The organism is Arthrobacter sp. P1_D4, assembly GCF_056406115.1.
Genome location: NZ_JBFUAU010000019.1, coordinates 1 through 57671, shown reverse-complemented (window position 1 = coordinate 57671; position 57671 = coordinate 1). Strand labels below are relative to the sequence as shown.

Genomic DNA, 57671 nt, shown 5'->3' with positions numbered 1-57671 from the left:
CTCGGCGACGCCGTGTTCGAGGACGGCCGAACGGCGATCGAGGTTCAGATCCTCGACTTCATCGAACGTCGCAAGGCTTCCGAGGTCGCGACGGACCAGCTATTGAACGCCATATACCTCGTGACAGGTCCGGTTCGGCCGGAAGGCGACGAGCGCAACACGATCATCGATCTTCTGCTCAGCGAACTCAAGAGCGACACCGCGACCGACCGGATGCCGCGCGATGATCCCTGAACTCACGTCCGCGCTACGGAAGGCCGGCTTGGCCGTCGACTGGCGCGAGCTCGCCGATATTGTGTGGCTCATGCGTGCGCGGGCAACGTACGCTGCCGAAACCGTACCGGCGGCGCCGAACGCGGCCCAGGTTTCGTCCTCTCCGGAAGGGGCCGACCCTCCGGGCGCCGCACCGCACATCCCCTCCCCGGGCGAGATGTCGCCGCCCCAGGCGACGATGTCGTCACGCGAGCTGCCGAGTGCCCCGAAAGCGAACACCGAGGCGTCGACCGTGGCGCGGATCGTCACGAGCTGGCAGGTCGACGCGGACGCGGCTGCCGACTTCTCCGTCGTCGCACCCCGTCGATTCGCGCTCCCGCGGCGACGCGAGATCGAACGCGCGATCCGCCCGCTCATGCGGCGGCAGCGGTCGTCCCGCCGCCGCGAGCTTGACGTCGCGGCCACCGTGGACCACTACTGCGACACGCGCGTACTCGTCCCCTTGTTGCGCCGGCAGGAGGAGCCGTGGCTCGATGTGGCGCTCGTGACGGACTCCGGCCCGTCTATGACGATCTGGCAGGACACGTGCAGCGCGTTCGGCGATCTGCTGGAGCGCTCGGGGGCGTTCCGGCGTGTCCGCCGGTGGTCGATCGACGCGAGCGAGACGTGCTTCGCGCTAATGACGCCGACAGGCCTGCTACACCCCACCAAGGAGCTCACGGATGTCGCAGGCCGGACACTCGTGCTAGTCCTCACCGATGGCATATCGCCGCGCTGGGTCGGATCGGAAGTCTGGGAGGCGCTGAGCCTCTGGGGAAAGTCGTCACCCACAGCGATCTTGCAGCTGGCATCGGGATCAGCCGCGAGCCTTACGACACTCGGGGAGGGCGAGCTCGTCGCGACGACACGGGGGGCGGCGACGCCGAGCGCGCGACTGCAGTTCGATTATCCGTGGTGGGTGGACGAGCCGGACAGCGACGCTGCACCGACAGTGGACGTCGTACCTCTAGTTCCACTAACGCCTGGACGCATGGCCGTGTGGGCCCGGTTCGTCGCGGGAGCCGTCGGCGCGGAAGTCGACGCGGTAGTAGCGGGCTCGCGAGACGCTGTGCCAATCGGCGGGCTCCTCCCCGCCGAAGACAACGCGGCCCGGGACCTGCTCAATACATCCCTTTCCCCGCGCTCGCGCCGGCTCGGGGTGCTACTTTCTGCTGTCGACCTGTCTCTGGACCTCGTGCGAATCATCACAGAGCGCCTGATCCCGGACGCGGATCTCTCCGACCTCGCTCACCTCATCGCGATCGGCGCACTAGTCTTCGACGAAGACCGGCTAGCATTCGCCCCCGTCGCCCAGCGCTACTTCCACGAGCTAGTAACAGCGCCTGACGCACTGGATGTTTGGATCGCGGTAGCACCTTACCTTGAGGCCACGGGTGGCCGATCGCCGTTCTCGCTGTTGTATGGAGAGAATACGGATGCCGTGGCCGACATCCCGGGCGCGGCCATCGCGGCTGAGCTCATTGAGAGGCTTGGGCTCGCTCGGACAGCGCCGCCGTTGGCCTTCCGGGAGGACTTTACTGCGTCTGATCCTTCGACGCTGGAAAGCGTCGACTCGCTCGTCGTGTCCGTCACCTCGACGTACTCCGACGGGGAAGAGTTACTTAGTTGGCAGTATGTTGACCGAGGGGAAACGATCCGCGAATACGGTGAAACGACCCGCAGCATCCGACGTCTGCCGGGGCAACTCGGCCGTGCCCGCAGCCGGGCCGAGTTCAACGAACGGGCCACAGAGGCCGTCCGGGCGCTGCGCCGGGTCGTACCATCACGGCTGTGGCCGGGGCTGAGAGACATCACGCGTTCACGGGAACGGCCGATAGTCGTAACCACCGACCTCACCGTCGTCCCTTGGCACCTGTTGCCGCGAAGCCAGAGATCTGCCCGATGGGATTCGTGCATCGGATGGCGGTCGCCGGTCACTGTAGTTCCGCAGCGGTGGATCAATCCATATGAAGGTGACCTGTTCGCCGACGACTTCGTCGTCTTGCTTCCCCCGCCAGGAAGCAAGACACTCTCCCGCGCGCGACAGGAAGGTCGAGACCTGGCCTTGGCCTACTCGGTTCGACCGGTATTCGCAACAGATGAGGTCGTCCCAAGCCCGATGGGTGGCCCGCAGGTAATCCACGCTACGGTAGCGACGATGGGCAGCTTTGACCTCAGGCAGGGCCCGCTCGTATTCGTAAACGTCGGCTCCACGGCCGCCTTCGCAACCAGCCTGCTCGAAGGCGGCGCGCGCGCCGTCGTAGCACCGCTGTGGGCTGTCAACGCAAAGGCAGCACATCGCGTCGCGGAGCGGTTCTATGCGCACCTCACGAGAGGATCGACCACATCCCACGCAATGACCCAGGTGCGGGCCGAGCTTGCAAGCGAAGATTCGTCGCTCGCCAAGACCGTCCTCGCCTTTCAACATTTCGGGGACCCGTCGCTCAGGATCAGTTTTGCGCCCCCCTCATCGTCGGCCGCTGCGGATTACCAGATGGCCGCGGAGCCGACGCCCAGCCGACTCGTCGCCCCGAGCCGGCGATCGGTGTTCGCGGCGGCCCTCGTGCTCGACCTCGGCACCAATCCAGCGGGGTCGCAGCAGGTGGACGATATCGTCCGATGGCTGGCCGACCGGGATGGCGCGAGCGTCGACGAGGATGCCGTCCGCGTGATCCGCGCGCCGACCGAAAGGGACACAGTCACAGCCGCCCTTGAACTGCTCGGCACTCAGAGTGCCAATCAGCACAAACCATTATTCTTGCTTATCAACGGGATCGTAGACAGTGCTCGGGGCGACGGACCCGTCTTGGTCGTCGACGAGGCACCCGATCAATCGGCCGTCGGCTTGCGGGACATCGTCCTGAGGCTGGCGCGTCTTCACCCAGGTGGTGTTCTGGCTGTGGCGCAAGCGAAGACAGTCTCGCGCCCGACCTTTCAGGGCACCGTCTTGGAAGCGTCTCCACACCAACCTGCCCCCTGGATGCTCGTCCTTTGGCCCGCCGGTCATCCTCTGCTTTCAACGATCACCTGGGCAATCGATGACCTTCGCCGGGGGGCACCGGTCACCGGGGACACATTGCGAGCGGCCCTTACTACGAGCCCCGAGAACCGTGGCCGACTGAATGCCCTGGAATCGGTCGCTCGGACGTTAGAGGAGTCAACCCTCGACGATGCCGGACGCGAAGCATTAGCCGACGTACAGGCCCGGATAGAGGAGATAGCCCAGGAACACGATCCGGAGGGTGTCTTGGGAGGCGTTACAGTCCAAGGGTCCGACCTCCAGCGACTGGTCATCATTGCCGGAAACGAACCCGACGGTGTCCAGTTCGAGCCGGGTCCCGCGGTCTCTTCTGCAGCGTCGTTGGAACTGGACTCTGGCGACCTCTCACTTCCCGTCATCGATCGCGTCAGTCTGCGCCAACGATTGTATGAGCTGGTCCAGTTCAATACGTACAGTGTGCTGGTTGTCAACGGGCCTGAAGGGAGCGGAAAGACCTTCGTTGCCCAGATCCTGGAGCGTCTCTCCAGTCGGAGTGCTCAATTTGAAGTGTTTATCGTCGACCTTGGCCGTACGCCCGGACTCACCCCGATGGATGTCGTCGGAATCCTGTCGCACAGCCTGCATGGCGGGACGCGGCTTGTGCCGACCTTCGACGACGAGAGTGACTTACAGGCTCTCGCACTCTGGGTCGTTCAGCAGTCCAGGGTCAGCCACCGACCGATGGTGTGGGTCCTCGACGGGATTGGTGCCCCGGGTGTTTCCCCCCGCACCAAGGAGTTTGCGAGACGCCTGGCCCTCGTAGTTTCGCGGGAGCCTCCGGCTTCGCTGGCGCTGGTCTTGCTCGACTTTGATGACCAGTCCGATGAACTTCGTGATTCGGAAGTGGCATGGGAACACCTCGCCCGAATCGAGTCCGACGACGTTCGTGCCTTCGTGCAAAGAAGGGCTTTACAAGTGGGATCCCCGATGAGCGATGAGGAGCTGGACGAGGTTACAAGCCAACTGATGTCGGGGCTTCCGGCAGGACCTGGCCGGCTCGCCGTCCTGTCCCAGCGAGCGTCGGAGTGGGCAAGGTCGGCGGATCCACGATAGTTCTGGTTGGAGCGGGCGCCGGGAATCCCCGCCGACATCGATGGGCGCCATCGCTTCAGGCCAATCGCGGCCGCCCATGCCCGCTGATGACGCGCCGGTGGCGGCGAGGGCGACGAAGTCGGACGAGCGCCCTCAGGTAGTCATGTCGACAACCACGCATGCGGTCAAGGACAGGCATGACTGGTCAACCACAGCAAGACCGGCAACTGCTGAAGGCTCTGCGGGGACGTGCCTTCCGGGCGCCCGCCCGGGCATTGGGCCGGTAACCGCTGCGGTCATCCTCCGCGTGTACTCGCACCACGGCCGGATAAGATCCGAAGCCGCCTTCGCAGCCCTTGCCGGCGTTTCCCCGCTGCCCGCATCCTCCGGAAACACGGTCAGGCACCGGCTGAACCGCCACGGTGACCGGCAGCTGAACATGGCCCTGGACATCATCGAGAAGATCCGCATGGTCCACGATGAGACCATCAGGCTCTACGCAGCACGCCGGACCGGTGAAGGCCGCACCTACCGGGAAATCAAACGCGTCCTGAAACGCTACACAGCCCGCGCCATCTTCCGCGAGCTGCAGACCCTTTTTGCTTGACAGAACATCATAGAAGGGTCATAAATACCTCCGCCAACGGCGGATGCATTGCCTCATTGAAAACCTCTGGCAGGTTAGGGTTGTCAGGCCGGCGGTTGGTGGGACACCCTTGCCGCAAAATTCGTAAAACTACGTCAGGTCTGCACCCCTTGGATTACTTGCCTAGCGCTCTCCGGGGCTGCTTCTGGGTCGATTTGAGAAAACGATCCTACGATTGAGTGCCTCTGCCCGAGCTTGGCAGGGGGCACATGGAGGAATGCCGAGAGCGGCCGTTACCTGTTTAATTACGTCACCTAGTCCGACTTCGCCAGAAACTGCGAAGGGAGTCGGTATTCGCACCACAGTGGGGTATTGAACTGGCAGCTTCATAGTCGTAATTCTCCTACTTCGAATTCTGAAAGCTAGCGGACGTACCAAGCCCGCATCGGCCCTATTGTGGCGGGTACGACATCGTCGACGGATACCGTGAACCTGTAGGCGCGGCGGACAGACTCACCGGCACGCTCGGGGAAGAAAAATAAGAGCTTTACATCCCAATAGCTACTTCCAGCCGGAGCCAGCGGGCTTGGCTCCACGCTGATAGTGTCGAGCTCCATATTCTGGGATATTGCTGCCTCGAACACGCGCTCTGCTTCGAAGGCATTCGTTGCAGCATAATTCAATGCCCTTTCCCACGGTTCTCGTCCGAGATTCCTGATTTCGTAGTAGACCCGGTCGAGAAAGTTCTTCATACCTCCGCGGATATCGTCATCATCATTTTCAGCGGCGTCAGCTGGCCGCAGACTGTCAAGTAATGCGGCTGTTGTCCAGCTGTACATTCCTCGTACGTCCGGATTAACGACTGGAATCTCAACACCCGAGCGGTGTAGTACTGATCCGGTAACAACGCCGGCCAGCGACACGCGCTCGGCACCTTCATCTACTTGATCTCGCAGAAAGGTGCGCAATAAGTTGTACGTCTCACTCGCGAAGGGGCCCTCTGGTTTGAGGACGTAGAGCGGCATTCCGTCGATGTTAAGAGTCCATTGCAGCGCATCGGCGTCGGAGGGCGACGTGACAAGGTGATCCAGGAGAACCGATGGATTCTCCGGTCCCCCGGCGACTCGCTGCTGAAAAGATAAGCGGCGGGCGGCACTTGGAAAGTCGTACCCGACAGTACCTAGCGCATATACAAGCTGTCTTTCTGACAGGCTGGACTGCTCACCACCGTGGGCAGAGGGAACAACGGCCATAGGTCCTAAGGCTGACGGGGCCGTCTGAACCTCGTCGGACCAAGCAGGCTCGCGTTCCCAGTCAGGCAAGGTTGTTGAGTCCTCTGCTTCCTGCGACATGTGTATTCCTTCCCTTAGATTTTGGCTGAACGAATTCCGTCGGCCTGCAATCTGGCGTAAGTGCGGGCTACTGACTACTGTGCAGATAGTGCGGAACCGCACAAAGGGACTGGCTTTGTGAAGTCCCCGTGTGAGCTTGTGGAAGATTGCAGGTGAAGCAAAGAGACCGTCACGTGGGTCCGCACTGACCGTTACGTACCGCAAATTACCGAGCTCGCCAGGACCTGCCTGATCAATATCAAAAGATATGTCGCCAGTTTTGGAAAGCTTTCGTGCTCCGTCGGCAATGCGCTCAACGGTTGCAGCCAATGAAGCGCCTCGAGCGGGATCCTCATCATCAGCTTCTGTCAACCACTGCTGCAGGCGGTGATTAAATTCTTCCAAGAGCTGAGTCCTGCTCGCGGGGGGCAATCCCGCGGCGCTGCTGGCAAGTCGGCGACTCACGATGGGTGTAACAGCGTTTAGGTAACGCTGTTCTGACAGCCCGATGCGTTGCTGTAGCACGTGGCGCAGCAATAACCAAGAGCCCGCGGAGACAACCTCACCGACTCGATTCCTGGGGCAGTAGGTGTCCACGAAGGCGGCCAGGACGTCGCCCAGCGTTTCCGGAGTCCATGCCATTCCGCATCCCGGTTCCAGCGGCCTTGGTGCATTGGAATCAGCGGGCTTGCCTTGGCGCGATGCCGCATAGTAAGTGTTATATTCGCGCTCGCTCAGCGGACGAATATCAGATAGCCCTAGGCCTGACAATCTCCAAAGCGGGACGAAATCAGTCTCATTGGTGTCCGCCCACGGCAGTTCAAACTCCTCCTCGTAGGCTTCTGTGAATGATCGCCATAACTTGCCGTCTTTGTCCTCGAGGATGTCACCGAACGCGGCAGGATTGTGCGGAACATTCATAGCAACGTTGATTACAATCATCTTATGGACGCTGCAGTTTGTGTACCAGTCGAGGTCTTCAAGATAGTTAGCGCCCCTCAGCAGATCACGGTAGTACATCAGGATTGCGCGCAACTCGAAGACACGACAATTGATCGTGTCTACCGTGTCCGGGACACGGGCTCGCCCGGCAATAACGGCGTCGACCATCCTCGCGTTGCGATTTAAAACGGCTGGCGGAACTCCTGCTAGCTCGAAAATGTGCACGTTAGCCGGATGCTCATCAAGATTGAGCTGCATTGACGACTGACGGTCTCCTCGCCATCGAGAGTGGCCTGAGAGGGCGTGACTCGTTCTGCCTCGACCTAAATAGGCGCCAATATGTCTCTGCCCTAGGTAAAGCTTGGAACGGTGCGGAAGCTCAGCAACCCGCAGACGATGTTCCTCGGGGTGTATATAACTGAGTATTGCGTATATGTCGTTGTCGTCGCCAATGCCCTGCGCTCGGCGCAATTCCTGGTCGAGTGACTTGCATCCAGACACAACCTCATCCGAGGCCGGTAGCAGTCTCATGCCCAGTCGGTCGCCACATGGGTAATGTAGATCAGCGACGTCTATGGATCGGCCTCCACTGAGTTCGACAGTTGTCGTCCCAAAACGGTCAGCGCTGACGCTGGGGAACTGATTTTGCACCTTTGGTGACCGGTCATTTAGCCTCCATGGACCCACGTAAGTAAACTCCTGACCAGCGGGATCTGGTTGAGACGTCAGCTGCTCGGCTGGCGTCTCAATGAACTCGCCCGCGTCCGCAATCCAGAAACCGGTCAAACTACCAAAGGCCATAAGGCGCTGTCGGACATGTTGCGCATCGAACCGTTCATTGCGGTCATGCCGGTCCGCGGCGATCAGCGCCGCTGCCCGCGTGACGAGGGCACATGCGAAGCTGCTTCCTGAGACCGCGGCTACACCTCCCCCCGCAAGCGCCGCATTGTAATAGGCAGGGGCAGCAATACAGGAATTCCCCATACTGCTTTGCCTCACTCGAACTGTGGCGTCCTGCGCCTCCACTGCGACGACTCCCGGCAATTTCGCCGGAACCTGCGACCCATAACATCCCCCGTCACCCGCGGCCGCAATAATGAGTACGTTCGAACGCCGGCAGTGCTCCACGGCAGCGGCGAGCTCGGGATCGACAGCGGCTCGGCTGTCCGCCTGGCCGGCGCTGATGTTGATGATATTGGCTCCGCGCCGTGCCGCGAGTCGAATCGCACGGGCAAGGGACCCCGAAGTTGGCTTCTCCGCGGCTGCTTGATCCCAAAAGATAGGTATAGAGATGCCTCGGAACCGGCGCAAGAACTTGACGTCGGACTGGCCGTATCGCCCAAAAATTAAGCTCGCGACCGCGGTTCCATGGCGTACCGGCTCTCCAACAAGCGCATCAACATCCGGATCAATGTCCTGTTCGATGATGGCCCCATGGAGCGTAGGGTGGTCACGCTGGATTGGCCCGTCGAGTACGGCGACAGTTATTGCAAGCATTGCACCTCACGAACGCACGCGCTGTCCACCCCCAACCCGTATGTCCTCGACCCGGCCTGCTTCCGTTCGGATAGCAACTTAGTGGGCTTCGTTGAAGCCACCCCCGCTGGCTTCAACTCGGGGTAACGGGAGCGAAGTTTGGTGGGGCAATGCCAAGAGTGCCCCTGGTCGGCTCTATATACGTAGGAAGGAGAGCCTCCGTGTTGTCGTGATCTGAAAGAACTTTCGAGGTCACGATGAGTGTTAGAAGTTTCTACTTCTCCACCGTTCCTGATAACGCCCCAGGGATCTATCTTTCACACCCGTACGGCTGGCCGGGAACGCCCGGGCTCCCCGGGTACTTGTTGGCACACCACTGGTTATATCCACAGGTGCCATGGTAGCCAGAATTGAAACAGGCGACACACGACGTCGCACAAACACCAGTACCGGGCGGAGTAGGACCTCCGCCGCCCCCACCCTTGCCGAGCGGGATGATTGCGGTGACGTTCATGGTAAGGGGAGCCATCTGGTCAGCCGCGTAAATGGAAGGGCTATGAACAGAATTACCGCAGAACGGAAGATTCACGATACGCCTCCTAGAGTCATCTTCTATATGGGTCCTGAGAAATTGCAGCCTAGTGGTCTGAGCGTTATTACAGCGTTACAGCATTCCGGGCGAGGCGTCGGTCTATTCGGTTTATGTCCTGGGCTCATCTGGACGATGGATCGCCTGATCTGCCAGCGGGCGAACGGCAGGTTCGAAGTGAGGATCAGCGAGGCGTGCTCGTAGCATGACGATGCCCCACTCCCGCTGGGCCTACCAACTAGGGTAGGGCTTGGACCTTTATGTGGCGGAAGGCTATACGGCCGACATCGGACTGTAGACCGACAAAGCTTGGTACGGCAGCGCTACTGGGAAGACCTCTGTCCTGCATCGTGTTCGTGACCTCCGTGCTTTGAATTCCACTGAGCTTGACACTGTATGTCTGGCCTATGACGTCAACCTCCAAGTCATTCCATTGCCCGGCGGCAGGCATGCCACCCGATTGTAATTCGGATTGTCTATGCCGCAGATGGCTCCGGTGCGGTGACTGTCGGCTCCATCGGGACGGGCCAGGTCATCGATTTGAATCTCGAATCCGAAATGGGCCGGTACCCATGCTCGATTGTTGTAGCCCTTGCTATCCGGGTCCGGGAAGGTGCCGCACAGGCCGAGGGCAGGAAAGCGCAGTTGCCCAGCCCAGGACTGCGTCCTACACCATCAACGGGGAGCTAATAATGGAGACAGCAACAAGCCGCTTCACCTTCTAGCCAGACTTTTCGAGCCAGCCGGTGGGAATCGAACCCGCGATGCCGATCTGAGAAGCCGGAGCAGCCGCTAGACCATGGGAGCGTGTGCTGCTGGTGAATCTCGGTGATGCATACCCCCATGGTGTGTGAACTCAGGACATAGGCGACGGATGTCTCGGGACATCCACGACAGCTGATACACGACACATGTCTCGGGACATCGGCGACGCTCTTCGGCGTGTCTCACGACACCGGCGACACCCACGGCGTCGAGCATGGTCCATGTCGAAGAACAAGGTCATCGTCCTGGCCGTACTCGAGGGCGGAATGTCCAAATCAGAGGCCGCCCGCCGCTACGGCATCGGCCGCCAATGGGTCCACGAACTCTTCACCAGATACGCAGCCGAGGGCGATGCGGGCCTCCAGCCCCGCTCCCGCAGACCCCGCACCAACCCCCAAGCAACGAACGAAACCGTGCAGGCCCGCATCCTTGCCCTGCGCACCGAGTTAACAGCAAACGGGCTCGACGCCGGGGCCGAGACCATCGCCGCCCACCTCGAACGCGAAGGCCTCACCCCGCCGCCAGGCCACGATCCACCGCATCCTGCGCTCCGCGGGCTCCGTCGCCCCGGAACCCCACAAACGCCCCCGCTCCTCACTGCGCCGATTCGAAGCGCACCAGCCCAACGAAACCTGGCAGTCCGACTTCACCCACTGGGCCCTCGCCGACGGAACCGACACCGAGATCCTGAACTTCCTCGATGAGCACTCCCGGGCCCTGCTGCACTGCACAGCGCACCGGCGGGTCACCGGCACCGCCGTCGTGGACGCATTCCTTCAAACAGCAGACGAACACGGGCTCCCGGCCTCGACGCTGACCGACAACGGCACGGTCTACACCACCCGCCTGGCAGGAGGAAAGGGCGGCCGGAACGCCTTCGAGAACCTGATTGCCGCTCTGGGCATCACACAGAAAAACGGCTCCCGAACCACCCACAAACCCAAGGCAAAATCGAACGCTTCCACCAGACCCTGAAAAAATGGCTCACCGGCCAATCCCGCGCGCACACCCTCGAGGAGCTCAACGAACAGCTGACCAAGTTCCAGCACATTTGCAGCCACGAACGCCCCCACCGGGCCCTGAACCGCCGCACACCGGCCGAGGCCTACACCCAAACCCCCAAAACCGCCCCCACCATTGCAGCCCAAGGCGAACACTGGCGGGTCCGCACCGACCGCGTGGACCACGACGGCAAGGTCACACTGCACCACGCCGGAAGGCTCCACCATCTCGGCATCGGACGCGCCCATAAACGCAAACGCATCATCCTCCTCGCCCGCGACAACGACGTCACCGCCATTGAACACGGCACCGGAGAAATCCTCTCGGAATTCAACATCAACCCCAGCCGCGACTACCAGCCGAAAAAACAAAACACCCCCGGTCCGAAGACCGGGGGTGTCGTCGATGTCTCGGGACACCTGTAGTCGATGTCCCGAGACGTCACAATGCATACCCCCATGGGATTCGAACCCAAGCCGCCGGCGTGAAAGGCCGGTGTCCTGGGCCGCTAGACGATGTGGGCCAAGGTGATGCGTGCCCTCGAAAGGAATCGAGCCTTCGAGTGTGGGCCAGATAGGAAACTACATTCCAAGGCAATAGCAACACAGGCATCCGTCACTTTCGAAACATACAACCCTGCCGTCGGACCTGAGCTGCTGCGGCTCACCTAATGGAATTTCGCGAAACTCTTGAGACACGCTTGGTGTCCCCCGAAGTTTCTGTACCAGCTCCCTGTTCGAGGTGAATAGGCGTACTGGAGGCCCAAAAGGGCTGTTCGTCTTTGCTTCTGCACCGAAGCTGATGGTCCTTAGTCCAGCGACACTGAGTCCCAATATTCTGTGTAGTTCAATCTGGTCCTTTACGAGCTGCTCAATGAAATCCCTCCGAAGCTCGTCCGAAAGGTCCTGTTTTTCAGAGGAACCTTGACTGATCTCCTCAAACACGAAGTCGTCCGCTTCGACTTCTATTGCCCGGAAAGAATCCCCCAAACGAACCAGTACCTCGGTCTTGAACACAGCGCCTCCTATATTGAGTGAATCTGACTGTCAGTGGACCCGGCGCGGTCGGCCACCAAGGTCCATTCCGGCTTCTCTACGTTTACTGGTGGAAATCGGTGACGCGTTCACGTATGGTCTCGTGCTCCATTGCCGCGAGAGCGGCAATGATCGTGAACAGCATCGACCTTGGACCGGCTTTGGCGATCCACTCAGAACTTGCTCGCCTTAGCTGACGGGCGCCGTGGCCGAGGAGCGGATCTGCGCGTTCTGAACCTCAGCGGTGGCGACGTCGACACCGCAACACCCAGGCCTCAAAATGGGCTACCGCGTGCCTATCCCTGTAAAGGCCAACATACGCCTGGCGGGTCGGTGTATACGACACCCACTCCCCTGGCAGCGGAAGTCTCAGGCCTGAGCTGCTCTACAATCGTGCTCTCCAAAATAGCCCGAATCTCATCTCGCTCCTCTCCGGTAAGAGGAATGCGAGGAACGAAATCATCTTTCTTGCGTTCCATTGGACTCTGCCTTTCGCCTGTGAGTTTGTTGGTATGCTATGCCGGGCTGGGCGTGATGCTAGTCCCCCACCGGAATGCAAACGCCAGGAGGGTCCTCGTAATACACTCCGACCGATTTCGGTCGAGCTGTCGCCTCCGGTCCTAGATTCCTCGCTTCCCGGTCTCTAGCGATTGCCCGTTCCAATATGGACCTTATCCGCTCTCTGTCCCCATCTGACACGTTGGCCACTCGAGGGTGCTTCAGTTCCATGTCGAATCCCTTTCACTTGTTGTGCAAATTCCGCAGTACCTACACAAGTGCCGCACTGCGGGATGTGCACGGTCGCTGCCATGGTTTCCATGGCCGGTGCGCCGGTGTGAGTCCCTCCTCAGGAATCAGTTCGGTGGACGCTATTTCGGCCCGTTGTTGGTGGATTGGTGCAGGATTGTCGCGACCGTGGTCATGTGGTGTGTACCACGGCGGCGCATACGTCACATGCGCGCCGACCCTCTTGTGCGAACCACACACAGTTCGCCCTGATACCGCAGCGTGGTAGGACGTTACTATCGCCTGACGTCACGCCCGCTTCCACGAGGATTTGTCCAATGAGTCCGCACTGATTGTCCGACCAGTTCTTGCAAGAGCCCTCGGCGCACGGCTCGGCAAAGCGGAATCGCGATTCAGGAGCCCGCCCCTGTCGCGCTATTTCCACGAAGTCATCGTCGACTGCTGGGGCACCGCCGAGGTAACGTACTGTGCCGTCTGCGTCCACGATTCCAATCAACAGCGCGCCGTCCCGGCACCTACCACTGGGACACGTCCGCTGGGAGCGCTTCGACTCGGTAGTCATCTATGCACGTGCCTCAGGAGGTTCTTCCACCCAGATTCCCCGCGTTGGCCCAGGTTGCAGATGGCCAGGGAACCCGCTATCCCTCGGCCGAGACATCCGCACGGTGACTTCCGGAGCCAGGTCGACGCTGGCGAGCTCAAGTAGGACTGCTTTTTGAACAGCCTGATCGATTCTGTCGAGCGCCGCATCGGGCATTGTCAGGACACTGAGGTCCACGACAAACTGATTCCCGGGATTTGATTTACCCATCGCAATCCTCTTTCATCGACTGATAGCGGTTGGCCAAGCCTCCGCTCCTCCGCTTGAAATATTGACTTCCCGTGAGCGCCAATTGCTCGTGAGGGCCACCGTCATCGACGCGCCTCCTTCATCAACGGGCTCAATCCGGAACTTACTGGAGCGAGCGTTACTGTGGCGTTATCGAAACCCGTCATTTCATAGACCCCACAGTGCGAATGACCATGGATCGGTTGTCCGAATACCCGTGCGTTTGTGTTGCCTGCAAGGCGCCGGCGCCGAATCGGTGTCGGCCCTGAATCGGTGCGCCGCTGGGTTGTCCACGCCCAGGTAGATGCCGGTGAGAACGGGACTGCCCCCGGTTTTGTTGACTCCTTGACCTAGCGAGCTGGTGCTCGTGGAAGGATGTTGATCATGCCCACGGCTTAGGGGGCGGAGTTCCGCCAGGATGTTATTGATGTGGCCCGCAAGGGCGAGGCGCCGTTGGCGCAGGTTGCGAAGGATTTCGGGCTTTCGGTCACGACGTTGAAGCGCTGGATCGCTATCGCCGAGCGTATGGAAACCGGGGAACGGCTGGCACCGTCAGAGTCGGCCGAGATGCGGGAGCTGAAGAAGCGTAACCGCCTGTTGGAGCAGGAGAATGAAATTCTGCGCCGGGCGGCTGCCTATTTGGCGAGGGACATCAACCCAAAATGATCTACCCGCTGGTCACGGATCTTGCCGCCGATGGTGTTCCCGTGGCGGTGACCTGCAGGGTGTTGAAGTTCAGCAAACAAGGCTATTACCGGTGGAAGGCAATCCCGGTGACGGAACGGGACTGGGAGGATGCGCACCTGGTCAACGCCGCCCGGGAAATCCATCTCGACGATCCGGCGTTCGGGTACCGGTTCATCGCCGACGAACTCCCGGAGAAGGGCATGAAGTCCTCTTTGGCGGTGTCCGCGCTGGAGAACGCTGTGCGGGCACGCCGCCCGGCAAGGACCGTGGTGCACTCGGATCGCGGATCCCAGGACGGATTCAACCGGTCGTCGCAACACCTCGATTCTGGAGGTAGCGATGGGCAGGCCGGCAGGCTGGATGAAAGTGGCGACGGGCAGGCCTGTCATGAAATCGCCCGGGAAGCCGTCATTGCGGCGGGACACCGAGCGGGCGTTCTGGCGTGAGATCGCGACGGGATCAACAAGTGAGCGGGCGGCGACAGTGGCTGGCGTGTCGCAAGCGGCCGGAACGCGCTGGTTCCGGGATCGTGGCGGCATGCCGACGTTCATGCTTGCCCCGCTCAAAGGCCGGTACCTACACCAGTGTTATTCCTGGGACAAGCGCCGGAGTAGCCGTTAGAGGGTCCGGCCACCGTACTGTGCCGCCCACCCCGACCGTCCTGATTCTGTCTTTCCCGACATCCTGGTCCAGGCCACCAACGCCGTGCCCGGACCAGCACCACCGCCCTGCTCGCCTTGATGACAACGCGCCTCGCCCTGACAGCCATCGCCGCCGTACCAGCGGTTCATCCCCGCCCAGGGCTAACAGGGTCCTGAAAGGAACCAACCATGACAACCGAGCATGACCCGCTGCACCCAGCAATTCCGGCCGGGGCCCACCATGACCTTCTCGCCCGCGTCCTGCCCCAAGCACGGGCGCAGAAAACCTGGGAACCTGACGACGGGCCGATGCCGGCACTGTTCGTCAGCCATGGTGCCCCACAAACCCTTGATGACCCGCAATGGCTTGACAGCCTTTTCATGTGGTCCCAGAGCATGCCCAAGCCGCGAGCGATCGTCGTAGTCTCTGCGCACTGGGAGAACGCACCACTGGCCATCTCCGGCGCAGCAGCGGGCACTCCCCTGTACTACGACTTCGGCGGCTTCCACCCGCGCTACTACACCCTCCAATACACCACACCGGACGCCACCCACCTGGCCCGGCGCATCGCCGCTACCCTGAGTGACACTACCTCCGTGCATCACTACGTAGACCGGGGGACTCGACCATGGCGCCTTCATCCCTCTGATGGCCATGTACCCAGCCGCCGACGTCCCTGTTGTTCAGCTCAGCATGCCCAGCCTGGACCCCGAAGCCTTGCTGAAGCTCGGTCAGCGGCTACGTCAGCTCCGTAATGAAGGCACGCTCACAATTGGCTCGGGATTCATGACCCACAGTTTCGCTGTCATGCGCAATCCTGCTCTCGCCGGACATACGAAAGCCTTTGACGAATGGGCAGCCGACACGCTCTCCCGCGGCGACATCGACGCCTTGACCGACTACCGCAACAAAGGCCCCGGCGTCGAGGTCGCACACCCCACCGCCGACCACTTCGTCCCCCTGCTTCTCACTCTTGGCGCAGGTTCAAAGCTCGCGGAGCCGGCCACCACAACGATCAACCGACTGTGGTTCGGCAACTCCATCCGATCCCTCCAAGTCGCATAAAGGCGGCCCAAGGGCCACGAGGCGCGTGCATCAACCCGTCCACGGACCTCCGCAGTTCTTTAGGACTCAGGACCCTGTTTAAATCATGCGGCAACAGTCTGAGGCTCCGGACCCGAGGCCATCTCCGACTTCTCGGTACGGTACTTCCCGTTTTCCACGAGCCACCCCAGTCTCGCGCGACTCACGTTTTAGGAAGGGCTTGAGAGAGGTGACCCGATCGACGCCGAGAGGGGAGCCCTACGCTCGGCGAACAAAATATCCGGGATGCATGGAGCACTCCCTTCCCTAGGCGAGACCTCGCCCAGGACCTGCTTCTGACAATCGTGATGCCATACGTCGCCTGGGCAGCGAGCCCAAAACGTCGTCGTGGTTGCGGGGACACAGGACGACAGCCGCAGATGCGCGGCGATCACGCGCACCAGTGAACTGCTCGCGAGACGCTGAAGGCGTCAAGCGAAGCGGCTAGGCACTGGCTTCTGCAGGATCAGCGACGGCTATGAATGGAAATACATAGCGCGGATGACGATACACACGACTCCCCTCACCCGCCTGAGGCAGCGTGGCCAAGGCGTCGCGAGATCGTAAACAGAGACACACCGTCCTGGATCAGCCAGGACGCATGCGTGTGCCGCAGGTCATGGATGCGGGGCGACTTCTTCAGTCCATGTGTCTGAGCCGCCTGAACCGCAGGAACCCAGTAGTGGTGCCAATAGAGCTTGTGGATAATCCGCTCCCCCTTAGGGGTCGTAAACAGGAGTTCATCGCCAGGGCGACTTGCCACGAGGGGTACCAGAAGTTCGACCAGCGCCGGGTTGAGACCGATGGTCCGCTTACCGGCACCGGTCTTTGTGGCCCCGATGTAGTACTGCGACTGGCCGTCCCGTTTCCAAGCCTTGTTGATCCGCACCGTGGGCGGTTTGGAGAGCAAATCGACGTCGGCTACTTTGAGTGCCGTCGCTTCCCCAAATCTGGTTCCTGTCATGACCAGGAAGTTCGTGAAGGTCTTGTACCGCTCCCCCATGACTTCAAGGATCATGTTGTACTCGGAGTGCGTGAGGAACATGGCCTCGTCCTCGGGCTTGTCAATACTCGGCAACTGAACGCCACGGCACGGATTCCGAGGGATGTAGTGCAGCATCTCGGCAGTGTTCATCGCTGCGGAGATGAGGCCATGAACGTTGTGAATTGTCTTCGGGGACTTGCCCTTCGCCATCATCGACTTAGCCCAATGATTGAGGTGCCGATAGTCGAGCTTGTCCACGGGAAGGTGGCCAATAACGTCCCGGATATGAAGGTCCAGCATCACCTGGTAGGTCTTGACGGTTCCGCTGGACGGGCGAATCAGCAGGTCGATGTGTTCTTGGACAACCTCGGCGACGGTTGGAACCCGGGCCTGGTTGGAAAGTATGGCTTGCTGGGCAACCGCGAAGGACTGGCCGTTCGCGTCCAGCAACCGCTTCAGCGTTTCCGCCTCCGCTTGAGTTGCGACAGTCAGGCCCTGATTCGCACGGGTTCCCGGGTCACGCCAGCGCACCACGAACGATTTGGAACCGTCTTTTTTGCGCGTGCTGATGCTGGCCACAGCAAAATGCTACGCCGCTGTACACACTTTTTGTAGTTTTGTACACATTCAGCGGCCCGAAGGCTGCTGACCTGCGGAAACACTGTGCCCGAGGTGGGACTCGAACTGTCTTCCCAGCCCTGAAAGCAAAGGGAACCCACGAAAACATCAGCAGTTCAGCCCAATCCGATCGACCTACCACCCGATCCGAAGCCAAAGGTGTTGACACTGTCAACACCTTCTTCTTCCCCTATCCGAACAGCTAATCCGGATCTCCTCCGCAGAGGACATCCCCGCGTCACGGCAGAGAGTTTAGGTCTGAAGCAACTTGAGGGGCTCCCCTTCAACTCGTTGACCGAATATAGTCACTGCGAACTATTGAAGGAGCAGCGCACATCACCCTTGAGGGGCTCTTCCACGGCAGCACGGGAATCCGCAGACAAGAAAGGAGTACTCCCCCACGTACTGCTGTCAGCCTGCCACAGCAACAATGAAGGCTCAGCCATCCCACACAGGTAATCTCTCCCAGTGAGGGGATTCAAGCACTGGCTGCAGCACACGGGTATCACGGTCATCTTCTGGGTGGCTGTTGCCATTCTGTTCGTTCTGGTGGTGTGCAGTTACACCATCACCACCACGGTCCCGGCTCCGGGTGAGCAACAGACAACTCCCCTGCCTTGGCTGGCTGACCTGTGCATGGCGTACATCGGTGCGTACTTCTTCCATTACCTCGTGGTGGTGCTACCGGGAAGAAGCAAACTGGAAAGCCGGCTGCAAACACTCCAGACACCCCTGACGACCATTGCCTTCAATGGTTTGGATATGATCCGGGAACTGGAACGCATCGCCAAGTGCCCGCATCGCCGTGTTACCGAGGAGCATCTCAGAACAGTCCTCAACCGACTCCAGTTCAACAAATACATCCGAACCCATCTAAGTAAGCGTATGGATAGAACCAAAGCCGCCTACCTTGCCATCGTTCCGTACGCTGCGGATCTTCCACTGGACTTACAGGAACGCATCCAAGACGAGAGCCAACATTTGGCTCACATCGCATTCAGTCTGGAGCCCGAGAAGCGGGTGAAGTATGTACATCTTTCCAAACTGCGTGAATACACCCTTACCGATTTCCCTCTGGAAGCATGGCTTCCCTACATCCTCCGTTACTACGAAACAACGGAAGCCGTCCGTGTGTCCCTGGAAAAGCACATGCCTTCCACCCGTGCCGACCTTGCGATTGAGAGAACGAGAGAGCTTGGGAAGAAGCCAACAATGCGGCCGGGAAGATCATCCAATGACTTCGGGCTATATGGAGGGCCTGAATACCCTTACTGGACGTACCCACCGTCTTGGGGGAACACAGCCAAGGAAGATGAGGATAAGCCTGCAGAGCCTGAGAAGAACGAACCCAAGGATGTTGAGGGTAAGCCTGCTGCCCCTGAAAAGAACGAACCCGAGGGCGATGAGAATAAGCCCGCTGAACCCGAGGGTGACGAAGCGAGCAAGGAGCCTGTGAACAAGTAACGGGCTGTTCCTTCTGTTCATGCAGGTTTATGTCCCAGTGGCAGAGGCAAGTCAAATACCACAATTGCGAAAGGTATCGTATGGCAATGAGGATGAACCTGCGGCAGCTGTTGTGGTCTGCTATGACGAGGAACGATATTCCGGCTCCAGAGACGGGGGTTATCACGTGACTCTGCGGAGACCCGGAATCGCCCTTTCGAGGCTGTTGTCCATGAGTGGGCAAAACGCTCTCCTTCGTAAATCTTCTGGACAACACGACTCACTTCGGGTTACCGCGCCAGCGTCAGGCATACTTTCAGTGCTGGCACCAAGCAAAGCCACGGCGCTATCGCTATGGACAGAGAGCGCCGGGGAACAGAGGAGAGCGGTTTGACGCAGCAACGAAGCGGACGGGGACCCGCAGGCAAGTCCAGGGGCACCATCCAGCCGTTCACGAGACGAACCGTTGAGCTCGCGTTGAAAACGCAGGCTGACGGCGCCATTGACCATGTGAACTGGCTGCGACCGGAACAGCCCGGCCTCCCCAAGGCAGACATAGTCAGGAAGCTTGAGGCCGAATTCTGGAAAAAAGCGCGTCGGATCGGTCGAGAATCGGGTGCGGCAGGGACACCACGCAGCACAACCGGGACAACCTCGACCGGCACGGAGACTCTGGAGGCCGCCGTGTTCTTTGTCCTCGCCGTGGCTGAAGCCTATGATTCGCCGCACTCGGAGCTTAGGCACCGTGAGGACCTGGTCCGGTCCGTCCTCCTCGCAAGAAATACGGACAAGGCCATCAGTGCGCTGGCCTCACGAACAGCGCCCCATTGGGCAGGGATGGCCGTCGCCAAAATTCCCGAGACCGCGTACAAGCCGATCAACAAGGTCCTAGGCGACGACTTCATCGTCTTGTCGGGCCAATCAGGTAGCTTCGTGATCGACGAGGCGGCCGAACGCGGGGTAGGTGCCGCTCTTGGCTGGGTAACCAACACCGCCTTCGCCTGGTGGGTCATTCGGGCCAGCCGCAAGTCTTTCAAGAGCCCAGAATCTGCCGATAACCTCGAGGCCGTGGTTGTCGAGGACATTATCGAACCTGACGATGTCACGGATGAAGGAAAGTCCGGGCCGACCCGCGGCTAAGAATCGCCCTCGCCACTGGTGACGGCTCGCGCCTGCTCCGTACACATGAGGGGCATGACATCCCTCGGCATTGATCTCGCAGACCTGGCATCACGCCCGTACTTGACGCCCCGGAACAAACACCGGCTGAGCCGGTCGATGAAGGACGCACACTCATCGTGGGTTCGACCCTCGCGAAGGCGCTCTCCAGCGTGTGGTCCGGTGCCCCGATCCCCATCGTTGACTCTCCTCCCGGCGCCGGTAAGACCACGCTGGTCGCCCAGGCGGTGGCGTATTTCCGCGAACGCTCCAAGCTGAAAATCATCATCGCGTGCGCCACCCGCCGCGCCGCCTACGACATTGCGGAGCGGATCGCTGCCGAGCTTGGCCCGGACCGGGACGGTAACCCGCAGGTCGCCCTCTCCGTCTCGAACATGGAGCCGCCGATCACTGCAAGCACGGGCGAGCTCCCGGTCTGGGGACTCTTGCGGCGGGCGGAGGATGGTTCTCCGGGAACGGCAAGCCCGGCATGTCAGGGACGTCGTAGGGCGAGCTGTACCGGCGTTCGTAGCCGTTTGGATCCTTCTTCCAGGCTGCGAGGTCCGCTTCGTACTCAGACCGCTGGTATTTGAGGTTCTCGGCGTCCCACCTTTCGAGGTGCCGCCGTTCGTAGTCCTGCTCCTTCGAGTTCTGGCGTCGTGCATGCTCGGCTGCCTGGTTTTCGCCCTTGATCCTGGCTGCCCGCTCGGCACCGGTTTTGTCGTTCCACCGACCCATTACTGTCCCCCTCGTGGCCGGCCGGGTATCCTGCCTGTATATGCTCAGGGGGAAGCGCAGTGTGAAGTTCTCCCACGTGAACTACATGTGTACGGACCAACATGAAAGCCGCGCCTTGTCGGGTTGTGTTCGGCGAACACCGCCGGGCCCTACGGGCTAGAGACCATACCCGAGGATAAGGGCCAACCTGTCCTGCTGCTGCCGGACAGGCCCCAGCTCCCAATCGTCCTCCTCCCACTCACCCACCAGTCGGGCACTGTACGCGTCATAGCCCTCGTAGGCGGCTGCCACCAGGACGTACCGCTCATCGACTGTCAGGGGGTCCATCTCCGGATCAGGCTTCCTGCGCGTCAGGAGGTTAGCGGCCCGGCTGACTATCGAATGTATGTCGAGGATTTCTGTTCCGTCTCCCGCAGGGACGCCGAGCGCGCGCCTGTCACCCTCCGGCAACTGTGCGATGGCGTGCAATACCTCGCTTAGTGCTGATTCGGCTGTTTCAGAGACGCCCTCGATGTCGTAGTTGCCATCCTGCCCGCCGATACCGCCGGGTTCGGCGGTTCCCGCCGGAGTCATACGGAATGACACGGTTGCAGCGCCGGGGACAGCAGAGCGGAGGTCGCTCAGTGCCGCGGGCAACGCATTTGCCAATTGCTGTTGCCGGAGGATCCGCAGCTGGGCAGCCAGGAAGACCTCCTGGTCATGCCAGCGGCGGCGATGGGCGTCAAGGACGGCATAGGGGTCCTGTGCCGAGCTTAGTGGTTGGTTGCTCATCATCGTCTCCTGTTGCGAGCCCGGTCGTCCGTTTTGAGCAGGCCGAATGCGTAGGGGTCTTCAATTCCGGAGAGGGCTAGATACTCGAGGTCGTAGGTGTCATCTCCAGGGAACGCGAGGCGCCTGAGCAACCTGTCCTTCTCTTCTCGAGCCCGCAAGACTGATGACCTCATGGTGTGTCCAAAGTCTTCCAACTCGTCGTCGGTGTAGTCGAATGACTGGAGGACTCGGAAGCGTTTGCGGCGCAGGGAGCTGTGAGCGATGGCACGCCGCTCGGTGATGGAGGGCGCCGAAGCATCTCCAATGAAGGAGTTGCACTGCCGACAAGCGGGTACCGTGAGTACGTGCCTACGCACCGCTTTTCCCGTGTAATTGACGGGCAGGAGGTGGTCGCGGGTGTCTGCGTATTCACCGCAGTACACGCACACACCGGCCGGATAAAGGAGCCGCTGGGGGCGGCGGAAGATCATGTGCTTCACGTCCAGGCATGATCTGCTGCCGCAGGTGGTCTCGACCCAGTACCAGGGCATGACTGTAAGGCCTGCCGCAACTGCCGTCAGTGCGGCCTGTTCCTGGTATTCCTCCGGGTCCCCGGCCCAGGAAGGGCCGGGGCAGAAGACGTCCGAATCGTCCGGTTCGTTGGGCTGCTCAACCTTGCCTTCAGCGTCGGCCGCTGCGGCCACATCATGCCAGACGAGCTCATACTCCTGAGTGGAGGTCACTGCAACTGGTTGGGGGCGTGGCTGCAACGGAGACGGAGCCATCTTTTCTGTTGGGACCGCAGCAGCTGCCTCAGCTTCTTCACGCAGCCGCAGCGCTTCCCGTACCAGGATCTCTACATAGCCGGGTTCGGCAGCGGACCGGGCCAACTTAGCCGCTTCGTAAGCGACATGCTGCAACTCGGCGTCGAGCCCCTTATCCAGTCCCCCACCGCCGTCCGTCTGTGCCACTTCCGCATTCCGCTGCTCAAATATACCTCCAGCCATGCCGGTTTCGGACGCAGGTGGCGATGCGCACGCCGAAGCATCTGGGGGTGGGAGGGGGCGGCCGCCGCCCTTACCGGGTGAGGTTCTGCAGCCAGTCCCGCAGCTTCCACGTGCTGATGCAGTCGTATTGGTTGTAGTCCTTGATCGCGGCGAAGATGAGCTTGACGTTCTCCAGCTGGGCGGTGTTCACCGCCTTCTGGTAGACGCTGTACTGGACCATGGAGACCACCGCGTTGGTGACACCGACGCGGCCGTCCGGCATGTACAGGGGTTCCAGCTTCTTGATGCTGAAGGACCGGTCGGAGATCCGCAGGGAGCCCTTCACGGTCTCGTACAGGTCGAACATCACCCCGGCTTCGATGAGCTCTTCCACCTCGTCCACCATGACCTGATCGCGGCAGGCCATCTTCCGCAGGGCGGTCACCTCGTACTGGGCGTAGTGGAAGACGTGCAGGTCCGGGTACAGCGCGCGTCGTTCGTTCACGTGGTCGACGAAGTCGATCAGCGCCTGCCGTTCCTCCTCCAGGCTGTGCGCGGGGAAGGCTACGAAGTCGTGCCCGTCCGAGGAGTGCTCGACGAGGCCGAAGAGGTACTCGATCCCCCACTCCCCCGTCGCCGGGTCCTGCCAGAGGGGGTCGCCCTCGAAGTCGAAGAATATGTCTCCGGGGCTGGGCTTCGGGATGCCGACCAGGGCCGGGTTGGCCAGGATCTTGTAGGCCACACCGTTGATCGTGTCGTCGATGTCCCCCAGACCGCACTAAAGCTTGGTCTGGTCCTGCAGCTCGGCCCACAGCGGGTCCATCTTGATGCCGACGTCGGGCAGGTCCGCGGCGGCGAACATGGCCATCGTGGTGTCCCCTGCTGCCATGAGCTTAGCCCGCCGCGACTTGTTCATTCGGCGGACCAGCATGAGGTCGTTCGCTGCTCCCATCTCGGCCTTGCAGTCGGCGCACTTCAGGCAGGCGCTCCGACGCGGATCGTCCCAGGCGGAGGCCGTCGCACCGAGCCGGTGGGCTTCCAGGACGGCGCGGAGCCGGTCCGCATTGTTCGGCGAGGACTCCGGTGAGCGCGGCGATGGCGCCGGCCTGCGATCTGGCCTGCCCGGGCTGGCAGGGTTCGCTCGTGTAGACGGCGAAAAGTACCTCCGCCACGCAGCTTTGGAGTAAGCCCCTCCCCTCCCCCGCGCTCCCAAACAGCCCCAAGGTTTACCCTGCAGCGTTGTTCATGAAACTTCGACCAACCGCTATTTGGCCGGAGTTCCGCCAATTTCAGGCCTTCCGCCGACATCGCCTGACAAATATCAGGGGCGGTGTCAACGCGCGAACGGGCGGGACGGGGCGCCGTTACCCCCCGGTCGCGAAGTAAGCGGCGGGTGTTGGAGTCGCATGCTTTTCCGTTCGGGCAACGTGTTGTCCCGAACGGAAGGTTACGGAAGGTTCCGGTCACACAGGAAAACGCCCCAAAGTATATCGGTCAGGCGACTCAGTACGCGTCCGCGGACGACGCACGCCTGTCCATCCTTACGATCCTGGACATGAGTGCGAAAAACCTACCCCCAGGAACCCCCGAAAACTACCTATTCACGCTCGAGCCGAAGCTCCACGGCCTCGACAACCCCGAGGCGCCCAGCCTCGTCGTCGTCCTCATCATCAACGGCAACATGCCGACCCCGAGCTCACGGTCGAAGCGCAAGACACCAATCGTCGAACCGGCGGCACACGATCTACCCGCCAGCGACTCATGCCCGAGGCCTAACAAATAGTGGCCCGGATGGATCAACCGCGTCGCTGACTGCCCAGCCGACCTCCACGCGGCCGACATGGAGCAGGAACTAGATCATCGGGTGGCTAGGTTCCCGTAGGGTTATGGAACAACAGGGTAGAGCAGAACAGAGAGTCAACATAGATGCACCTCGAACGAGTCACATTGACCAACTTCCAGTGCTTCGGCCCCGCCCCTCACACCATCATGTTCGACCAGCAACTGACTGCCCTGCTCGGGGTGAATGGCTCTGGCAAGACAGCGGCAATCCACGCGCTGCTCAGGTTGTTCAGCGTCGTCGCCGACCAGCGCCAGGTCCGTGTCGAAGACTTCCACGTCCCTCACGACGAGACCGAAGCACCGGCAGTCCGAACCCTCCGGGTGGACGCGGTCTTCGCGTTCCCCGAACTCGACGCCGACGCCGCCGCCGACGCAGCGGCCACCGTGCCGGAGTTCTTCGCGCAGATGGCCGCCGACTCTGAAGGCAACCTCAAGCTGAGAATCGTCCTGGATGCTACATGGACGGCGGACGGTTCGGCCAGCGGCCTCATCGAAGACCAACGGCGCGTCGTGTACACCTTCGACGACGACTTCGGCGACAAGTGCGTCGATCTGCGTGCCTCCGATCGAAACCGAATTCAGGCTGTCTACGTGCCAGCGACCCGAGACGGCGACCGCCATGTCAACGCGTTCCTTCGCGGACGTCTATGGAGGGCGAGCGTCTGGTCGGACGATTTCCGTGCCCATATAGCAGACGCGGCCGACGAGCTGTCCGCCAACTTCAAGAGCGAGGCTGTCGTCGCGACCGTGACCGAAGCAATCGCTACGCGATGGAAAGAGCTCCACCACCTCGCCACGGAGCAGGACCCCATCTTTGAGCCGCTCAGCAGAGACATGAGCGTCCTCGTCACCAATGCCGAAATGCACTTCGAGCCGACGGCCATCGGAAGGACGCGTCCGGCGCGAGAGCTCAGCGACGGCCAGCGCTCGCTCCTCCACATCGCGCTGACCGCAGCCACCCTCGACCTCGAGACGGACATCGCTTCCGGCAAACACGACGACACGTTCGACATGACCGCGGCGGAGCTGCCGACGCTGACGCTTTTATTTATAGAAGAGCCGGAGAACAACCTAGCGCCGTACTTCCTCTCTAGAGTCGTCCAGCAGCTCGTGGACGTTACGGGCTCGGGCCGGGCCCAGGCTTTGATCTCAAGTCACTCGGCAAGCGTAATGTCGCGCATCCCTCCTGAGCAGGTCAGGCACTTCCGAACCGATGAGACTACGAAATCGACTGCGGTCAGCCAGATCGTTCTTCCCGCGGAGGCCTCCGACGCCGGGAAGTACATGCGCGAGGCCGTAAGGGCGCACCCTGAGCTGTACTTCGCTCGATTCGTCGTGCTTGGCGAGGGAGCCTCCGAGGAACTAGTCATTCCCAAGCTCGCTGCCGCGCGAGACCTGCACATCGACCAGTCCTTCGTCGCTGTCGTTCCGCTCGGAGGACGTCACACGAACCACTTCTGGCGACTCCTACATCAGCTCGGCATACCGTTTGCAACGCTGCTGGACCTGGACTATGGTCGCGCCGGCGGCGGTGAAGGGCGCATTCGCGACGCCTGCAACCGCCTGCTCGAGATCGGCATTTCACCGTTCGACGGCAGCAACAGCATCCAGGACTTCGCCTCGGTGGACGACATTGACGACCTCAGCATCGACCAGGTCAAAGCATGGCTCAATCACCTTGAGAAGTGGGACATCTACTTCTCAACGCCCCTCGACCTCGACATGCTCCTGCTAAAACACTACAAAGACGCGTACACGGGTCACCCCGAAGACGGCAAGACCGGTCCCAGTAGCAAGGGCGACCCGCGCAACGCCGTCCTGGGTGAGGCTGACGACAGACCCGACGTAAAAATCTGGAACAGCAAGGCCACGATCGAGGACCTTCGGTGGTACCGCTACTTGTTCCTGTCCAACTCCAAGCCCAGCACACACCTCCGGGCTTTGTCGTTTGTGATGAAGGACGATCTCGCGAAGCCGCCCCCGCGCCTTGGACGGCTACTCGACCGAGTCCAGAAGGTGGTTACACCGTCGTGACGACCCCAGACGACTGGCGTCCCCACGGCATCGATGACCTTGAGCCAGCAGCGTGGGACGCCCTAAGGGCCGGCACAGCTTCGGTGACGGCCGGCCCAGGCGCCGGAAAGTCGGAGTTCCTGGCACAACGGGCAGGTTACCTGCTCGAGACGGGCATCTGCCGCCCACCCCAGAGGATCCTCGCCATCTCGTTCAAACGCGCCGCGGCAGTGAACCTCCGAGACCGAGTGCAAGCGCGCCTTCCGGAGCACGCCCATCGATTCGCCTCGATGACGTTCGACGCCTTCACCAAGTCGATCGTCGACCGGTTCCTCGGACTACTGCCGAACGAATGGGCGCTGAACGCCGGCTATAAGATCGGCTTCTCAACCAAGCGACAGGTCGAAGGATTCCTGGCCGATGTCGCTGGAGGTTTTGAGACGGACCGAGCAGCAGCCGTATACACCCTATCCGCTGACACGTTCCTTTCGAATGTCTTAGGAGCATCCGAACTTCCATGCGTGCCGTCTGAGCAGCCGGCACCGACTTCTGCGAGCGAATACGCCATCCAGCAGTGGTGGCTGCGAAACTACCTGACTCCTGAAGTTCCCGTGGTCGACTTCGTCATGTTGAACAGGCTCGCTGACCTGATCATTCGGTCGAGTCCCCAGCTGCAACGGGCCCTGCGGTCCACCTACCCGTTCGTATTCGTTGACGAGTTTCAAGACACGACGTACGCGCAATATTCCTTTCTTAAGGCGGTCTTTGCCCATGACGGAACGACCGTCACAGCCGTCGGCGACCGAAAGCAGCGGATCATGGGTTGGGCGGGGGCGCTCAGTGACGCGTTCGCTCAGTTCGAGGACGACTTCGGAGCAGAGATGTTCGCGCTGACCTCGAACTTCAGATCCACCCAACAACTCGTCGACCTCCAGCACCGCTTCGCCGTCCGGATCGACCCAAATACGCCCCAGCAGCAGTCGCGCGTTGTCCCACCGGTCGGAGAGACCCCTGTCGAGGTCTGGTCCTTCCCGACTGCCCGGCGCGAAGCTGACGCCATCGCGGCCTGGATCGCGACGGACATGGAGGTTTCTAGCAAACGGCCCGCCGACTACGCGCTGATTGCCAGGCAGCAGGTTGCCAAGCTGGAGCCGGAATTGACCAGGGCGCTTCAGGCCGTCGGCCTACGGCTCCGCAACGACGACGCACAGGTCGGCGACCTCAGGTTGCAGGACCTGCTCACAGACGATCTCGTACGCCTCTGGGTCGGCCTCCTCGCGTTGGGTGCGAACAAGGGCGGCCAGCCCGAAGTCTGGCGACAGGTAACGGCGACGCTGTCGCGCCTGCACTCGGGGCCACGCAACAGAGAGGTAGGTACCCAGGCAGACGATGATCTCACGAAGTACCTTCACGACCTGCGCGCGTGGCTCGCTCAGAACCCTCTGAACCATGGTTCGGGAATCGACCTGAGCGAACAGCTCGCAGCCTCTCTAGCCGACCAGCTGACGACCTTTGTACAGGTCGAATCCGCCGGACACAAGAGGGTCTTTGGCGACAGGCCAGAGGATCTCGAGGGGATCCTCGCAGCCTTCCAGATTCGGCTCGCCGAGGTGCTTCGGCGGGTCGATTCCTGGAACTCAGTCTCAGACGCGTTCTTCGATGAAGATGCAGTTCCGCTGTTGACAGTTCACCGGAGCAAAGGCCTGGAATACCATACGGTTTTCTTCATCGGACTTGACAGCGACCAGTGGTGGGCACACGCTCGGAACACTGTCGAATCCACCATGACTTTCTTCGTCGGTGTTTCCCGGGCAGCCGAGCGCTTGATCTTCACCCAATGCGACGAACGAGGGACGCCGGCGCCGTTAGGCAAGATCTACGAAGATCTCCAACAAGCGGGTGTGTCCATCGTCCGCATCGACTAGGGCCAGTCGGATCGGCGATAACGCAGTTTCATTCAACGATTCTCCGGCTGCGCCATCTCGTAGAGTTCTAGTTTCGCGGCCCCTGTCGACCACCCTTTCAGCGAGAGCTCGTATGTCACCCAGCGAGGGATTCGTATTTAGCCCTCAAGAAAACGTCCGATCTGCTCTGTACAAGGTCGTGCCGTTCCAGAGCGTTGACCGTGCCCTAAGTGTGGCGCACCGTTCACCTATGGCCTTCGAAAAGTCAAGCCTTGTCAACACTAAGAAGACAAAAAGCCCCTGACCTGCGAAAACACTGTGCCCGAGGTGGGACTCGAACTGCATTCCAGCCCTCGCAAACACTGGGCTCTCACGGAAACATGCGGAATCCGGCCCGATCCAACCCCAGCAAGGGCGAGTCCGACGCCCAAAGTGTTGACATTGTCCACACCCACATTCATTCATCCCCCTGCTCTCCCCAAAAACCGCGTCCCCCTCAGGGAACGCGGTTTTTTGCCGGACTACGGACGGGTTCGCCCTGTCCTGGTTGTGGGTGGCGCCGCCGGCCACGAACGGAGCCTGCAATGTAAGGAACGCACGATCCAGCAAAGCAGAAATTCATGATGGCGACACCTCCTTCACCCATTTCAGAGGATGTTGGTAAACACGCATATGACCAGCCAAAAGCGGCGACGTGGGGCTGCAGGTGCACGTCGCCGCTTCTACTCCTATCCTCTTCCCCGATTTCCACACCGCGCACTTAGCCGGCCTTCGCGTCGGCTTCCAAGATGCCGTCGATGATCGCCCAAAGACCTTTGTCGTTTCCTGGACGGGCAAGATCCAGGATCAGGCTGATGCCCGATTCAATCTCGGCGTCCGGCATTCGTGCAGATGCCAGACGCCTGAACTTTTGAATAACGTCATCGTCTGTCAGTGGGTTGGCAGCAGAACCCCGAGGGGCGTTGGAGCCGCCTTCGACTATTTCACCGTCGGGCCCCTCAACGGTTACTCGTGAAATGTTGTAGGGCTTCGCGTGAATCGTGCCACTGATTTCCAGTGAAGAGACTTCAATCCGTTCCATCAACGATTCGATTTCGGGGGACGCGTATCGTTCGAATTCGAGCGTATGGGCCGGGCTGATGAAGTCGGCACCATTGGCCGCGAGAGCGAGGCAATACTGCAGATGGAAGCGGGCTTCATTGGAAGTTTCCGGCATGTGATCCTTGCCTACGGCGGCTAGCAAGTATTCGGGCACCTGAACTTTGATTCGCTTGGCTCCTGCAACGTTCACGCCATGGCGCACAAGATCCACCACGGCGTCGATGCTCGAGTGGGTGTACCCGCAGGATGCATGAAGTTTTCGCTGCGGCTTGAGCAGATGCCATACATCCGGGGAACGGATCTCACTTTCGTCAAAACTGTGTGAGAGTGCGGCCATGAGCCCGAGCGGGCTTTCAATCAAGTTCGGCGGGCCGGTCAGTCCCGCCTGGGCATACTCAACGCCTTTGATGCCGCTGTCCGCAGGGCACGCACCAAACAGGATTGGTTTGATGGTTCCTCCCGTGCCGAAGATAACCTCTGCCGGACCCCAGCTGACGATGGTCCCGGCAATGGCCATTGCTTCTGCCGTCATGGCGACGGACAGTCCGCGCAGTCGGGCCACGGCGGCCGCGGCACCAATGGCGGAAACGAGACTCGGAATGACCATCCCCGACTCTGTGTACGGCTTCTTCGTCCATGCCGTGGATTCATAGAGACGGGAAGTGACTTCGATGCCAGCGACGATTGCATCGACCACCCGCTCTCCGGAAGAGTCCGCTTGCCGGGCCGCGCCTAGGACCGCGGCAACGATCCCAATGCTTGCGTGTCCCCCGATCAAGTCATTGAGTTCCAGTACGTCACCCATGTAGCCCAAGACTCGAGCTTCTTCACTCGGAGACAGCATGACTCCCGAGCCACTGCTCAGACGGCGTTCCGCCCGCTGCAGGGCCGCGGCCTCCGCTGTTACGGAGCCAGCGATAATGCATCCCAACGTGTCGAGCAGACAGAGCTTGGCCTGGTCGCGTACAGCAGCAGGAATGGCGTCACCCTCAAGTGAGTGCGCAAATTCGGCCAGTACGGTGAGCAACGGTTTGTCTGCTGATGCCGGCTCAGTGGCGCCGCTCTGACCTACGCTTTGGGACTGCATTTTTTCTCCTCCGTCTTGACAAGACCTACCGTGACCTCCACGATATCAATGGATGAACCAATGCGCGAGCATAGGCACCAATGGAAGCCCTCCAAGGGGTTCCGGACCCATACTCGATCGCAGCAACGCGCGGAGTTCCGCGGTATTCAAAGGAGAATCATGGCAGTAGTAGTTCGCGGTACCCCACGGACGCCCTTGGACATCATTGATGGTCTTGTAGAAGTGGGTGTGGCCACGGTCCATGAGTCCCAGGGTCGAACCGGCCTGCTCGACATTCGTTTGCGTCCTATCTTTCCCGCCAAGGTAGCCGGAAACGCGCTTACCTGCGAGGTTGCTCCAGGCGATAACTGGTCCCTTCATGTTGCCGTCGAGCAGGCCCAGGCCGGCGACATCCTGGTCGTGACGCCGACAAGTCCTTGTGACGATGGATACCTCGGAGACCTGCTCGCTGAAAGTCTTCTCGCGCACGGCGTCCGCGGTCTCGTTATTGATGCCGGTGTTCGCGATGTCGACACCCTGACCGACATGAATTTTCCGGTGTGGTCAAAGGCCATCGGTGCACAGGGAACTGTGAAGGAGACCGTCGGTAATGTACAGGTTCCCGTCGTGATCGCCAATCAGCTCGTCCGTCCCGGCGACGTGATCGTTGCCGACATCGATGGTGTTTGTGTTGTGCGGCGGGAGGACGCCGCGAGCGTCCTCGCCAAAGGCCGTGAGCGTGAAGCGAATGAGACCGCGAAGCGGGCACGTCTTAAGTCAGGCGAGCTGGGCCTGGACATTTACAACATGCGCGACAGGCTTGCCGCCAAGGGTCTGGTCTACGAGGACTACCAGCAATGACCAGTCAGATGGCGGTCCCCTGCACTGTCATGCGTGGGGGTACGTCCAAGGCACTGTATTTTTTGGCCGAGGACCTGCCGGCCGAGCGGGGCGCCCGGGATGCCTTCCTTCTGGCGGCCATGGGCTCACCCGACCCGCGGGAGATCGACGGAATGGGCGGCGGCCACCCGCTCACTTCGAAAGTTGCCGTCGTCAACCGGTCCATCCGGCCCGGGATCGACGTCGATTACCTCTTTCTTCAGGTGTGGCCGGACCGTGCCGAGGTCAGCGATCAACAGAACTGCGGCAACATTCTGGCCGGGGTGGGTCCCTTCGCACTTGAAAACGGACTTTTGCCGGCTGCTGATGGTGTCACTCCTGTCGCCATCTACATGGTGAACACGGACTCCAAGGCCACAGCGTATGTGGAAACTCCAGGAGGAGTGGTCAATTACGCCGGTTCCGCCCGCATCGACGGCGTTCCTGGGACGCACGCGCCCATCACTATCAATTTCGAGGATGTCTCTGGCTCAAGCTGTGGTTCGCTGCTGCCTACAGGCAACGTGACCGACGTCGTCAACGGAGTAGAGGTCACCTGCGTTGATAACGGCATGCCGGTGGCCTGCCTCAACGCTTCCGATTTTGGCATAACGGGCTATGAGACTCCGGCCGAACTCGAGGCAAATTCGAAGCTGAGGGGCCAGGTGGAAGAGATCCGCCTTCAGCTCGGACCCCTCATGAACCTCGGCGATGTAACCAACAAGACGGTTCCCAAGATGAGCCTGCTTGCACCAGCCAAGGGAGGGGGGGCCATCAGCACCCGCACCTTTATCCCGCACAGGGTCCATGAATCCATCGGTGTTCTCGGTGCAGTCTCGGTAGCCACCGCATGTGTGCTCAAGGGCAGTGTCGCCGAGAAAATCGGGTCACCGGATACACCGGGCCGCGGCGACGGTACCGGTATCGAGGTCCAGGTCGAGCACCCCTCCGGGTTCTTTACAGTCCAGATGGAAGTCGATAACTCCTCGGACCAGCCCGTCGTGACCAAGTCCGCCTTACTCCGCACCGCCCGCATGTTGATGTCGGGCTCCGTTTATGTCCCTCAAATATTCCGGGAGAACACATGATCATTGATTGCCACGGCCATTACACAACTGCCCCGGAACTTCACAATCAGTGGCGGATCGATCAGCTGGCAGCATTCAAGGCCGGCAAGCCCAGCCCTGCCTACCCGGAGATTTCCGACCAGAGCATCATCGACTCTGTCGAGAAGAACCAGTTGCGCCTCATCAACGAGCGCGGCATTGATCTAACGATCTTTTCTCCACGGGCGTCCGCCATGGGCCACCACGAGGGTGACCAGCGGATCAGCCTTGAATGGACCGTTGCGTGCAACAACCTGATCAAACGCGTCGTGGATCTCTTTCCTGAGTCATTCATCGGTGTCTGTCAGCTGCCGCAGTCCCCCGGTGCCGATCTCACTGAATCAATCAATGAGCTCGAGCGCTGCGTCAACGAGCTCGGCTTCATCGGCTGCAACCTCAACCCTGACCCCAGCGGCGGGATGTGGCAGACAACGCCGTTGACGGACAATTACTGGTACCCCCTGTACGAAAAGATGGTGGAGCTGGACGTTCCCGCCATGATTCACGTTTCGGCGTCGTGCAACTCCAACTTCCACGCCACCGGTGCGCACTACATGAACGCAGACACCACCGCGTTCATGCAGCTGCTTCAGGGTGACCTGTTCAAAGACTTCCCGGCGCTGCGGTTCATCATTCCCCACGGCGGCGGAGCCGTCCCCTATCACTGGGGCCGCTACCGCGGACTTGCAGACATGTTGAAGCAGCCGGCCCTTGATACACACCTGATGAACAACGTCTTCTTCGACACCTGCGTTTACCACCAGCCCGGCATCGACCTGTTGCTTGGCGTCATCGACAACAAGAACATTCTTTTTGGTTCCGAAATGATCGGCGCCGTACGCGGCACCGATCCCCAGACGGGCCAGTATTTTGACGACACCAAGCGCTACATCGACGCCGCTGACATTTCCCGGCCAGAACGCGAAGACATCTTCGCCAACAACGCCCGCACAGTCTTTCCACGCCTCAACCAGACGACGAAAGTCTTGGTCTCATGAACACACTCACCTTCGTGAAGGATTCCGACTGGCTCGACTGGGATCCCACCCCCAGCAAGCCGACGTTTCAGGTTCCAGCCGGTGCCGTCGATGCCCACTGCCACGTTTTCGGGCCAGGCAGCATCTTTCCTTTCGCTCATGAACGGAAATACACCCCGTGCGACGCCAGCAGGGAACAGCTCTTCGCGTTGCGCGACTTTCTCGGCTTCGAGAAAAACGTAGTGGTTCAGGCAACCTGCCACGGTACGGATAATTCCGCCCTCTTGGATGTCCTGGCGAACTCGAACGACAGGGCGCGCGGCGTCGTCGCCCTAAAGCCCTCGGTAACTCCGGCGGAACTGGCACAGATGCACGAACTGGGCGTCCGAGGCGTCCGATTCAACTACGTCAAACGCTTGGTGGACCCCAAGCCCGACGAGTATTACCGCGACATCATTGAGAAAATCCGTCCGCTGGGCTGGCACGTTGTGCTCTACTTCGAACCCTCGGATCTCCGGGAAAAATGGGACTTCTTCACTTCCCTGAACATTCCAATCGTGATCGACCACATGGGCCGCCCTGACGTCACCAAACCCGTGGACGGCGCAGAGTTTGGCGATTTCCTGCGCTTCATGCAGGAGAACTCCAACGTCATCTCGAAGGTCAGTTGCCCGGACCGCATCACGGTCAGTGGAGCACCTGCCTACGCGGACGTTGCGCCGTTTGCCAGAACCGTCGTGGAGGAGTTCCCAGACCGCGTCCTGTGGGGGACGGATTGGCCGCACCCCAACATGAAACAGGAGATGCCCGACGACGGAATCCTCGTGGACTACGTCCCGTCCATAGCAACTACGCCGGCTTTGCAGGAGAAGTTGCTCGTAGCCAACCCCAACTACCTTTATTGGAGCTGACCATGAAGCCAGATTTTGAACAGTTCAAGGACCTTCCGGGCACAACCATCTTCACTCTTGAGAAGGGCCGCGAGGGCTTCCAGCTGAACGAGTTTTGCATGAGCCTTCGCAAGGAGGAAAACCGCAGGAGGTTCTTGGCGGACGAGCGCTCTTACCTGGACGAGTGGGAGATGACGGAGGACCAGAAACAGGCCGTCCTTACCCGTGACTTCCAGAAAATGCTCGACAACGGAGGCAACGTCTACTTCCTGTCCAAGATTTTCGCGGCGGAAGGACTGTCCTACGTCCAGGCCGTAAGCACGATGACCGATATGAACGTGGAGCAGTACCAGGCAATGATGCTCGCCGGCGGCCGCAACATTGAAGGCTGGCGCTCCAAGAAGGAACGGGACGAAGCATAATGGCAAAAATTACAGCTGGGATCGCGACCAGCCACGTGCCCGCAGTCGGCGCAGCGATCGACATGGGCCGCACAGAGGACGATTACTGGAAGCCGATGTTCCAGGGATACGAGTTCTCGAAAAGCTGGATCAAGACCAACAATCCTGACGTGGCAATCATCGTCTACAACGACCACGCTTCGTACTTCGGCATGGAAATCATGCCGACCTTCGCCATCGGTGTAGCCGAATCATTCGAGGTCTGCGACGAGGGCTACGGGCCCAGGCCCGTACCGTCCGTCGAAGGGGCTCCAGAGCTCGCAACCCATCTGGCTGCCTCCCTCATCCTTGATGACTTCGACCTGACTGTCTTGAACGTGCTCGAGGTGGACCACGGCCTCACAGTTCCCCTGTCACTGATGTACGGCACTCCAGACAAATGGCCTTCCAAGGTCATACCCCTGGCCGTGAATGTCGTGATGTACCCCCAGCCCTCCGGCGAACGCTGCCTCTCCCTCGGTAAGGCCATCCGGCGGGCGGTGGAAGAATTCGACGAGGACCTTAACGTCCAGGTCTGGGGCACCGGCGGCATGAGCCACCAAATTCAGGGCGCCCGCGCGGGACTGATCAACCTGCCCTGGGACCAAAAGTTTATGGACGATCTCATCGACCAGCCCGAAGTGCTCCAGTACAAGCCCCACCTCGAATACATGAGGGAAGCAGGTTCTGAAGGCGTTGAACTCATCATGTGGCTCATCATGCGCGGCGCCCTCGGCGACAAAGTTGACGAGGTCCACCGGTTCAACCATGTGCCCGCTTCCAACACCTCCGTTGGCCACCTGATCCTTACCCCTAAAGAAGGAGACGCATGACTGTCAATATTGCCGTCGTAGGCCTGGGCGCCTTCGGCCACAAGCACCTCGACGCCCTGACCCAAATCCTTGACGCCAAGATCCAGTATGTTGCCCACAGCAAGATGGACATCGCGAAGGAGGTAGCCGCCAAATATGGGGCGAAGGCCGCCTTCACCAACTACTCCGAACTGCTGGCCCAGGACGACCTGGACGGCGTTGTTCTTGCAACGCCTACACAGATGCATCATGCCCAGACCCTGGAGGCCCTGCGTGCGGGCAAGCACGTCATGGTTGAGATCCCGATGGCTGACTCCCTGGCGGGCATGCAGGAAATCGTGGACGTGCAAAAGGAGACGGGCCTCGTTGCCATGGCCGGCCACACACGCCGGTTTAATCCGTCGCACCAATTTGTGCACAACAAGATCAGCGCTGGCGAATTCGCCATCCAGCAAATGGATGTGCAGACCTACTTTTTCCGGCGCACCAATGCCAACGCCCTGGGCCAGGCCCGGTCCTGGACCGACCACTTGCTGTGGCACCATGCCGCCCACACTGTGGACCTGTTCCAATACCAGACCGGCGAAAAAATCGTGAAAGCCAACGCCATCCAGGGGCCCAAGCATCCTGAGCTTGGCATAGCGATGGACATGTCCATCCAGCTCCAAACCGAAACAGGCAAGATTTGTACCCTGTCACTCTCCTTCAACAACGACGGCCCCATCGGGACGTTCTTCCGCTACATCGGTGACACCAACACCTACATCGCACGGTATGACGACCTTGTCGATGGAAAAAAGAATCCCATCGACGTCTCCAACGTGGCGGTATCCATGAACGGCATCGAACTGCAGGACCGCGAGTTCGTGGCTGCCATCAAGGAAAAGCGCGAGCCCAACTCCAGCGTGGGCCAGGTTCTCCCCTGCTACGTGGTGCTCGACGCGTTGCAGCAGCAGCTCGCCTACTAAGCAGGGGGTCCAGTGCAGCCACTCAAAGCGAGACTTTAACCGACAAAGGGGTGCTCCGTCGCTCGGATCTCAATTGTCTTGACAGTTGGTTTCGAGCGAAGGAGCACCCCTCACGTTGTCTGGCTAGCCCCGCAGCAACTACTGCGCCTTGCTGAACGGAATCTTTTTTCCATGGAGGATACGTCCGTAGGTGAACTCGATGGCCGCGATCATGGTGCTCTCGTAACCGGTCTCGTTGAGCATCCCCACGACGTCCATTATTTCAATCTGGCGCCGCTTGACGTGCAGGGCGGTACCCGAAAGATACCGCTTGGCCGTCTCGGCGGAATGGGATTCGAATTCCTCCAGAATCTCCTGGTAAGCCCAGTTCTGCAGGCCCAGGCTCTCCGCGGCCCACAGGCTGTCCGTGATGACTCCTGCCATACCTTTGGCCAGCAGGCTGCGGAAGAGCCGGCGCGCCGTTGCTTCGCCCGCCACCTCGGAAACATACTCCAAGCCCAGCCCGGACGGCTTAAGCAGTTCGATCAGCTTCCTGGCGCCGGTGCCGGCGACATCCAGAGCTGGTATTTCGCCGGCCACCGGATCCTGCTCGGCAACTGCGATATCCGCATATATGCCGTCGTCAAACAACGCGGCAAGTTCCTTTTTCACGGCAGGCGTGCCGGTGCTCAGGTCCCCGTAATGCGCACCCTTGCCAAGGAGGGGCACCACGCGCTCGGCAACCCTGGACGGCGCCGTATAGGGGCCCAGGGAAAGAACCACGGCAGCGCCGGCTACTGCCTCCTCAAGGCTCGCCGCCCTAGGCGCGAAGGGTGACTTGCTCACCGCGGAATCGAAACCGACGACGTCGAACCCAGCCTTGATCAGCTCGCCGGCAATGGCGGACCCGGCCTCGCTGTGACCGAGGAAAACTACCTTAGGATGCACAGACATACGGCTATCGCCCAGCCTGGGTGCTGAGCGAGTTTTCGCGGTCGAAGAGCCGCATCTGGGCGGCGGTATGATGATCGCCCACCGGCTGCGTGAGGCTATCCAGGGCATTGAGTTGTTCCGGGCTGAGTTTCACGTTCACCGCCAGCAAGTCTTCTTCCAGGTGTTCAACCCGGGTGGTGCCAGGAATCGCCGACCAGTCCTTCCCTTTGCTCAGCAGCCAGGCCAGCGCCACCTGGGAAAGCGTGGCACCCGCTTGCCGGGCCACGGATTCCACTTCCTTCAGCACAATGAGATTTTTGTCCAATGCACCGTCCATGAAGCGCGGGTTGCTCAAACGCCAGTCATCTTGATCGAGCTGGCTAAGGGACAGAATCTTCCCGGTGAGCAGACCGCGGCCGAGAGGCGAATAGGGCACGAAACCGATCCCGAGTTCCTTCAGCAGTTCCAGGGTTCCATCATCGCCATCACGTGTCCACAGCGAGTATTCGGACTGCAGCGCGGTAACCGGGTAGACCGCATTGGCGCGCCGAATGGTGTCCGGCCCGGCTTCGGAAAGACCAATATGCCGGATCTTTCCCTCGGCAATGAGCTCGGTCAGCGTTCCCATGACGTCTTCAATGGGCACCGCCCTGTCCACCCGGTGCTGGTAGTAGAGGTCGATGTAATCGGTGCCGAGGCGCGCGAGGGAGCCTTCCACTGCGGCGCGGATGTTTGACGCCGAACTATCCACGGGCCCGGCCTTCCCCACGTGCGAGATCAGACCGAACTTGGACGTGAGAACCACCTGGCCGCGGCGGCCCTTCAGGGCCTTTCCCAGGAGTACTTCATTCTTGAAAGGTCCGTAAAGCTCGGCGCTGTCAAAGTGGGTCACGCCCAGATCCAAGGCGCGATGGATGGTGCGGATGGACTCGTTTTCTGCCTGCTGATGGCCCGTGTAGAGATGGGACATTCCCATGCAGCCGAGCCCGATCGCGGAGACGGTGAGGTCGCGAAGCTTGATGTATCGCACAGGACTACTTCCGGTTGGTGGTCGATGAATCGCCGACACTTTGCTGGGTGTTGAAGGGATACGTGTCAGCTGGCTTGGTGCCTCTTACCGTGCCCCTGGCCAGCCGGTGTACGCCTCGGCAAGGTATGCCATGCCGTGCTTGGATGACACCACGGAATTGAGTTCGCCCAACTGCCGTGCCCGGGAAAAGTCGCCCGCATCCGTGGGGGTGTGCAGCATGGTGGTCATCCAGTAGGAGAACTGCTGGGCCTTCCACACTCGCTCAAGGGCGCGGTCGCTGTAGCTGTCCAGCGAGGCCGTTGAGCCGTTGCTGTAGAAGGATTCCAGCCCCTCAAAGAGCACTTTTACGTCCTGGATGGCCAGGTTCAGGCCCTTGGCGCCGGTGGGCGGGACTGTGTGGGCGGCATCGCCGGCCAGGAACAGGTTGCCGTGCCGCATGGGGGTGTGCACAAAGCTCCGGAACGGCAGGACCATCTTGTCGATGACCGGGCCCTCCTTCAGCTCGAAGCCGTTTCCGTTGACCCGGCTGCGGAACTCGGCCCAGATCCGGTCGTCGTCCCACTCGGCCACGTTTTCCTTGGGATCGCACTGGAAGTACATCCGCTGGACGGTTTCGGTGCGCTGGCTGATGAGGGCGAACCCGTTGTCCGAGCTGGCATAGATCAGCTCATCAGAGCTGCGCGGGGCTTCGGCCAGGATCCCAAACCAGGCGAAGGGGTATTCGTGGAAGTACTGCGTCCGCGAGGCCTCCGGCACCTGCCGCCGGCAGTAGCTGCGTGAACCGTCCGCGCCCACCAGGAACTCGGCCTGGATCTCGAACTCCACGCCCTCGGCGTCGGTGAACCAGACCCTCGGTTTGCCCTCAAGGTCGTTGACGGTGGTGTCCGTAACGCTGTAGCGGACGTCCCCGCCATCGGCCTTACGCCGTGCTGCGAGATCCAGGAAGACGTCCGTCTGCGGGTACAGCCAGACGGACTCCCCCACCAGTTCTTTGAAGTCGAGGCGGTGGCTTTCCCCGTGGAACCGCAGCTCGATGCCGTCGTGACGGTCGCCCTCGCGCAGCACCCGCTCCGAGACGCCGCTGTCCACAAGGAGGTTGACGGTGCCGTGTTCCAGGATTCCCGCGCGGACCGTTTCGGAAATCTGCTTGTGGCTGCGGATCTCGATCACGGTCGATTCGATGCCAGCCTTGGCCAGCAGGTGGGAGAGCATCAGGCCGGCGGGGCCGGCTCCCATGATGGCCACCTGGGTGGTGATGATTTTGCGTGCTGCCACGGTTTGTCTCGCTTTAATGTAGGCCCCGCAGGGGCGGTGGATGACTTTGCTGTTAGTGGTGCGACATCGAACGGCCGCTACGCTTTTCCGTTCATTGGCGATGCTGCTGTCGTGTTTCCGTAAGTTGCCTGCTAATACCCCTGGCCGCCATTTGGAGGACGGGACCAGCGCTTGGCGCACTTTTCACGCAGTGGCACGGCCACGCCGAGCGCTGCGACACCCCGCCGTCGATCGTTCATAGCGATCTTGTACAGTGCGTAGCAGAAGAAATGCACAGGTGTTAGCCCGTTCGAGTCCAGTTCCCATGGTTTCCCGGATGGAGAGAACCGAGACGAACATAAGCGCGGAACCCTGGAGAACCAGGCGGGAACGGAAACGGCGGTTAGACCACCGACTGCGATGAGCACAGGCAGGCTCAGACGCTTTGTCTGGGCCTGCCTGCATTCAGTCGCCGCTCAGCGCCACCAATGACCCGATTCTGGTGGTTGTGAGTCGGGTCAGCGGCCTGGGCCGACCGCGCTACGGTTGGTAGCAAAGTCTTTAACCGCAGCGCCCGTCATGATGTCGTTGTCCTTAGTCTCACGTGTGAGGAAAACGGCCACCACGCTGATCGCGCACATGCCCATCATGAACCAGATGACGGGACCGATGTCCTTGCCGGATGCAGCGTAAAGCGAAGCAAGGATAACAGGGGTGAATCCGGCGCCAATCAAACTGGCCAGCTGGTAACTGAGCGAGATGCCGGTGTACCGCGACCGGGGAGGGTACTGCTCGGCAAGAAATGCCGCCATCGGACCATAGATCATCGAGTAGAGGACCTTTAGTGTCACGAAGGCGATAAAGACCAGCGCGATAGTTCCGGACCCAATTGCCGCGAAGAGTGGATAGGTCAACAGCGCGACTGCAATGCCACCTGCCATCATGAGCCAGCGGCGGCCCAACGTATCCGACAGTTTGCCGAAGACCAGGACCCCTGCAGAAGAGAAAAGCCCGCTGATGGACAAGCCGAACAGAACGCTGGAGCTGCTGGCACCGCCAGCGACAGCATAGGTTGGTCCGAAGGTGCTGATCATGGCGGACATGCTGAACAACGAAATGCAACTCAAGGTGGTCAGGATGAGGATTTTGGGATGCCGAAGTACTTCCATAAGAGGAGCGGATTCCTTCTTCTTTGCCTCTTGCGCAGCCATGGCGGCTTCGAAGACAGGGCTCTCGGAAACCTTGGAGCGGATGATCAGGCCGATCACCAGCAAGGCCGCGGAGGCAAGGAAAGGCAGGCGCCATCCCCAGGCAAGGAAAGCATCGTGGGGCAGCAGTGCAACAACACCCATGGCACCGGTTCCAAGGAAAGTACCAAACGAGCTGCCGGCGGTAGCGAACGACGCCGCAAAGCCGCGTTTTTTCGCCTTGGCATGCTCCAGGGACATCAAGGCAGCGCCGCCCCATTCGCCGCCCACACAGATTCCTTGAATTACGCGCAGCGTAACGAGTATTACGGCGCCCCACGATCCAATGGCATTAGCCGGGGGAATCAGGCCCATCAGGAATGAGCCGACGCCCATGCCGGTCATAGAGAGGACGAGCATTTTCTTGCGCCCGAGCCGGTCACCGAAGTGGCCGAAGATCAGGCCTCCCACCGGACGGGCAACGTAACCGGCCGCGAAGGTTGCCAAGGAGGCAATTGTGCCGGCCAAGGGGTCCAGGTTGGAGAAGAACACCGGGCCGAACACCAGCGACGCTGCGGAGGCATAGACGAAAAAGTCGTAGTACTCGATGACACTTCCGAGAAAGCTTGAGCCAACGACACGACGGACTTCCTTATCCTTCTGTTCAGGCGTTAACACGCGCACCTGTTCACTTGTTGTGGACATAACACTCCTTTGTGTGAGGATAAACCCCGTTTGAGTGAAGATTCCCGGGACGGCTGCATCGAAGCAGGGGTGTCCAGCAGTTCAAAGGCTGGAAGAGGAAACCCATCAGAGAGGCTGTCAATGGAGGAACCATTGCTCCAATAATAGTGATCTAAGCCATATAGTCAACACCGGTCTTGGCGACAGGCGCTCCCCCTGGCGAGGACGTGTAGTCAACGGTGCAATCGGCAACCAGTTGGTGCAGTTCCCGCCCCGGCTCGGCCCAGGTCGCTGGCATGAAGGCTCGCCCACCGGCCGAGCGGACTGCTCAGGGTGTTCCGTTCATCGGTATAATGAAGTACTTCCCTATTGAGAGGCGTCCGTGGCCAATTCCACTTCCGGGGAGTCCGTCATCCACCGCGTTGTGCGGATTCTTGCTGCATTTGCGGATGAGGCCCCCGCTCTTCAATTGCGGGAGCTAAGCCGTAAGGTCGACCTGCCCCTATCCACAGTGCATCGCCTCGTAGGCGAACTGGAGATTGAGGGACTGCTGGTCCGCGACCCTTCCGGACGGCTGCGGCACGGCCACCGGCTCTGGGAGCTGGCCTCGCGCGGCTCCCGGGCCGCGAGCCTTCGCGAGTCCGCCCTGCCGGTCATGGAGGATCTAGCCGCCCACACGGGCCACAACATTTCGCTGGGCGTACTTGAGGGCACGGATGTGCTTTACATCGAGCGTCTCGCCCTCAACGAGTCCGTCGTCAACATCACCAGGATCGCCGGCCGCCTCCCGGTCCATGGCTGTTCGGGCGGCTTGGTCTTCATGGCTTTCGCCCCCGAAGAAGACCAGGAACGGTTCCTGAGCCGGCGCCTGGAGAAACTGACAGATGCCACGGTCACAGATCCGCACGAGCTGCGGAAAGTCTTGGCCATCATCCGCCAGACCGGATATTGCTCCATGGCCGGAATCATTGTGGATGAGTCCAGCGGGATCTCCGTGCCCATCTTCGCGGATGGGGATCAACCCTTGGCCTGCCTCACCGCTATCGTCACCAGGGGCCAGGAAAACGTTCCGGCACTGGTACCCCAGATGCAGATGGCCGCCCGAGCCATTTCCCGTCGCCTTGGCTATAACCCTGCACCCGTGGGCACACTTCGCCGGAGCCTCCCCGCACCGAACTCAACGCCAGCGTAGGCCGCCAGCGAACGTCAGTCGCTGCACAGCAGCCTGTTCCGTTCAACGACTCAACCGTTCGAATCAATGGAACACCACCTCGGTAAGCGCCTGCCACCGTGCCACGATCAGGGAATTGCTCCAGCCATCCCGCTGGACGTCAGACCCACGGAGAGTGAAATAACCAAATGCGCATCCTCAATGCTGAGAACGCCGGCCGCTATGACGTCGTCGTGGTGGGCTCCGGTGCGGGCGCACTCACGGCCGCTGCCACCGCAGCCCATGCAGGCCAGTCCGTAATCGTTTTGGAGAAATCCGAGCTGCTGGGAGGCACTTCCGCAGTGTCCGGAGGCATGCTCTGGGTGGTGGACAACCACTACGCACGCGAAGCCGGCATCAACGATTCAAAGTCCGCCGGCCGTGAGTACGTGGAGGCCGTGGCCCGCGGCCGCGGCCGGTCCGAACTGCTCGACGCGGCCCTGGACCACGGCGACACAATGCTCCGCTTCGCGGCGGACGAACTCGGAGTGCGATTCATCTTCCTCGACAACTTTCCGGACTACCGACAGGATCTGCCCGGTGCCATTAAGGGCGGCAGAACGGTGGAGCCCGAGCTGTTCAACTGCAACGAGGCCCTCGGCCCGATGGCCGAGCACGTCCGCACGGACGGCCGGCTTCCCTACACCATGCAGGAATACGAGGACTGGGGCGCCTTCACCGCTTTCCCGTGGGACGAACTGAATGAGCGTCAGGCCAACGGGTTTGCAGCCAAGGGCCACTCCCTTGTAGCCATGCTCATCAGCGCATGCCTCAAAAATGGTGTTCATTTCGCTGTCGGGGCCCGCGCTAAAAGGCTCCTGACCCGCGAGAGTGGTGTGACCGGCGTCGTACTCAGTGACGGTACCGAGTTCGAAGCGAGCGCAGGCGTGGTGCTGGCCGCGGGCGGTTTTGAGTGGGACCGGCAGCTGGCAGACTCGATGCTCGCCACCCGCCTCTACACCATGTGCTCACCGCCCTCAAATACGGGTGACGCCCTGAAGATGGCCCAGCGCATCGGCGCCATGACCCGCGGTACTCGCGAAGCCTGGTGGGCGCCTATGTCCCTGACCGGGACAATGCGGGACGGGGAACCTGTCGGTTCGCTGCTGCGGTTCGAGCGCCAGGGGCCCGGCTCCATCATGATCAACCGCCACGGCCAGCGCTTCGCGAATGAGGCACAGAACTACAACGACCTGGCCCGTGTGCTGCACTCCTGGGATTCGGCGAACAACCAGACACTGAACACCCCGGCCCACGTGGTCTTCGACCAGTCCTACCTGGAGCGCTATGGCATCATGGACCACCGCGCCGGCGACCCCACCCCGGCCTGGCTCATCGAAGCACCGACGCTTGCCGACCTCGCTTCCCGGATCGGCGTCCCCACAGAGAACCTCGAAGCCACTGTGGAGCGGTTCAACGCCAACGCCCTTCAGGGCGAGGACCCGGACTTCGGCCGCGGGTCTTCAGAGTACGACCGGTATTGGGGGGACGCGGATAACCAGTGGCCCAACCCTTCGCTGGGGCCGCTGCAGTACGGGCCTTACTACGCCCTCGAGGTGGTCAACGGAGCCTTCGGGACCTGCGGAGGTGTGGCTACTGACGGCAACGGCCAGGTCCTCGACGTCGACGGAAACACCATCCCTGGCCTCTTCGCCGCCGGCAACACCACCGAGAGCCCCTACGCCGCCGGATACCCCGGCGCCGGGGCTACCCTGGGCCCGCTGATGACCATGGCCTACCTGGCCGGCCGACGATTGGCCAATCAGCCGGCCCATTACACTGCCGAGTCCGAGTCGGTGCCCGCATGATCCGGCACATCGTCATGTTCCGCTGGAAGGACAGCTTCACCGATGAAATCCGCGCCGGCTGGATCACCGGCCTGGAGTTGCTGGAAGGCAATATCCCCGGTCTGCTTTCACTCGTCCACGGACCTGACGTTTTGAAGACGGACAGATCATGGGACCACGTCATCGTTGCGGACTTCCAGGACCGCAATGCACTCGCCGTCTACAACACCCACCCCCTTCACGAGGCCATCAAGCCCTACTCACTGCCGAACGTGCAGGACCTCGCCTATGTGGATCTCGAACTCGACGCTTCAGCAACGCCCCTCACCCCTTCAGGCAGCGCTGCCTTGTCCTCCAAACGCTAGGAAACAGTCATGACTGACACCCCCACTACCCACCGCTGCGACATACTTATCGTCGGTTCCGGCGCGGCCGGCATGGCTACAGCACTGCGGGCTGCGCATGACGGCCTGAATGTCATCGTTGCGGAAAAGTCTCCGCATTTCGGCGGCACCACCGCGCTATCCGCCGGATGGGCCTGGGTCCCGGGCAACCGCAAGGGCGCTGCGGCCACGGGCGACACCCGGGCCGAAGCCGAAAAGTACTTGAGGGCCCTGGCGCCGGAGACTTACAACAAGGACGGCATCGACGGGTTCCTGGACACCGTTCCGGAAGCCATTGATTTCTTCGAGGACCACACCAAAGTGACCTTCAGCTATCCCGAGAAGGCGCCGGACTATCAGATGGACCTGCCGGGCGCCAAACTCGGCGGCCGCGCCATCCTGCCCACCGATGCCGACATCCGCATGCTGGGCAACCGCCGCAAGGAACTGCAGCCGTACCTTAGCTCTTACACCGTTTTCGGCTACATGCCGCAGGTGGGCCCGGACCTGAGCACGATCCTGAAGGCCAATCAGTCCGTAAAGGCCTTTACCTACACGGCCGGCAAACTGCTGAGGACCTGGGCGGACACTGCGCTGTTCCAGCAGCCCCTCAGGCGCACTAACGGCTCGGCCCTGATGACCCGCATGGTCGCTTCCGCACTGGACGCGGGCGTGCGCGTGTGGACCTCCACTCCCGCGGAGGAGTTGGTAATTGACGACGGCGGCGTGGTCACCGGTGCGGTCCTTTCCGGCGAACACGCAGGCCGGGTGGAGGCAAGGCTGGGCGTGGTGTTGGCCGGCGGCGGCTTCTCCGGAGACGATGCCCTGCGCAGGCAGTACTTTCCGCATGACCGCAACGGCGGGGAGCACTTCACCCCGACCCAGGGCCATGACGGCTCCTCGGCACGGATGGCCATGAAGGTCGGCGGCAGGATCAACGCCGAGGTCTCCTCGGTAGGATCATGGGCGCCCGTCACGGTCTTCAAGTACCTGCGCACCGGTGCAGAGCGCCTCTTCCCGCACCTGCGCCAGATCGGGCTGCCGGGCATGATCACGGTGGACCGCAACGGCAAGCGATTCGGGAACGAAGCTCTGAGCTACCACGACTTTGGTGGACAGATGCTGGCGCACATGAAGGACGAGGACTCTGTCTACGCGTGGATTGTGGGCGACAGGAAGCTCATGGACAAGTACGGCATTGGCTATGCCAAGCCTTGGCCAATCCCCCGGGCCTTGTTCTACAAGATGGGTTACCTGGTTAAGGGCAACACACTGGAAAAGCTGGCCCGGAAAATCGGCGTTGACGCGGCCGGGCTGACGGCCACCATTGAGCGCTTCAACCGGGACGCCGCCGCTGGCGAGGATAGCGAGTTCGGCCGTGGCTCTACTGCCTACAACCACTTCCGCGGCGACATGGATCATAAGCCTAATCCGAACCTGGCACCCTTGGACAAAGGTCCGTACTTCGCCGCAAAAGTGCGCATGGGCGATCTGGGGACCTTCGCCGGAATCGACGTTGACTCACGCCACGCGGTGATCCGGCCCGACGGATCCCGCATCCCCGGGCTGTTCTCGGTGGGCGCCGCTGCAGTCTCCGTGTTCGGCGGCGGCTACCCAGGATACGGCTCCCATATCGGCCCGGCCCTGGTGTTTGGCTACCGCATGGGACGGGACATCGCTGCGCTGGCCGCGGAGTCCGGTCACGCCGGAGCTGCGGAGCGTGCCGCGGAGATCGGCGTGTAATTCTGAATACTGGTGCTCCGGAGCCCATGCAGAGGCTCCGGAGCATCAGTCATTTTCAGCTGTGGAGGGTGACGGCAAGGAGGCGTTCTTGCAGTGCCGTAAAGTGTTCAGCCAAGATCTTTTTGGCAGCTTCAGGATCCCGTTCCCGGATCGCCTGGACCAGGCGGGCACGGAGTTCGTGGGTTTCCATTCCCGCGGCCGGTCCGGACTTGAGGTGGAACTGCCGGGTCATTTCCAGCAGCGGCTCGGTCAATACCTCGAGCACTCGGTTATGGGCGAAGGTGGCGAGCTTCCGGTGAAAATCCATATGCAGAACCAGCCGGTGTTCGTAACTCGGTTCGGAACTCTCCGCAAGTTTTGACTGCCGGGCAATTGCAGCCAATTCATCGATCTCTTCGTCCGTCGCGTGGAGGCAGGCCCGCTCGACAGCGTAAGTCTCCAGCACCAAGCGCACGTCGATGAGATCGGTGGCGTCGTACTGGTTAAGGTTGATGCCATCGCGAATATTCTGCGATAAGGCAGCCGTGTTCGAATCATTGAGGAACGCACCGCCTGTTGCCCCCTTTTTCAAGGTGACAAGGCCGGAAACCTCCAACATGCGAATAGCTTCACGCACGGTGTTCCGACTGACGCCCATTTGCTCCGCCAGCAACCGCTCGGCGGGCAGCTTCTGACCTGGCCTGAGTTCGTTGGATTGGATGCGGTCGCGTATCTGCTTCATGATTGCATCCACGGCGCGGCGCGGCTGAACCTGCGCGAACGGCTGAGCTGAGTAATCCACTGTCTACCTTTGTTTAACCGGCGTGGGTGCTGTCCATACGTTCGAGTATCGTAACCGCAGGGACCGTTGTCTGGTTCGGGTGCCAGCCTACGTTGATTTGGCATCCGGCCGATGAAACACATTCTCTACGGCGTTTACACGTGTGAGACTTCAATCACCCAAGTAATGGATCAACCATACACACACTGAGGGCACCATGGCTACGGTAGTCACGGCCGGTCTGCCCGAGTCTTCGAGCGGGATCTCCAGGCCTGGGCGTGACGGCGAAACAGCCAGGGTCAGCTTATTCGTGACGGAACTTCAGAGGGACTGCGCGTGCAAGCTCAGGCGCATGGAGAAGCCAGTCCCAGGCATGACCCGGGACTGGCTCCCTTTTTGATGGCCGGCTACCCGAGAGCCCCGGCTTGGATGCGGCGGTGGAGGAGGTCAAAGTGTTTCGTCAATGCCTGCTTGGCGGCGTCCGGATTCCGGTCCCTTAGCGCCTGCACGAGTTGACGGCGGGTTCCGTGGGTCTCCAAACCACCGGTGGGGCCAGCATTCTGATGAAAGTGCCGCGTAATTTCCAGGAGCGGTCCCGTCAGCGCCTCGGAAATCCCGTTGTGGGCGATCTGAGCAAGCTTCCGGTGAAATAGGATGTGGCGCTCCAGGCGATCCTCGAAGTCGAGGTTGTTGGTTTCGGCTTCCTCCGAGGAACTCACGACGGCGGCCAGTTCCTCAATCTCAACGTCTGTGGCGTGCAGACACGCCTGTTCGGCAACGTAGTTCACCAGGACGAGACGGACATCGATGAGTTCCTTGGCGTCGTACTGCCGCAGCCCCATCCCATCGAGCAGGCCCTGGGCCAGGGCTGCCGAATTCGAGTCGTTGAGGAACGCGCCGCCGGCGGATCCCTTTTTCAGTGTGACGAGCCCGGAGGATTCCAGCATCCGAAGAGCTTCACGAAGGGTGTTCCGGCTGACGCCGAGCTGCTCCGCCAGATCCCGTTCGCTGGGCAGTCTTTCCCCCGGGTTGAGCTCATTGGACTGGATACGGCTTCGAATTTGCTCGATGATCTCATCCACCGCACGCCTTGGCCGAACGTTGGCGAATGGCTGGAATGCCCCCGTCACGGCTTCAGGGGACCAGGGGCCTGGCGGCGAAAGCGACTTCGTCGGTGTATCGCATTGCCACGATTTCTATTCGCGAATCCAGCGGCGTGTCCACCGGTCCGAGGAATGCAGTGGCCAAACGGGGTCCGTCGTCCAGGTCGACAATCGCGACCTGGTACGGCGTGAACTCACGGAACGCCTCCGGAGCTGCATGGACGGACGTCACTGAATAGAGCGTTCCGCGCCCGGACAGTTCCACCCACTCGACGTCCCTGCTCCACGTTGCCGGATCGAAGTCCCTCGGCGGAAAGGTGATGGCCCCGTCCGCCCCCAACCGCGTGGTGATGAAACGCCCTTCTGCCAGCGCCTCCCAGAACGGGGTGGTAAACGGGGTTTTCCTCGGTGGGTAGGGGTGGGGGTGGTTCAGCTGGACGGTGTTGATCATCAGGAAACCCTTTCAAGGATGTGCACGAGAGCTGCGTTGTAGTTGCCAAGTTCAGCGGTGGCCAGGCCGATGGAGGCGTCCTGGACCTGACGGTCGCCCGCCTGGTGCATCAGCTGCTCCACGGCTTCCAGGAGGTTGTACAGCGGGGTGACGTACGCCGGGTGGCCCCGGGAAGTCAGTCCGCCCGAGGTGGAGATGGGAATGTCACCACCCAAGGAGGTCCTGCCCTCTGCCGCAAATTTGGCGCCGGCACCGCGCGGAACGATTCCCAGCGCTTCGCTGACCAAGACCTCTACGATCGTGCAGGGGGCGTACGGCTCCGCGAAGTCGAGGTCAGAGGGCTTCAGCCCGGCCTCAGCGAAGGCCTGTCCGCCGGCCTTTTGGGCAGCGTTCAGGGCGATCATGTCGTTGGGTGTGGCCGTAATCTGGTGGGCACCCTCATGGTGGAAGCCAGTGCCGCGGACCAGAACGTAAGGCCGGCCGCTGGCGCGGGCCACGTCTTCGTCAGCCAACACCAGGCACACCGCGCCGTCGCTTCGCGGTGGCACTTCATAGAGCCCCAGGGGGTGGACGATAGTCGGCTGGGCCATGACCTCGTCCAGAGTAATGGGCTTGCGGTACTGTGCCAGCGGATTCAGGCTGGCGTGGTGGCGGTTCTTGACGGCCACGGTGGCCACGTCCTCGCGGGTGACCCCAAACTCATGCATGTATCGCATCATGTCCATGGCGTACCACGCAATGGGCGTGATACCGAAGGGTGCCTGGAAGTCCACGTCCCCGACGGCGCGCATGGAGCTCATCATGTGCTCACCCGAAGAGATGGCGGTTTCGTAGTTTACGCCGAGGGCAAGGGCCACCTTGGCCCGTCCCGAGCGGATGTTGTCGGCAGCATGCTCAAAGGCGAGGCCACCGGTCATTCCGTTGCCGAGGACCTCAGCCACGAATCCGTCACAGGGCAGCTGCAAATAGCTGGCCATAAACGTCCCGAAGTACTTCTGCTGGGTATACGGACGGGGCTGCGCGAAGCTCAGGCCCCCAATATCCGACTTGTCCACCTGGGCCATCTCGACGGCCCGGAGCACAACGTCCGCGAGGACTTCGTGCTCAAGTGAGCCTGCGTCCCCGGTCCGTGGCTGCAACCGGCCTACCGGTGTTGCCGCATATCCAATGACTGCCACTCTGCCCATTCTGTGCTCCTGACGATTCCTGGCCGTTGCTTCGCGGCCTTGCGGAAAGCTCTCTTGACGTATCTTGAGACTAGCGCCACAATTGCAATGGTTCAACCGTTGATATTTAGGAGAGAACATGATTCAGCAGCGGCCCCTGTATGGGCGCGACGATCTGCGCCGGCTTATCGAGCCGAGAAGCATTGCCGTGGTGGGCGCTTCGCCCAGCGAAGGCAGCTTCGGCCGCCGGACGCTCGAGAACCTCGCCAACTTCACGGGGACCGTTTACGGCATCCACCCGAAACACAGCGAGATCCTTGGCCGGCCCACCTTTGCCAACCTGGCCGATCTCCCCGAAGTCCCGGACTGTGTCATCGTTTGCGTGGGACAGCACCTGGCCGAACCGGTCATCCAGGAAGCGGCCCGCCTAGGCATCGGCGGGGCCGTGGTTTATGCCTCCGGCTACCGTGAGACCGGGGATGTGGACGGCGAGGCAGCGCAGCTTCGCCTGCTGGATACCGCCCGCCAAGGCGGGCTGCGGCTCGCCGGCCCCAACTGCATTGGCCTCGTGAATGCCCAGAGCAAGGCCGCCATGAACTTCATGACCGACTGCGGGCAGATGATCTCCGGTGACGCGGGCGGCATCTCCCTGGTCTCACAGAGCGGCGCTCTCGGGTACTCACTTCTTCAGGGCGTGCATCGTGGCATGGGTTTCAGCAAGTTCCTCGCCTGTGGCAACTCGGTGGATGTGGACGTTGCCGACTACGTGTCCTACCTTGCAGAAGACCCGGACACCTCAGTCATCGTGTGCCTGCTGGAGGGTATCTCCGACGGCCGGCGGTTCATCGAGGCCATCCTGAAGGCCGGTCGGGCCGGAAAGCCTGTCATCGTCTACAAGGCCGCCAACGGTGAGGCCAGCAGCAAGGCCGCGCTGTCCCACACCGGGACGCTCGCAGGTTCCGCGGAGGCCTACCGCTCAGCCTTCCGCCGGGCCGGTGCGGTCCTGGTGGAGGATTTCGAGGCTCTTCTGGAAGTCGCGACGTTCTTCTCCCGCAATCCCCAGGGCCCGAACGGGGCAGGCGTGGGGATCATGGCAACTTCGGGCGGGGCAGGTGTGATCTGTGCCGATAAGGCTGAAGAAAACGGTCTGCCGCTGCCGGCCCTGGATGACGCCACGGCCGTCGTCCTCCAGGACATCGTTCCAGGCTTCGGTTCCATGGCCAATCCGGCGGACCTTACTGCCGAGGTACTCAAGGACATCTCCACGTTCAAGACAGCAGTGATGTCCTTCTGTGACGATCCGGGCTACGGGGCCGTAGTGGTTCCGCTGACGTTTGTCCACGAGACAACCACCGGTGTGAGGGCCCGTTACCTCGCGGAGGTTGCAAGCGAAACCACTACCGCGCTGGCCGCCGTCTGGATGAACGAATGGCTGGAAGGACCGGGCAGCCGCGACCTGGACAGTGACGCCTCCGTCACCGTGTTCCGGTCCCCCTCCCGGTGCATGTGGACGATCCGACGGTGGATGGACTGGCACGCCCGCACCGATTGGTTCCCGCTGTCGGACTCCACCGCCGATGCCGCCGTCGGAAATCCCGCCGCCGGACTGCTGGCCGCCGGACTGCTGGCCGCCGGACTGCTGGGTGCCGCAACCCCCGGCGCGACGGCCCTGACGGAGACTGCCGCGAAGGAGATCGTGACCCACTATGGCATCAAGGTCCCGGGGGAACAGGTGGTCCAGACTCCGGACGAGGCAGCAGCCGCTGCGGATGCCATGGGGTACCCCGTGGTGCTCAAGGTCGTGTCCCCGGACATCCTGCATAAGTCCGAGGTAGGTGGCGTACGGGTCGGTCTCGCCAACGCCGACGAGGTCCGCGACGCATTGACAACCATGTCCGCACGCATGGTCTCGGAAGCCGCCCACGCCCATATCGTTGGCTACAGCGTTCAGCAGATGGCCGGGGAAGGCCCCGAAATCCTTCTCGGTGCCCGCTTTGACCCGGTATTCGGACCCCTGGTCCTGCTCGGCAGCGGGGGTACCTGGGTCGAGATCCTCAAGGACGTCAAGGTCTATCTCACCCCGCTCGACCGTCCGACGGCCCTGGAAGCCATTGGGGAGATGACCCTGGTCAAAGTCCTGGAGGGCGCCCGGGGCCAAGCCCCCTACGACATCGATGCCCTCGCCGACACTATCGTCGCCTTCTCACAGCTGGTGCGGGATCTCGACGGCCTGGCGACCGAAATCGAACTCAACCCCGTCCGCATCACCCGGGACCATGGACCCATGGCGGTCGACGCCCTCATCGTCCTGGCACCTCGGGAGCACGGCATCACACCGCAACCGGGCGGTGCCGTACCGGTCGCCAACCACGCAGAAGGGACAGCGGAATGGGCAAATGCGTAGAGGACTTCGCCATCGGTGACGTCAACGAGAGCCCGGCCAGAACGGTGACCGAGACGGACATTGTCATCTACTCGTGGATTTCCGGCGATTCCAACCCCATGCATACGGACGCCGAGTACGCGGGCCGCTCCCCGCTGGGGCAGAGGATCGCCCACGGCACCCTGGGCATGTCGATTGTTACCGGACTGAGCGCCCGCATGGGTGACTTCGACGGCACCGCCATCGCCGCGCTGGGCGTGGACGAATGGCAGTTCCTCGCACCCATCCTCATTGGGGACACGGTGCGGTTGCGCACCACCGTACAGAGCGCCAAGGTCACATCGAAACCCGACCGGGGTGTGGTCGTCCGGTTGATGGAGCTCGTGAATCAGAACGACACGGTGGTCCAGCGGGGCCTCATGACGACCATGGCCTACACCAGGGCCGGGCTGGCAGGACAAGCGGCAACCGCGCCGGAACCCGCCGCCATCTGACCACCCAACACAGCACGACACCACCGCAGCACAATGACTACCACTGGAGACAAAACAATGAAGTTACTGGTCAACACCACGGGGCTCACCGAGGATCAGAAGGCGGTCCGCGAGGCGGTCCTGGAAATCCTGGAAGCAACGCTGCCCAAGGAAGAGATCCGTCGCATCGACGACGTCAAAGAATTCCCACATGCCGCCTACGATGCACTTGCAGAAAGCGGCTTCCTGGGCCTGTTCTTCGACGAGGAATATGGAGGCGCCAGCGCCAGCTACAAGGACATCACCAACTTTATGGAGACCCTTGGATACCACTACGCCGGCATCGGGCAAGCGGTGATGATTACATCGATCTACGCAGGCGGCCACGTGGCGAAGTTCGGCACCGAGGAGGTCAAGCACCGGATCATCCCGGGCATCATCAACGGCTCAATCAAGATGTCCATCGCTATGTCCGAACCGGGAACCGGTTCTGACGTAGCCGGTCTCCGGACCAAGGCAGTAAGGCAGGACGGCGGCTGGGTACTCAACGGAACCAAGGTCTGGATCTCCGGCGCGCACGTGGCCGACTACCTCGTTGTGATCGCCAAGACGGACCCGAACGCCGATCGGCACCAGGGCTTCACCACGTTCCTGGTCAACACCAAGAGCGCCGGTGTGACAATCAACCCACTGCAAATGCTGGGACGGCGCACCACGCACGCCAACGAAGTCGTGCTGGAGAACGTCTTCGTCCCGGACGAGGACCGCATCGGTGAGGAAGGCAAAACCTGGAAGAACCTCATGAAGGCCCTCGGCCTGGAACGCCTTGGGCTGGCCGCCATCTCGGCAGGGAACTGCTACCGGATCACCGAGGATGCCGCCGACTACGCACAGCAGCGCATCCAGTTCGACCAGCCCATCTCCAAGTTCCAGGTGATCCAGCACAAACTGGTCGACATGTGGATCATGGCCGAGCAGGCACGCCAGGCAACGTACCGGGTGGCGGAGCTGTTGGACGCCGGCGAGTCTGCCATTGAGGAAACCTCGATAGCCAAGATCATTGCCACCGAGAACAACTTCAAGGTCTCCGACATCGGCCTGCAGGTTTACGGCGGCTCCGGCTACGCCATGGAATACGACATGCAGATGTACTTCCGGGATTCACGGGTCGGCCCGATCGGCGGCGGTACCAACGAGATCCAGCGGAACGTCCTGGCCAAGAGGATGGGCCTCTAACCCACGAGGACGGGCCGGCAGGCCCGCCCTCGTCCGGGAGGCGTGAGCACCATGACACTTCATGCGGAGCAGTACCATAGCGGAGGCAGGGAAGCCGAGCGATGATATCCACCTCAACGGTCACGGTCACCCCGTGGTCCAAGCAACGGCTTGCCAGGTCGCTGTTCCTCGTTCTGGGCATGGACATGTTCATGGTCTCGCCGCTGCTGCCACAGATCAGCGCGGGTTTCGGTGTGAGCATCGGGGAAGCTTCTGTGGTTGCTTGGAGTTTCTCCATCGTTTACGCACTGCTCAGCCCGGCGGTCGCCTTGATCACCAACCGCTTCACACGACGATCGGCCATGTGGGTCGGAGCGGCAGTATTCAGTGTCGGCGTGCTGGGGGCAGCACTTATGCCAACGCTTGGGCTGGTGGTTGCCGGGCGGGTACTGGCTGCCGTTGGCGCCTCGATCATGGGCCCGCCGGTGTGGTCCTTCGCTACGGAGACGGCGGCGCCCCACCAGGTAGGCAAGGCCGTAGCGGGCGTGGCCTCAACCTTTGCTGCCGGACAAATCGTAGGCGTTCCGCTGGGAGGCCTCGTTGCCTCCTTCGCATCGTGGCGGTGGACCTTCCTGGCCATTGCCGTGCTCGGTGCAGTGCTGGCTGCGCTGATCGGGCTGCGCTTGGGCAAGGAAGTCCGAATCCCGGAAAAGGTCGGTATCAGGGAGGCGTTCGCGGACTCCTTGAATTTGTGGCGTCGTAGAGAGTTCAGCTTTCTGTTGACTGCTAATTTCTTTGCGCAGGCCACCCGGTATGCAACCTACACCTTCGCAGGGGCATTGCTCTTCACCCGGTTCGGTCTGGACACCGCCCAGCTCGGTCTTGTGGGTGCGACCGTGGGAGCAGGTTCCCTGCTGGGGGCCACAGTCGGGGGGCGCCTCGTGGACCGGGTTCGCGCCCGGAAGGGCTCGCAACAGCTGTTGAACCTTTCTTTCGCCGCAGTGATGACCTGCTTCGTCATCCTGGCCACCGCCTCGGGTCACCTCTGGTTCTCCCTGGCTGGCTGGGCGTTTACATTTGCGGCAGGATCGGCCTTCGTCAGTAACAGCCAGGAGATACTGACTAACTCGGCCGGCAAGAACCGCGCCTACGCGCTGTCATGGAACAACTCCGCCCTCTATGCCGGGACCGCGCTGGGCACCTTTGCACTGGGGCTTGTCCCGTTGGGTACAACGCCGTTCGTCTTGATGTCCTGCGGTTTCGGCGCACTGACGGTAGCTGCCAGCGCCCTCGTGTGGCGGCTGACAACCGGTCCTAGAGCTCCTGAGCCATTACTCAGCCCCCGTCCCCTCAGCAATGACAGCCTCGGGACAAAGTCAATTGAATGCGTTATTAAAGGAGAAGTGAATTGAAGATTGTCGTGTTGGCTAAGCAGGTTCCGGATACCTGGTCGAACCGGAAGATCGATTTGGAGTCGGGACTGTTGGACCGGGCCGTGTCTGATCCGGTGCCGGATGAGATCAACGAGCGTGCCCTGGAAAATGCACTGCTGGTCAAGGATTCCACCAACGATGCGGAAGTAGTTGTGTTGGCCATGGGCCCGGAGGACGCCAACAAGGCACTCCGGAAGCTTTTGTCAATGGGCGCGGATTCGGCAGTGCTTGTCAACGACCCGGCCCTGTCGGGTTCGGACATGGTTCAGACGTCCCGGGTGCTGGCATCCGCGATTGACAAGATCGGAAATGTCGACATGGTGCTGGCCGGCAATGAGGCCACCGATGGGCGCGGCGGGATGGTCCCTGCCATGGTTGCCGAGATTCTGGGCTGGCCAGTGCTGCCGGGATTGGATGAAGTTGGGATGACTACAAACGAAGTATCGGGGTGGGCTCAGGTTGATGGGGGCACACTCAGGTTGTCCTCGGCGTGCCCGGCGGTGATTTCCGTGACGGAGAAAACCGCTGAGGCCAGGTTTCCGAATTTCAAAGGCATCATGGCCGCCAAGAAGAAGCCGCTGGAGACGTGGTCACTAGCGGATCTGGGGATCCAGGCCGGGCCGGAAGCGGCCTCCGTGCGTTCCGTGATGGTCTCGGCCACGGCGCGCCCACCCAAGCAGGCCGGCCCGAAAATCACGGACGACGGCACTGCAGCAGCCCAGCTGGCCGACTTCCTGGTCTCCAACCACCTGGTCTGACCGGGCACCCCATCCCCGTCCTGTCTTTAGTCGAATCCGGGCGGCCCCTGAACAGCCCCCGCAGCCTCCGGCATGCTTAGCCGGTGCTGGCCAAGAGGTAAAGGAACCCATCATGGCAAATTCTGGAAATGTACTCGTGTTGATCGAGACCACTGGCGGCGGATCGCCGAAGTCGACGGCGGCATCCCTGCTTGGGGCGGCTGCCGGCATCGGAACCCCCGTGGCTGTCGTAGTCGCCGCCCCCGGAACAGGCGACGACTTGCCTGCACAGTTGGGCGCGTTGGGCGCCGCCCACGTATACGTGGCCGAGGCCGACCCTGCGGCCGCAGGGCTGGGCTCAGCGCAAGTCGGTGCCTTGGCAGACGCCGTCCAAGCCTACTCCGCACGACTGGTGCTGGTGCCGGGAACAAACGACTCGAAGGCAGTGGCCGGCCGGTTGGCCATCGTCGCTAACGGTTCGGTAGCCGCGGACGTGGTCGGGGTGCGCTACGACCAGAACGACCAGGAAGTCATTGCCTCACACGCGGTCTTCGGTGGCGACTTCACCACCGAGTCCACCGTGGAAGGCGGGCTGATGATCGCGTCGGTGCGTCCAGGCTCCGTCGAATCCCGTGCGCAGGCCGTTGAGGCCCCGCAGGTCGCTACCGCGGCTGTCATCACCCAAGTGGCCCGGGGAGCGAACATCGTCGAGCTCACGGATACCCCCGCCGAAAACGGGCGTCCGGTTTTGCGTGGTGCCAAAGCCGTGGTTTCCGGCGGCCGGGGTGTTGGATCCAAAGACGCTTTCTCCCTTGTGGAAGACCTTGCTGACGCCTTGGGTGCCGCAGTTGGTGCCTCCCGGGCGGCAGTGGATGCCGGGTACGTGCCGCAGTCCTTTCAGGTCGGCCAGACCGGGGTAACCGTGACGCCCCAACTGTACGTGGCCCTCGGGATCTCCTGGCAGACGCCACCGCAGCAGGCCCTTGACGCGGGCCGGGCGCCGCTCTACGACTGGTTTCCGGACGGGGTCCTGAACACGTCGTACAA

General features: G+C 61.3%; 43 protein-coding genes, 1 tRNA gene and 7 pseudogenes (1 of these 51 running past the window's edge). 32 read left to right on the top strand and 19 right to left on the bottom strand.

All coding sequences use genetic code 11. The features are described 5' to 3' along the window. The 3 genes and pseudogenes from AC1D0A_RS18210 to AC1D0A_RS18200 form a co-directional block, all read left to right on the top strand. Positions 1-234: the final stretch of an AAA family ATPase gene (locus AC1D0A_RS18210; protein WP_476946464.1), read on the top strand. It extends 744 nt beyond the left edge of the window; only the last 234 of its 978 coding nucleotides appear in the window; its start codon lies beyond the left edge, outside the window; the stop codon is at positions 232-234. Continuing rightward, the gene (locus tag AC1D0A_RS18205; RefSeq protein WP_476946463.1) at positions 224-4345 is read left to right on the top strand and encodes an SAV_2336 N-terminal domain-related protein; all 4122 of its coding nucleotides are present in this window, start codon (positions 224-226) and stop codon (positions 4343-4345) included. Before AC1D0A_RS18210 ends, AC1D0A_RS18205 begins: the two co-directional genes overlap by 11 nt. Before the next feature lie 250 nt (positions 4346-4595). After that, positions 4596-4931, top strand: a pseudogene (locus AC1D0A_RS18200) (transposase); the annotation flags it as partial. A gap of 401 nt (positions 4932-5332) precedes the next feature. Here AC1D0A_RS18200 and AC1D0A_RS18195 read toward each other — a convergent pair. Both AC1D0A_RS18195 and AC1D0A_RS18190 read right to left on the bottom strand, forming a co-directional pair. Beyond that, positions 5333-7441: a cyanobactin maturation protease PatG family protein gene (locus AC1D0A_RS18195; RefSeq protein WP_476946472.1), complete on the bottom strand. Its 2109-nt coding sequence runs from the start codon at positions 7439-7441 to the stop codon at positions 5333-5335. Between the two features lie 600 nt (positions 7442-8041). Next, positions 8042-8611: pseudogene (locus AC1D0A_RS18190) on the bottom strand (S8 family serine peptidase); the annotation flags it as partial. Here AC1D0A_RS18190 and AC1D0A_RS18185 point away from each other — a divergent pair. Beyond that, on the top strand, positions 8552-8806 hold the full coding sequence (locus AC1D0A_RS18185) for a hypothetical protein (RefSeq protein WP_476946474.1): 255 nt from the start codon (positions 8552-8554) through the stop codon (positions 8804-8806). The pseudogene AC1D0A_RS18190 and the gene AC1D0A_RS18185 sit on opposite strands and share 60 nt — an antisense overlap. 680 nt (positions 8807-9486) lie before the next feature. Here AC1D0A_RS18185 and AC1D0A_RS18180 read toward each other — a convergent pair. Next, positions 9487-9699, bottom strand: coding sequence for a 3-keto-alpha-glucoside-1,2-lyase-like domain-containing protein (locus tag AC1D0A_RS18180; RefSeq protein ID WP_476946462.1), 213 nt, complete (start codon positions 9697-9699; stop codon positions 9487-9489). A gap of 535 nt (positions 9700-10234) precedes the next feature. Here AC1D0A_RS18180 and AC1D0A_RS18175 point away from each other — a divergent pair. Further along, positions 10235-11440: pseudogene (locus AC1D0A_RS18175) on the top strand (IS481 family transposase). Between the two features lie 26 nt (positions 11441-11466). Here the strand turns inward: AC1D0A_RS18175 and AC1D0A_RS18170 are convergent. Continuing rightward, positions 11467-11538 (bottom strand) — tRNA-Glu (locus tag AC1D0A_RS18170). 655 nt (positions 11539-12193) lie between these two features. Here AC1D0A_RS18170 and AC1D0A_RS18165 point away from each other — a divergent pair. The 4 genes and pseudogenes from AC1D0A_RS18165 to AC1D0A_RS18150 form a co-directional block, all read left to right on the top strand. Continuing rightward, a pseudogene (locus AC1D0A_RS18165) lies at positions 12194-12319 on the top strand (recombinase family protein); the annotation flags it as partial. 1729 nt (positions 12320-14048) lie between these two features. Beyond that, a pseudogene (locus tag AC1D0A_RS18160) lies at positions 14049-14695 on the top strand (transposase family protein); the annotation flags it as partial. Beyond that, positions 14673-14891: pseudogene (locus AC1D0A_RS18155) on the top strand (IS30 family transposase); the annotation flags it as partial. The pseudogenes AC1D0A_RS18160 and AC1D0A_RS18155, both read left to right, overlap by 23 nt. A 711-nt stretch (positions 14892-15602) precedes the next feature. Next, positions 15603-16019, top strand: a complete 417-nt coding sequence (locus tag AC1D0A_RS18150) for a DODA-type extradiol aromatic ring-opening family dioxygenase (protein WP_476946461.1) — start codon at positions 15603-15605, stop codon at positions 16017-16019. 541 nt (positions 16020-16560) lie between these two features. Here the strand turns inward: AC1D0A_RS18150 and AC1D0A_RS18145 are convergent. After that, positions 16561-17601 carry a tyrosine-type recombinase/integrase gene (locus tag AC1D0A_RS18145; RefSeq protein WP_476946460.1) on the bottom strand — a complete coding sequence of 347 codons (1041 nt, stop codon included), beginning with the start codon at positions 17599-17601 and terminating at the stop codon, positions 16561-16563. Positions 17602-18108: 507 nt separating this feature from the next. On the opposite strand from AC1D0A_RS18145, the gene AC1D0A_RS18140 reads away from it, so the two are divergent. From AC1D0A_RS18140 to AC1D0A_RS18130, 3 genes and pseudogenes are all read left to right on the top strand, one after another. Next, positions 18109-19104 (top strand): hypothetical protein, encoded by a 996-nt coding sequence (locus AC1D0A_RS18140; RefSeq protein ID WP_476946459.1) that lies wholly within the window; start codon positions 18109-18111, stop codon positions 19102-19104. A 369-nt stretch (positions 19105-19473) separates the two neighbouring features. Beyond that, the gene (locus AC1D0A_RS18135) at positions 19474-20223 is read left to right on the top strand and encodes a hypothetical protein (RefSeq protein ID WP_476946458.1); all 750 of its coding nucleotides are present in this window, start codon (positions 19474-19476) and stop codon (positions 20221-20223) included. 158 nt (positions 20224-20381) lie between these two features. Next, a pseudogene (locus AC1D0A_RS18130) lies at positions 20382-20522 on the top strand (AAA family ATPase); the annotation flags it as partial. Between the two features lie 127 nt (positions 20523-20649). Here AC1D0A_RS18130 and AC1D0A_RS18125 read toward each other — a convergent pair. The 5 genes from AC1D0A_RS18125 to AC1D0A_RS18105 form a co-directional block, all read right to left on the bottom strand. Further along, positions 20650-20979 (bottom strand): hypothetical protein, encoded by a 330-nt coding sequence (locus tag AC1D0A_RS18125; protein WP_476946473.1) that lies wholly within the window; start codon positions 20977-20979, stop codon positions 20650-20652. Between the two features lie 156 nt (positions 20980-21135). Beyond that, positions 21136-21750, bottom strand: a complete 615-nt coding sequence (locus AC1D0A_RS18120) for a hypothetical protein (protein WP_476946457.1) — start codon at positions 21748-21750, stop codon at positions 21136-21138. Beyond that, positions 21750-22472 (bottom strand): hypothetical protein, encoded by a 723-nt coding sequence (locus AC1D0A_RS18115; RefSeq protein WP_476946456.1) that lies wholly within the window; start codon positions 22470-22472, stop codon positions 21750-21752. Before AC1D0A_RS18115 ends, AC1D0A_RS18120 begins: the two co-directional genes overlap by 1 nt. A 334-nt stretch (positions 22473-22806) precedes the next feature. Beyond that, positions 22807-23457 carry a TM0106 family RecB-like putative nuclease gene (locus AC1D0A_RS18110; RefSeq protein WP_476946455.1) on the bottom strand — a complete coding sequence of 217 codons (651 nt, stop codon included), beginning with the start codon at positions 23455-23457 and terminating at the stop codon, positions 22807-22809. 36 nt (positions 23458-23493) lie between these two features. Next, positions 23494-23667 (bottom strand): hypothetical protein, encoded by a 174-nt coding sequence (locus tag AC1D0A_RS18105; RefSeq protein ID WP_476946454.1) that lies wholly within the window; start codon positions 23665-23667, stop codon positions 23494-23496. A 603-nt stretch (positions 23668-24270) separates the two neighbouring features. Between AC1D0A_RS18105 and AC1D0A_RS18100 the strand changes: the two genes are divergently transcribed. From AC1D0A_RS18100 to AC1D0A_RS18090, 3 genes are all read left to right on the top strand, one after another. Then, complete coding sequence (locus AC1D0A_RS18100) at positions 24271-24498, top strand: hypothetical protein (RefSeq protein WP_476946453.1); 228 nt, start codon at positions 24271-24273, stop codon at positions 24496-24498. 143 nt (positions 24499-24641) lie between these two features. After that, a complete protein-coding gene (locus AC1D0A_RS18095) occupies positions 24642-26591 on the top strand; it encodes an ATP-dependent nuclease (protein WP_476946452.1) in 1950 nt (649 codons plus the stop codon). Next, complete coding sequence (locus tag AC1D0A_RS18090) at positions 26588-28495, top strand: UvrD-helicase domain-containing protein (RefSeq protein ID WP_476946451.1); 1908 nt, start codon at positions 26588-26590, stop codon at positions 28493-28495. Before AC1D0A_RS18095 ends, AC1D0A_RS18090 begins: the two co-directional genes overlap by 4 nt. Before the next feature lie 739 nt (positions 28496-29234). Here AC1D0A_RS18090 and AC1D0A_RS18085 read toward each other — a convergent pair. After that, positions 29235-30662: an MmgE/PrpD family protein gene (locus tag AC1D0A_RS18085; RefSeq protein WP_476946450.1), complete on the bottom strand. Its 1428-nt coding sequence runs from the start codon at positions 30660-30662 to the stop codon at positions 29235-29237. Between the two features lie 195 nt (positions 30663-30857). On the opposite strand from AC1D0A_RS18085, the gene AC1D0A_RS18080 reads away from it, so the two are divergent. From AC1D0A_RS18080 to AC1D0A_RS18050, 7 genes are read left to right on the top strand one after another with little or no spacing between them, the layout of a single operon-like run. Further along, positions 30858-31502 carry a 4-carboxy-4-hydroxy-2-oxoadipate aldolase/oxaloacetate decarboxylase gene (locus AC1D0A_RS18080; protein ID WP_476946449.1) on the top strand — a complete coding sequence of 215 codons (645 nt, stop codon included), beginning with the start codon at positions 30858-30860 and terminating at the stop codon, positions 31500-31502. Beyond that, positions 31499-32608, top strand: coding sequence for a 4-oxalomesaconate tautomerase (locus tag AC1D0A_RS18075; protein ID WP_476946448.1), 1110 nt, complete (start codon positions 31499-31501; stop codon positions 32606-32608). Before AC1D0A_RS18080 ends, AC1D0A_RS18075 begins: the two co-directional genes overlap by 4 nt. Then, complete coding sequence (locus tag AC1D0A_RS18070; RefSeq protein WP_476857212.1) at positions 32605-33624, top strand: amidohydrolase family protein; 1020 nt, start codon at positions 32605-32607, stop codon at positions 33622-33624. Before AC1D0A_RS18075 ends, AC1D0A_RS18070 begins: the two co-directional genes overlap by 4 nt. Continuing rightward, the gene (locus AC1D0A_RS18065; protein ID WP_476946447.1) at positions 33621-34514 is read left to right on the top strand and encodes an amidohydrolase family protein; all 894 of its coding nucleotides are present in this window, start codon (positions 33621-33623) and stop codon (positions 34512-34514) included. Before AC1D0A_RS18070 ends, AC1D0A_RS18065 begins: the two co-directional genes overlap by 4 nt. Before the next feature lie 2 nt (positions 34515-34516). Further along, positions 34517-34915 carry a protocatechuate 4,5-dioxygenase subunit alpha gene (gene ligA / locus AC1D0A_RS18060; protein ID WP_476857210.1) on the top strand — a complete coding sequence of 133 codons (399 nt, stop codon included), beginning with the start codon at positions 34517-34519 and terminating at the stop codon, positions 34913-34915. Continuing rightward, on the top strand, positions 34915-35766 hold the full coding sequence (locus tag AC1D0A_RS18055) for a class III extradiol dioxygenase subunit beta (protein WP_476857209.1): 852 nt from the start codon (positions 34915-34917) through the stop codon (positions 35764-35766). The genes ligA and AC1D0A_RS18055 overlap by 1 nt, the downstream gene beginning before the upstream one ends. Next, complete coding sequence (locus AC1D0A_RS18050) at positions 35763-36713, top strand: Gfo/Idh/MocA family oxidoreductase (RefSeq protein WP_476946446.1); 951 nt, start codon at positions 35763-35765, stop codon at positions 36711-36713. Before AC1D0A_RS18055 ends, AC1D0A_RS18050 begins: the two co-directional genes overlap by 4 nt. 138 nt (positions 36714-36851) lie before the next feature. Here the strand turns inward: AC1D0A_RS18050 and AC1D0A_RS18045 are convergent, their stop codons facing one another. The 4 genes from AC1D0A_RS18045 to AC1D0A_RS18030 all read right to left on the bottom strand — a co-directional run bounded on the left by AC1D0A_RS18045 (position 36852) and on the right by AC1D0A_RS18030 (position 41801). After that, positions 36852-37646 (bottom strand): DUF1932 domain-containing protein, encoded by a 795-nt coding sequence (locus AC1D0A_RS18045; protein WP_476946445.1) that lies wholly within the window; start codon positions 37644-37646, stop codon positions 36852-36854. A gap of 4 nt (positions 37647-37650) precedes the next feature. Further along, positions 37651-38655, bottom strand: coding sequence for an aldo/keto reductase (locus AC1D0A_RS18040; protein WP_476857206.1), 1005 nt, complete (start codon positions 38653-38655; stop codon positions 37651-37653). An 84-nt stretch (positions 38656-38739) separates the two neighbouring features. Continuing rightward, entirely contained in the window at positions 38740-39930 is a 1191-nt protein-coding gene (locus tag AC1D0A_RS18035) for a 4-hydroxybenzoate 3-monooxygenase (RefSeq protein ID WP_476946444.1), read from the bottom strand. Positions 39931-40427: 497 nt separating this feature from the next. Then, on the bottom strand, positions 40428-41801 hold the full coding sequence (locus tag AC1D0A_RS18030; RefSeq protein WP_476857204.1) for an MFS transporter: 1374 nt from the start codon (positions 41799-41801) through the stop codon (positions 40428-40430). A gap of 361 nt (positions 41802-42162) precedes the next feature. Between AC1D0A_RS18030 and AC1D0A_RS18025 the strand changes: the two genes are divergently transcribed. From AC1D0A_RS18025 to chcC2, 4 genes are all read left to right on the top strand, one after another. Then, positions 42163-42972 carry an IclR family transcriptional regulator gene (locus AC1D0A_RS18025; protein WP_476857203.1) on the top strand — a complete coding sequence of 270 codons (810 nt, stop codon included), beginning with the start codon at positions 42163-42165 and terminating at the stop codon, positions 42970-42972. 167 nt (positions 42973-43139) lie between these two features. After that, positions 43140-44798, top strand: a complete 1659-nt coding sequence (gene chcC1 / locus AC1D0A_RS18020) for a 4-oxocyclohexanecarboxylate 2-dehydrogenase (protein ID WP_476946443.1) — start codon at positions 43140-43142, stop codon at positions 44796-44798. Further along, positions 44795-45142 (top strand): Dabb family protein, encoded by a 348-nt coding sequence (locus tag AC1D0A_RS18015; protein ID WP_476857201.1) that lies wholly within the window; start codon positions 44795-44797, stop codon positions 45140-45142. Before chcC1 ends, AC1D0A_RS18015 begins: the two co-directional genes overlap by 4 nt. 9 nt (positions 45143-45151) lie before the next feature. Continuing rightward, on the top strand, positions 45152-46903 hold the full coding sequence (gene chcC2, locus AC1D0A_RS18010) for a 4-oxocyclohex-2-ene-1-carboxylate 5-dehydrogenase (RefSeq protein WP_476946442.1): 1752 nt from the start codon (positions 45152-45154) through the stop codon (positions 46901-46903). A 55-nt stretch (positions 46904-46958) separates the two neighbouring features. Here the strand turns inward: chcC2 and AC1D0A_RS18005 are convergent, their stop codons facing one another. The 4 genes from AC1D0A_RS18005 to AC1D0A_RS17990 all read right to left on the bottom strand — a co-directional run bounded on the left by AC1D0A_RS18005 (position 46959) and on the right by AC1D0A_RS17990 (position 50395). Continuing rightward, positions 46959-47684, bottom strand: a complete 726-nt coding sequence (locus AC1D0A_RS18005; RefSeq protein ID WP_476946441.1) for a FadR/GntR family transcriptional regulator — start codon at positions 47682-47684, stop codon at positions 46959-46961. Between the two features lie 386 nt (positions 47685-48070). Further along, complete coding sequence (locus tag AC1D0A_RS18000) at positions 48071-48745, bottom strand: FadR/GntR family transcriptional regulator (protein WP_476946440.1); 675 nt, start codon at positions 48743-48745, stop codon at positions 48071-48073. A 52-nt stretch (positions 48746-48797) separates the two neighbouring features. Next, positions 48798-49217 (bottom strand): Zn-ribbon domain-containing OB-fold protein, encoded by a 420-nt coding sequence (locus AC1D0A_RS17995; RefSeq protein ID WP_476946439.1) that lies wholly within the window; start codon positions 49215-49217, stop codon positions 48798-48800. Beyond that, on the bottom strand, positions 49217-50395 hold the full coding sequence (locus AC1D0A_RS17990; protein WP_310061106.1) for a thiolase family protein: 1179 nt from the start codon (positions 50393-50395) through the stop codon (positions 49217-49219). Before AC1D0A_RS17990 ends, AC1D0A_RS17995 begins: the two co-directional genes overlap by 1 nt. A gap of 127 nt (positions 50396-50522) precedes the next feature. Between AC1D0A_RS17990 and AC1D0A_RS17985 the strand changes: the two genes are divergently transcribed. From AC1D0A_RS17985 to AC1D0A_RS17960, 6 genes are all read left to right on the top strand, one after another. Continuing rightward, positions 50523-52787: an acetate--CoA ligase family protein gene (locus tag AC1D0A_RS17985; RefSeq protein WP_476946438.1), complete on the top strand. Its 2265-nt coding sequence runs from the start codon at positions 50523-50525 to the stop codon at positions 52785-52787. Further along, positions 52772-53260, top strand: a complete 489-nt coding sequence (locus AC1D0A_RS17980; RefSeq protein ID WP_476946437.1) for a MaoC/PaaZ C-terminal domain-containing protein — start codon at positions 52772-52774, stop codon at positions 53258-53260. The genes AC1D0A_RS17985 and AC1D0A_RS17980 overlap by 16 nt, the downstream gene beginning before the upstream one ends. 33 nt (positions 53261-53293) lie before the next feature. After that, the gene (locus AC1D0A_RS17975; RefSeq protein WP_476946436.1) at positions 53294-54475 is read left to right on the top strand and encodes an acyl-CoA dehydrogenase family protein; all 1182 of its coding nucleotides are present in this window, start codon (positions 53294-53296) and stop codon (positions 54473-54475) included. A 101-nt stretch (positions 54476-54576) separates the two neighbouring features. Beyond that, on the top strand, positions 54577-55866 hold the full coding sequence (locus AC1D0A_RS17970) for an MFS transporter (protein WP_476946435.1): 1290 nt from the start codon (positions 54577-54579) through the stop codon (positions 55864-55866). After that, positions 55863-56645 carry an electron transfer flavoprotein subunit beta/FixA family protein gene (locus AC1D0A_RS17965; RefSeq protein WP_476946434.1) on the top strand — a complete coding sequence of 261 codons (783 nt, stop codon included), beginning with the start codon at positions 55863-55865 and terminating at the stop codon, positions 56643-56645. Before AC1D0A_RS17970 ends, AC1D0A_RS17965 begins: the two co-directional genes overlap by 4 nt. Positions 56646-56757: 112 nt before the next feature. Beyond that, positions 56758-57671: FAD-binding protein (locus AC1D0A_RS17960; protein ID WP_476946433.1), on the top strand; the 914-nt coding region annotated here is incomplete at its 3' end.

Excerpts from the sequence above, each read along its gene's own strand:
- AC1D0A_RS18030 (WP_476857204.1), bottom strand. The coding sequence starts at position 41,801 with ATGTCCACAACAAGTGAACAGGTGCGCGTGTTAACGCCTGAACAGAAG.
- AC1D0A_RS18185 (WP_476946474.1), top strand. The coding sequence starts at position 8,552 with ATGGCGTACCGGCTCTCCAACAAGCGCATCAACATCCGGATCAATGTC.
- AC1D0A_RS18095 (WP_476946452.1), top strand. The coding sequence starts at position 24,642 with ATGCACCTCGAACGAGTCACATTGACCAACTTCCAGTGCTTCGGCCCC.
- AC1D0A_RS18180 (WP_476946462.1), bottom strand. The coding sequence starts at position 9,699 with ATGCCTGCCGCCGGGCAATGGAATGACTTGGAGGTTGACGTCATAGGC.
- chcC2 (WP_476946442.1), top strand. The coding sequence starts at position 45,152 with ATGACTGACACCCCCACTACCCACCGCTGCGACATACTTATCGTCGGT.
- AC1D0A_RS18105 (WP_476946454.1), bottom strand. The coding sequence starts at position 23,667 with ATGGGAGCAGCGAACGACCTCATGCTGGTCCGCCGAATGAACAAGTCG.
- AC1D0A_RS17970 (WP_476946435.1), top strand. The coding sequence starts at position 54,577 with ATGATATCCACCTCAACGGTCACGGTCACCCCGTGGTCCAAGCAACGG.
- AC1D0A_RS18070 (WP_476857212.1), top strand. The coding sequence starts at position 32,605 with ATGATCATTGATTGCCACGGCCATTACACAACTGCCCCGGAACTTCAC.
- AC1D0A_RS17980 (WP_476946437.1), top strand. The coding sequence starts at position 52,772 with ATGGGCAAATGCGTAGAGGACTTCGCCATCGGTGACGTCAACGAGAGC.
- AC1D0A_RS17985 (WP_476946438.1), top strand. The coding sequence starts at position 50,523 with ATGATTCAGCAGCGGCCCCTGTATGGGCGCGACGATCTGCGCCGGCTT.
- AC1D0A_RS18120 (WP_476946457.1), bottom strand. The coding sequence starts at position 21,750 with ATGAGCAACCAACCACTAAGCTCGGCACAGGACCCCTATGCCGTCCTT.
- AC1D0A_RS18050 (WP_476946446.1), top strand. The coding sequence starts at position 35,763 with ATGACTGTCAATATTGCCGTCGTAGGCCTGGGCGCCTTCGGCCACAAG.
- AC1D0A_RS18150 (WP_476946461.1), top strand. The coding sequence starts at position 15,603 with ATGGCCATGTACCCAGCCGCCGACGTCCCTGTTGTTCAGCTCAGCATG.
- AC1D0A_RS18055 (WP_476857209.1), top strand. The coding sequence starts at position 34,915 with ATGGCAAAAATTACAGCTGGGATCGCGACCAGCCACGTGCCCGCAGTC.
- AC1D0A_RS17975 (WP_476946436.1), top strand. The coding sequence starts at position 53,294 with ATGACTACCACTGGAGACAAAACAATGAAGTTACTGGTCAACACCACG.
- AC1D0A_RS18100 (WP_476946453.1), top strand. The coding sequence starts at position 24,271 with ATGAGTGCGAAAAACCTACCCCCAGGAACCCCCGAAAACTACCTATTC.
- AC1D0A_RS18045 (WP_476946445.1), bottom strand. The coding sequence starts at position 37,646 with ATGTCTGTGCATCCTAAGGTAGTTTTCCTCGGTCACAGCGAGGCCGGG.
- AC1D0A_RS18065 (WP_476946447.1), top strand. The coding sequence starts at position 33,621 with ATGAACACACTCACCTTCGTGAAGGATTCCGACTGGCTCGACTGGGAT.
- AC1D0A_RS18085 (WP_476946450.1), bottom strand. The coding sequence starts at position 30,662 with ATGCAGTCCCAAAGCGTAGGTCAGAGCGGCGCCACTGAGCCGGCATCA.
- AC1D0A_RS18075 (WP_476946448.1), top strand. The coding sequence starts at position 31,499 with ATGACCAGTCAGATGGCGGTCCCCTGCACTGTCATGCGTGGGGGTACG.
- AC1D0A_RS18015 (WP_476857201.1), top strand. The coding sequence starts at position 44,795 with ATGATCCGGCACATCGTCATGTTCCGCTGGAAGGACAGCTTCACCGAT.
- AC1D0A_RS18125 (WP_476946473.1), bottom strand. The coding sequence starts at position 20,979 with ATGGGTCGGTGGAACGACAAAACCGGTGCCGAGCGGGCAGCCAGGATC.
- ligA (WP_476857210.1), top strand. The coding sequence starts at position 34,517 with ATGAAGCCAGATTTTGAACAGTTCAAGGACCTTCCGGGCACAACCATC.
- chcC1 (WP_476946443.1), top strand. The coding sequence starts at position 43,140 with ATGCGCATCCTCAATGCTGAGAACGCCGGCCGCTATGACGTCGTCGTG.
- AC1D0A_RS18195 (WP_476946472.1), bottom strand. The coding sequence starts at position 7,441 with ATGCAGCTCAATCTTGATGAGCATCCGGCTAACGTGCACATTTTCGAG.
- AC1D0A_RS18205 (WP_476946463.1), top strand. The coding sequence starts at position 224 with ATGATCCCTGAACTCACGTCCGCGCTACGGAAGGCCGGCTTGGCCGTC.
- AC1D0A_RS17995 (WP_476946439.1), bottom strand. The coding sequence starts at position 49,217 with ATGATCAACACCGTCCAGCTGAACCACCCCCACCCCTACCCACCGAGG.